Source organism: Streptomyces sp. NPDC059989, assembly GCF_042736975.1.
Taxonomy (GTDB): Bacteria; Actinomycetota; Actinomycetes; order Streptomycetales; family Streptomycetaceae; genus Streptomyces.
In genome coordinates, this window is record NZ_JBHWUO010000015.1 from 19,825 (window position 1) to 77,495 (window position 57,671).

At 72.1% G+C, this 57,671-nt stretch carries 44 protein-coding genes (1 of these 44 running past the window's edge); 16 read left to right on the forward strand and 28 right to left on the reverse strand.

Annotated features, from left to right (window positions below; genetic code table 11):
• Positions 1 to 236: 236 nt before the first annotated feature.
• The 5 genes from sucD to ACFWBN_RS15635 form a co-directional block, all read right to left on the reverse strand.
• Positions 237 to 1,127: a succinate--CoA ligase subunit alpha gene (gene sucD, locus ACFWBN_RS15615; RefSeq protein WP_215016991.1), complete on the reverse strand. Its 891-nt coding sequence runs from the start codon at positions 1,125 to 1,127 to the stop codon at positions 237 to 239.
• Between the two features lie 21 nt (positions 1,128 to 1,148).
• Positions 1,149 to 2,327, reverse strand: a complete 1,179-nt coding sequence (gene sucC, locus ACFWBN_RS15620) for an ADP-forming succinate--CoA ligase subunit beta (protein ID WP_030011549.1) — start codon at positions 2,325 to 2,327, stop codon at positions 1,149 to 1,151.
• 279 nt (positions 2,328 to 2,606) lie between these two features.
• A complete protein-coding gene (locus tag ACFWBN_RS15625; RefSeq protein WP_385176672.1) occupies positions 2,607 to 3,860 on the reverse strand; it encodes a VWA domain-containing protein in 1,254 nt (417 codons plus the stop codon).
• Positions 3,861 to 4,111: 251 nt separating this feature from the next.
• Positions 4,112 to 6,394: a DUF5682 family protein gene (locus ACFWBN_RS15630; protein WP_385176675.1), complete on the reverse strand. Its 2,283-nt coding sequence runs from the start codon at positions 6,392 to 6,394 to the stop codon at positions 4,112 to 4,114.
• Positions 6,391 to 7,497 carry an AAA family ATPase gene (locus ACFWBN_RS15635; RefSeq protein ID WP_385176678.1) on the reverse strand — a complete coding sequence of 369 codons (1,107 nt, stop codon included), beginning with the start codon at positions 7,495 to 7,497 and terminating at the stop codon, positions 6,391 to 6,393. The genes ACFWBN_RS15630 and ACFWBN_RS15635 overlap by 4 nt, the downstream gene beginning before the upstream one ends.
• 134 nt (positions 7,498 to 7,631) lie before the next feature.
• On the opposite strand from ACFWBN_RS15635, the gene ACFWBN_RS15640 reads away from it, so the two are divergent.
• From ACFWBN_RS15640 to ACFWBN_RS15650, 3 genes are all read left to right on the forward strand, one after another.
• Positions 7,632 to 8,975, forward strand: a complete 1,344-nt coding sequence (locus tag ACFWBN_RS15640; RefSeq protein WP_385176681.1) for an SWIM zinc finger family protein — start codon at positions 7,632 to 7,634, stop codon at positions 8,973 to 8,975.
• Between the two features lie 279 nt (positions 8,976 to 9,254).
• On the forward strand, positions 9,255 to 10,823 hold the full coding sequence (locus tag ACFWBN_RS15645) for a DUF5691 domain-containing protein (protein ID WP_385176684.1): 1,569 nt from the start codon (positions 9,255 to 9,257) through the stop codon (positions 10,821 to 10,823).
• Positions 10,824 to 11,376: 553 nt separating this feature from the next.
• On the forward strand, positions 11,377 to 13,128 hold the full coding sequence (locus tag ACFWBN_RS15650) for a zinc ribbon domain-containing protein (RefSeq protein ID WP_385176688.1): 1,752 nt from the start codon (positions 11,377 to 11,379) through the stop codon (positions 13,126 to 13,128).
• A gap of 159 nt (positions 13,129 to 13,287) precedes the next feature.
• Here ACFWBN_RS15650 and ACFWBN_RS15655 read toward each other — a convergent pair whose 3' ends face one another.
• A complete protein-coding gene (locus ACFWBN_RS15655) occupies positions 13,288 to 13,689 on the reverse strand; it encodes a cobalamin B12-binding domain-containing protein (protein WP_385176691.1) in 402 nt (133 codons plus the stop codon).
• Between the two features lie 174 nt (positions 13,690 to 13,863).
• Between ACFWBN_RS15655 and ACFWBN_RS15660 the strand changes: the two genes are divergently transcribed.
• Both ACFWBN_RS15660 and ACFWBN_RS15665 read left to right on the forward strand, forming a co-directional pair.
• Entirely contained in the window at positions 13,864 to 14,670 is an 807-nt protein-coding gene (locus ACFWBN_RS15660) for an esterase/lipase family protein (RefSeq protein ID WP_385176694.1), read from the forward strand.
• 222 nt (positions 14,671 to 14,892) lie between these two features.
• A complete protein-coding gene (locus tag ACFWBN_RS15665; protein ID WP_385176697.1) occupies positions 14,893 to 16,377 on the forward strand; it encodes a M23 family metallopeptidase in 1,485 nt (494 codons plus the stop codon).
• A gap of 64 nt (positions 16,378 to 16,441) precedes the next feature.
• Here the strand turns inward: ACFWBN_RS15665 and pcrA are convergent, their stop codons facing one another.
• The gene (gene pcrA, locus ACFWBN_RS15670; RefSeq protein WP_385176699.1) at positions 16,442 to 18,964 is read right to left on the reverse strand and encodes a DNA helicase PcrA; all 2,523 of its coding nucleotides are present in this window, start codon (positions 18,962 to 18,964) and stop codon (positions 16,442 to 16,444) included.
• A gap of 163 nt (positions 18,965 to 19,127) precedes the next feature.
• Complete coding sequence (locus ACFWBN_RS15675) at positions 19,128 to 19,436, reverse strand: ArsR/SmtB family transcription factor (protein WP_385176702.1); 309 nt, start codon at positions 19,434 to 19,436, stop codon at positions 19,128 to 19,130.
• 123 nt (positions 19,437 to 19,559) lie between these two features.
• Between ACFWBN_RS15675 and ACFWBN_RS15680 the strand changes: the two genes are divergently transcribed.
• From ACFWBN_RS15680 to ACFWBN_RS15690, 3 genes are all read left to right on the forward strand, one after another.
• Complete coding sequence (locus ACFWBN_RS15680) at positions 19,560 to 20,474, forward strand: alpha/beta fold hydrolase (RefSeq protein ID WP_385176705.1); 915 nt, start codon at positions 19,560 to 19,562, stop codon at positions 20,472 to 20,474.
• 91 nt (positions 20,475 to 20,565) lie between these two features.
• Positions 20,566 to 20,919, forward strand: coding sequence for a hypothetical protein (locus ACFWBN_RS15685; protein WP_385176707.1), 354 nt, complete (start codon positions 20,566 to 20,568; stop codon positions 20,917 to 20,919).
• Between the two features lie 128 nt (positions 20,920 to 21,047).
• Positions 21,048 to 22,103: an NlpC/P60 family protein gene (locus tag ACFWBN_RS15690; protein WP_385176710.1), complete on the forward strand. Its 1,056-nt coding sequence runs from the start codon at positions 21,048 to 21,050 to the stop codon at positions 22,101 to 22,103.
• Here the strand turns inward: ACFWBN_RS15690 and ACFWBN_RS15695 are convergent.
• From ACFWBN_RS15695 to ACFWBN_RS15715, 5 genes are all read right to left on the reverse strand, one after another.
• Positions 21,998 to 22,804: a hypothetical protein gene (locus tag ACFWBN_RS15695; RefSeq protein ID WP_385176714.1), complete on the reverse strand. Its 807-nt coding sequence runs from the start codon at positions 22,802 to 22,804 to the stop codon at positions 21,998 to 22,000. The genes ACFWBN_RS15690 and ACFWBN_RS15695 overlap by 106 nt on opposite strands.
• A gap of 1 nt (position 22,805) precedes the next feature.
• Positions 22,806 to 24,017: a hypothetical protein gene (locus tag ACFWBN_RS15700; RefSeq protein ID WP_385176717.1), complete on the reverse strand. Its 1,212-nt coding sequence runs from the start codon at positions 24,015 to 24,017 to the stop codon at positions 22,806 to 22,808.
• Positions 24,018 to 24,351: 334 nt separating this feature from the next.
• A complete protein-coding gene (locus ACFWBN_RS15705) occupies positions 24,352 to 25,464 on the reverse strand; it encodes an alpha/beta hydrolase (RefSeq protein ID WP_385176720.1) in 1,113 nt (370 codons plus the stop codon).
• A gap of 83 nt (positions 25,465 to 25,547) precedes the next feature.
• The gene (locus ACFWBN_RS15710; protein WP_385176723.1) at positions 25,548 to 26,249 is read right to left on the reverse strand and encodes a LuxR C-terminal-related transcriptional regulator; all 702 of its coding nucleotides are present in this window, start codon (positions 26,247 to 26,249) and stop codon (positions 25,548 to 25,550) included.
• On the reverse strand, positions 26,246 to 27,541 hold the full coding sequence (locus tag ACFWBN_RS15715) for a PspC domain-containing protein (RefSeq protein WP_385176726.1): 1,296 nt from the start codon (positions 27,539 to 27,541) through the stop codon (positions 26,246 to 26,248). Before ACFWBN_RS15715 ends, ACFWBN_RS15710 begins: the two co-directional genes overlap by 4 nt.
• Before the next feature lie 131 nt (positions 27,542 to 27,672).
• On the opposite strand from ACFWBN_RS15715, the gene ACFWBN_RS15720 reads away from it, so the two are divergent.
• The gene (locus tag ACFWBN_RS15720) at positions 27,673 to 28,956 is read left to right on the forward strand and encodes a PspC domain-containing protein (RefSeq protein ID WP_385176729.1); all 1,284 of its coding nucleotides are present in this window, start codon (positions 27,673 to 27,675) and stop codon (positions 28,954 to 28,956) included.
• On the forward strand, positions 28,943 to 29,167 hold the full coding sequence (locus ACFWBN_RS15725; RefSeq protein WP_385176732.1) for a hypothetical protein: 225 nt from the start codon (positions 28,943 to 28,945) through the stop codon (positions 29,165 to 29,167). Before ACFWBN_RS15720 ends, ACFWBN_RS15725 begins: the two co-directional genes overlap by 14 nt.
• Here the strand turns inward: ACFWBN_RS15725 and ACFWBN_RS15730 are convergent.
• The 4 genes from ACFWBN_RS15730 to guaA form a co-directional block, all read right to left on the reverse strand.
• Positions 29,113 to 29,625 (reverse strand): DoxX family protein, encoded by a 513-nt coding sequence (locus tag ACFWBN_RS15730; protein WP_385176735.1) that lies wholly within the window; start codon positions 29,623 to 29,625, stop codon positions 29,113 to 29,115. The two genes, ACFWBN_RS15725 and ACFWBN_RS15730, sit on opposite strands and share 55 nt — an antisense overlap.
• Before the next feature lie 18 nt (positions 29,626 to 29,643).
• On the reverse strand, positions 29,644 to 30,900 hold the full coding sequence (locus tag ACFWBN_RS15735) for a hypothetical protein (RefSeq protein WP_385176738.1): 1,257 nt from the start codon (positions 30,898 to 30,900) through the stop codon (positions 29,644 to 29,646).
• A 94-nt stretch (positions 30,901 to 30,994) separates the two neighbouring features.
• On the reverse strand, positions 30,995 to 31,813 hold the full coding sequence (locus ACFWBN_RS15740) for a class II aldolase/adducin family protein (RefSeq protein WP_385176741.1): 819 nt from the start codon (positions 31,811 to 31,813) through the stop codon (positions 30,995 to 30,997).
• Positions 31,814 to 31,900: 87 nt separating this feature from the next.
• Entirely contained in the window at positions 31,901 to 33,493 is a 1,593-nt protein-coding gene (gene guaA / locus ACFWBN_RS15745) for a glutamine-hydrolyzing GMP synthase (protein ID WP_385176744.1), read from the reverse strand.
• 313 nt (positions 33,494 to 33,806) lie between these two features.
• Between guaA and ACFWBN_RS15750 the strand changes: the two genes are divergently transcribed.
• Positions 33,807 to 34,070, forward strand: a complete 264-nt coding sequence (locus ACFWBN_RS15750; protein ID WP_385176747.1) for a chorismate mutase — start codon at positions 33,807 to 33,809, stop codon at positions 34,068 to 34,070.
• Positions 34,071 to 34,507: 437 nt separating this feature from the next.
• On the opposite strand, the gene ACFWBN_RS15755 is transcribed toward ACFWBN_RS15750, so the two are convergent.
• The 6 genes from ACFWBN_RS15755 to ACFWBN_RS15780 form a co-directional block, all read right to left on the reverse strand.
• A complete protein-coding gene (locus ACFWBN_RS15755; protein ID WP_385176750.1) occupies positions 34,508 to 36,307 on the reverse strand; it encodes a GMC family oxidoreductase N-terminal domain-containing protein in 1,800 nt (599 codons plus the stop codon).
• A 28-nt stretch (positions 36,308 to 36,335) separates the two neighbouring features.
• The gene (locus ACFWBN_RS15760; RefSeq protein WP_385176753.1) at positions 36,336 to 37,964 is read right to left on the reverse strand and encodes a succinic semialdehyde dehydrogenase; all 1,629 of its coding nucleotides are present in this window, start codon (positions 37,962 to 37,964) and stop codon (positions 36,336 to 36,338) included.
• Positions 37,965 to 38,067: 103 nt separating this feature from the next.
• Positions 38,068 to 39,717, reverse strand: coding sequence for a serine/threonine-protein kinase (locus ACFWBN_RS15765; protein WP_385176757.1), 1,650 nt, complete (start codon positions 39,715 to 39,717; stop codon positions 38,068 to 38,070).
• Positions 39,718 to 39,842: 125 nt separating this feature from the next.
• Positions 39,843 to 42,479: a protein kinase gene (locus tag ACFWBN_RS15770; protein WP_385176760.1), complete on the reverse strand. Its 2,637-nt coding sequence runs from the start codon at positions 42,477 to 42,479 to the stop codon at positions 39,843 to 39,845.
• A 79-nt stretch (positions 42,480 to 42,558) separates the two neighbouring features.
• Positions 42,559 to 45,072 (reverse strand): protein kinase, encoded by a 2,514-nt coding sequence (locus ACFWBN_RS15775; protein ID WP_385176763.1) that lies wholly within the window; start codon positions 45,070 to 45,072, stop codon positions 42,559 to 42,561.
• Positions 45,073 to 45,249: 177 nt separating this feature from the next.
• Positions 45,250 to 46,956, reverse strand: coding sequence for a glycerol-3-phosphate dehydrogenase/oxidase (locus tag ACFWBN_RS15780; protein ID WP_385176766.1), 1,707 nt, complete (start codon positions 46,954 to 46,956; stop codon positions 45,250 to 45,252).
• A 237-nt stretch (positions 46,957 to 47,193) separates the two neighbouring features.
• Here ACFWBN_RS15780 and ACFWBN_RS15785 point away from each other — a divergent pair, with 237 nt between their 5' ends.
• From ACFWBN_RS15785 to ACFWBN_RS15800, 4 genes are all read left to right on the forward strand, one after another.
• Positions 47,194 to 48,423 carry a nucleotide sugar dehydrogenase gene (locus ACFWBN_RS15785; protein WP_385176770.1) on the forward strand — a complete coding sequence of 410 codons (1,230 nt, stop codon included), beginning with the start codon at positions 47,194 to 47,196 and terminating at the stop codon, positions 48,421 to 48,423.
• 139 nt (positions 48,424 to 48,562) lie between these two features.
• Positions 48,563 to 49,036 carry a hypothetical protein gene (locus ACFWBN_RS15790; protein WP_385176773.1) on the forward strand — a complete coding sequence of 158 codons (474 nt, stop codon included), beginning with the start codon at positions 48,563 to 48,565 and terminating at the stop codon, positions 49,034 to 49,036.
• Between the two features lie 104 nt (positions 49,037 to 49,140).
• Positions 49,141 to 50,109: a hypothetical protein gene (locus ACFWBN_RS15795; RefSeq protein ID WP_385176776.1), complete on the forward strand. Its 969-nt coding sequence runs from the start codon at positions 49,141 to 49,143 to the stop codon at positions 50,107 to 50,109.
• 6 nt (positions 50,110 to 50,115) lie between these two features.
• Positions 50,116 to 51,852: a M16 family metallopeptidase gene (locus tag ACFWBN_RS15800; RefSeq protein WP_385176779.1), complete on the forward strand. Its 1,737-nt coding sequence runs from the start codon at positions 50,116 to 50,118 to the stop codon at positions 51,850 to 51,852.
• A 77-nt stretch (positions 51,853 to 51,929) separates the two neighbouring features.
• Here ACFWBN_RS15800 and ACFWBN_RS15805 read toward each other — a convergent pair whose 3' ends face one another.
• The 4 genes from ACFWBN_RS15805 to ACFWBN_RS15820 form a co-directional block, all read right to left on the reverse strand.
• Positions 51,930 to 53,054 carry a GuaB3 family IMP dehydrogenase-related protein gene (locus ACFWBN_RS15805; RefSeq protein ID WP_385176782.1) on the reverse strand — a complete coding sequence of 375 codons (1,125 nt, stop codon included), beginning with the start codon at positions 53,052 to 53,054 and terminating at the stop codon, positions 51,930 to 51,932.
• 262 nt (positions 53,055 to 53,316) lie between these two features.
• Positions 53,317 to 54,816: an IMP dehydrogenase gene (guaB, locus tag ACFWBN_RS15810; protein WP_030230771.1), complete on the reverse strand. Its 1,500-nt coding sequence runs from the start codon at positions 54,814 to 54,816 to the stop codon at positions 53,317 to 53,319.
• A gap of 186 nt (positions 54,817 to 55,002) precedes the next feature.
• Positions 55,003 to 55,632 (reverse strand): sigma-70 family RNA polymerase sigma factor, encoded by a 630-nt coding sequence (locus ACFWBN_RS15815; protein ID WP_385176787.1) that lies wholly within the window; start codon positions 55,630 to 55,632, stop codon positions 55,003 to 55,005.
• A 256-nt stretch (positions 55,633 to 55,888) separates the two neighbouring features.
• The gene (locus ACFWBN_RS15820) at positions 55,889 to 56,500 is read right to left on the reverse strand and encodes a response regulator transcription factor (RefSeq protein ID WP_003948568.1); all 612 of its coding nucleotides are present in this window, start codon (positions 56,498 to 56,500) and stop codon (positions 55,889 to 55,891) included.
• Between the two features lie 389 nt (positions 56,501 to 56,889).
• On the opposite strand from ACFWBN_RS15820, the gene ACFWBN_RS15825 reads away from it, so the two are divergent.
• Positions 56,890 to 57,234 (forward strand): WhiB family transcriptional regulator, encoded by a 345-nt coding sequence (locus ACFWBN_RS15825; protein WP_385176790.1) that lies wholly within the window; start codon positions 56,890 to 56,892, stop codon positions 57,232 to 57,234.
• Between the two features lie 126 nt (positions 57,235 to 57,360).
• Here ACFWBN_RS15825 and ACFWBN_RS15830 read toward each other — a convergent pair whose 3' ends face one another.
• A protein-coding gene (locus tag ACFWBN_RS15830) for a LysR family transcriptional regulator (protein WP_385176794.1) crosses the window boundary here: on the reverse strand, positions 57,361 to 57,671 show its final stretch. It continues 589 nt past the right edge of the window; only the last 311 of its 900 coding nucleotides appear in the window; its start codon lies beyond the right edge, outside the window; its stop codon occupies positions 57,361 to 57,363.

Consider the following 57,671-nt stretch of genomic DNA (forward strand, 5'->3'; position numbering starts at 1 on the left):
ATCACGGAGTTCCTCGCGACGAAGACCTCGGCGGACCTGTCGACGGTCCGCGAGAGCCCGGTGCTCTAGCGCTGTGGGGGCCGGGGGGGCGCCCCCCCCCCCCCCCAACCCCGCGGCCGCGGGGCCGCCCCGCCCCCCCCCCGGCCCCTATTTATACGCGGGGGGGGCCCGCACCCCGGAGGGGGTGCGGGCCACGCCCGTACACACGTACACACGTACTCGCGTACGACCTGCGACTACTGAGCGGCGTTCAGGATCTCGCGCGCCAGCTTCGCGGTCTCGGTCGGCGTCTTGCCGACCTTCACGCCCGCGGCCTCCAGGGCTTCCTTCTTGGCCTGTGCGGTGCCGGAAGAGCCGGAGACGATGGCGCCCGCGTGGCCCATGGTCTTGCCCTCGGGGGCGGTGAAGCCCGCGACGTAGCCGACGACCGGCTTGGTGACGTTCTTCGCGATGAAGTCCGCCGCACGCTCCTCGGCGTCGCCGCCGATCTCGCCGATCATGACGATCAGGTCGGTGTCGGGGTCGGCCTCGAACGCCTCGAGGGCGTCGATGTGCGTCGTGCCGATGACCGGGTCGCCACCGATGCCGACGGCCGAGGAGAAGCCGATGTCACGAAGCTCGTACATCATCTGGTAGGTCAGCGTGCCGGACTTGGACACGAGACCGATGCGGCCGGGCTTGGTGATGTCGCCCGGGATGATGCCGGCGTTGGACTGGCCGGGGGTGATCAGACCCGGGCAGTTCGGGCCGATGATCCGCGTCTTGTTGCCCTTGGCTGTCGCGTACGACCAGAAGGCGGCGGAGTCGTGCACCGCGATGCCCTCGGTGATGACGACGGCCAGCGGGATCTCGGCGTCGATGGCCTCGACGACGGCGGCCTTGGCGAAGGCCGGCGGGACGAAGAGGACGGAGACGTTGGCGCCCGTCTTCTCCATCGCCTCGGCGACGGAGCCGAAGACCGGGACCTCGGTGCCGTCGAAGTCGACGGTGGTGCCGGCCTTGCGCGGGTTCACGCCGCCGACGATGTTGGTGCCGTCAGCCAGCATCAGCTTGGTGTGCTTCATGCCCGTGGCACCGGTCATGCCCTGGACGATGACCTTGCTGTCCTTGTTGAGGAAGATAGCCATGTGAGTCTGTGACCTCTGCCCTTACTTCGCAGCCGCGAGCTCGGCGGCCTTGTCGGCCGCGCCGTCCATGGTGTCCACGCGCTGCACCAGCGGGTGGTTGGCGTCCGAGAGGATCTTGCGACCCAGCTCGGCGTTGTTGCCGTCGAGACGGACGACCAGCGGCTTGGTGACCGCCTCGCCCTTGTCCGCGAGCAGCTGCAGCGCCTGGACGATGCCGTTGGCGACCTCGTCGCAGGCGGTGATGCCGCCGAAGACGTTGACGAAGACGGACTTGACGTCCGGGTCGCCGAGGATGATCTCGAGACCGTTGGCCATGACGGCGGCGGAGGCGCCACCGCCGATGTCCAGGAAGTTGGCGGGCTTGACGCCGCCGTGGTTCTCACCGGCGTACGCGACGACGTCGAGGGTGCTCATGACGAGACCCGCGCCGTTGCCGATGATGCCGACCTCGCCGTCGAGCTTCACGTAGTTGAGGTTCTTCGCCTTGGCGGCGGCCTCGAGCGGGTTCGCGGCCGCGTGGTCCACGAACTCCTCGTGGCCCGGCTGGCGGAACTCGGCGTTCTCGTCGAGCGAGACCTTGCCGTCGAGCGCGATGACGTCGCCGGAGGCGACCTTCGCGAGCGGGTTGACCTCGACGAGGAGCGCGTCCTCGGCGATGAAGGTCGCCCACAGGGTCACGAGGACCTCGGCGACCTTCTCGGCGACCTCGGCCGGGAACTGCGCCAGGGCGACGATCTCGCGGGCCTTCTCGATGGTCACGCCCTCGTTGGCGTTCACCGGGACCTTGGCGAGCTTCTCGGGGGTCTCCTCCGCGACCTGCTCGATGTCCATGCCGCCCGCGACCGAGGCCATGGCCAGGAAGGTGCGGTTGGTGCGGTCGAGGAGGTACGAGACGTAGTACTCCTCGAGGATCTCGGGGGCCGTCTCGGCGATCATCACCTTGTGGACCGTGTGGCCCTTGATGTCCATGCCGAGGATGTCCGTCGCCCGGGCGACGGCCTCGTCCGGGGTGGCGGCCAGCTTCACGCCGCCGGCCTTGCCGCGGCCGCCGACCTTCACCTGCGCCTTGACGACCGACTTGCCGCCCAGCCGCTCGGTGGCCTCGCGAGCCGCCTCAGGCGTGTCGATGACTTCACCGGCCAGCACCGGTACACCGTGCTTGGCGAAGAGGTCCCTCGCCTGGTACTCGAACAGGTCCACGCGCGTCCGTCCCTTGTCTTTTTAAAGATTCGCAGTGATTCGCGGTTGTCTGCTATCTGCGTGGGCGTGCCGCGGAGGGCAACGTGACGGCGCTGTCACAAGGAAGGCGCACACGGTGACCGTGGACGCGGCATGTCCGTCCCGCAGGTTATCCCCGTGGGACGTAGGTCCCTAAATCGCAGATCACACCTGAGCGGTGATACCTGTCACAGATCGCCTCACGGTTGAACTGGAACTTCGTGTGATCCGCCGATTCCCTGTGATCCACGAGGGGGCCGGTCAGGGCACCGGCAGGGGGCGCTTCTCCAGGGCCGCGGCCATCACCTCCGGGAACAGGTCGGGGGTGCAGGCGAAGGCCGGGGCGCCAAGCGCCGCAAGGGCGGCGGCGTGCTCGTGGTCGTAGGCAGGGGCGCCCTCGTCGGACAGGGCCAGCAGGGTCACGAACTCGACGCCCGCGCCCTTCATGGCGGCGACCCGCTTGAGCATCTCGTTGCGTATGCCGCCTTCGTAGAGATCACTGATCAGGACGACGACGGTGTCGGCGGGCCGGGTGATCTTCGACTGGCAGTAGGCGAGGGCCCGGTTGATGTCGGTGCCGCCGCCCAGCTGGGTGCCGAAGAGCACGTCGACCGGGTCGTCGAGCTGGTCGGTGAGGTCGACGACGGCGGTGTCGAAGACGACCAGCCGGGTCGCGATCGAGCGCATCGAGGCCAGCACCGCCCCGAAGACGGAGGCGTAGACGACGGAGGCCGCCATGGAACCCGACTGGTCGATGCAGAGGATCACCTCCTTCTTCACCGATTGCGCCGCACGGCCGTACCCGATCAGCCGCTCGGGGACGACGGTCCGATACTCGGGCAGGTAGTTCTTGAGGTTGGCCCGGATGGTCCGGTTCCAGTCGATGTCGTGGTGGCGGGGACGGCTGATCCGCGCGGACCGGTCCAGCGCGCCGGTGAGGGTGGCCCGGGTCCGTGCCGCGAGCTTCTTCTCCAGCTGCTCGACCACCTTGCGCACCACGGCCCGAGCCGTCTCCTTGGTGGTGTCGGGCATGGCCTTGTTCAGCGACAGCAGGGTGCCGACCAGGTGGACGTCGGGCTCGACGGCCTCCAGCATCTCCGGCTCCAGCAGCAGGGTGGACAGGCCGAGCCGCTCGATCGCGTCGCGCTGCATGACCTGGACCACCGAGCTGGGGAAGTACGTACGGATGTCCCCGAGCCAGCGGGCCACGTGCGGCGCGGACCCGCCGAGCCCGGCCGACCGCGCCCCGGCCTTGCGCTCCCCCTTCCCGCCGCCCCCGCCGTAGAGCGAGGCGAGCGCCCCGTCCATGGCGGCATCCCGCCCGCTCAGCACACACCCCGTCCCGTCCCCCTCTCCCCCACCGAGCACCATCCGCCACCGCCGCAACCGCTCGCCTCCGGCGGGGTGGGCGGTATCCGCGGCGGCCGCGCCTGGCAGACCGGCGCTGTTCGCCGCGCCGGGCACGGGCGCCCCGCCGGCCTCGCCGCGCACCACCGGGTTCTCCGTACTGGTCATCTGTCCGTCCCCCTGCACTAGTCGTGTCCTCATCAGCCGCACCCACCAACGCGGGCCAAATCCGTAAGCCGCGCCCACCCACTCAGCCGGGCCGCATTCCAGCCCCGCCGGCGCTTGAGGCACGGAGCCCGGGGCGGAACCCCGATCCGTAAGCCGCACCCACCCACTCAGACGAGCCAAATCCAGCCCCGCCGGCGCTTGAGGCGCGGGGTCCGGGGCAGAGCCCCGGTCGGGAAGCCGCGCCCACGCACTCAGGCGGGCACGTCCACCCCCGCCGGGGCGAGCAGCAGACGGACCAGGTCCACCACCGCGTCGGCCCGGACGGGGTCCAGGTCCGGGGCGAAGCCCGCGGGGGCCGAGCCCGGTGCGGGCGCCGCGGCCGGCCCGCCAGGGCCTCGGCGGACCAGTTCTCCCAGGCTCCGCTTCACGCCCGGCTCGTACGCCCCGAACGTCCGCCGCAGTAACGGCAGTACGTCGGTGAAGGCCCGCTCCGGCACCCCCACCAGCCAGGCGTCAATCAGCCCCAGCAGCCGGTCGTCGTGGACCAGCAGGGTCCCGCCGCCCGAGCCGCCCGCGAAGCCCTCGATCCAGCCCGCCGCGTCGGCCGGGGGGCCCGCCGGGGACAGCGCGAGCCCCATCAGCCGCGCCGTCTCCTCGGCCGGGAGCCGCCCCTCGTCGAGCAGCAGCCGGGCCGCGCGGCCGCGTATCAGCCCGGGCACGGTGTCCCGGCCGGCCAGCGTCCGCAGCACCGCGGACCACCGCTCCCGCAGCCCCTCGTCGGCGTCGGCCAGCAGCCCGACCGCCCCGTGCACCCCGTCCACATGGCCCCGCAGCTCCGCCGCCGCATCGGCGTCCAGCCCGGCCGCGCAGGCCGGCGGCAGCGCCACGCATATCCGCTCGGCGAGCCCGGCCGCCACCGTGCCGAGCGCCGCCGCGTCCGTGCCCCGGACGTCCCCGTACCGCAACGAACGGGCCAGTGCGGGCAGGGCCTTGGCCAGTCGCGCCACATCGGTGTCCAGCGCGGCCCGGTCCGCGAGCGCCCGCAGTACGGCGGGCAGTGCCTCGGACAGCCCGGCCAGCAGGCACCGCTCGGCCAGCGCCGTGACCTCGCCCAGCTCCTCCGCGCCCGCGGCATCGGCCTCGGCCTTGGCGGTGGCCGCCGCCAGGACGGTGGTGCCCCAGATGCCGGCCTCGGCCACCCGCACCGACAGCTCCGGCTCCCAGCGCAGCCGCCAGGTCTCCCGGAAGGTGCCGGTACTGCTCCGGGAGGCGGTGGGCGTGCCCCAGCCGATGCCGAGCAGCCTCAGCCGGTGCAGGAGCAGGGACTTGGCCGCGTCCGTCTCCTTGCGCAGGTCGAGTTCCAGCTCGCGTTCGTGCGCCTCGGGCTTGAGCCGCAGCGAGCGCTGTTGCCGGGTCAGGTCGCGCTGGAGCGGTACGACGGGGGCCGTGTCCGGGACCTCGCCGAGCACGTCGCCGACGACCAGGCGGTCCTCTATCAGCGCGAGCGGTATGTCGGAGCCGTCGCACATCACCGCCCGGACCGCTTCCAGGGTCTCCGTCAGCCCGGGCAGCGGCCGCCCGCGCATCGCGGCCAGGGTCTCGGCCAGCCGGACCGCCTCGATGACGTGCGCCGAGGAGACCTGCCGGTCCTCCTCCCGCAGCAGCCCCGCGACCTTGGTCAGCCACCGCTCCACGGGCCGGTCCCGGGCCGAGAAGAGGTGGGCGTACCAGCCCGGCGAGGTGATGCCCGCGCCGTACCCGCCGGCCCGCGCGAGCCTGCGGTGGGTCCAGGGCACCCAGGTGGTCTCCACCTTGACCTTGGGCAGGCCGGTGAGGAGTGCCTTGTCGGCGGCCGCGGTGGTCTTCGCCCGCAGCGCGGGCACGTGCCAGGCCCCGCAGACCACGGCGTACGCGTCGCCGAACTCCCTGCGGGCGGCCCGCATCCGCTGCCGCATGTACGCCTCGCGGACCAGGTCGCGGGCGTGGCCGCCGTCCCCGTAGGCCTCGCGCAGGGCGCCCATGGCCTCCCCGAGGGCCTCGAAGGCGCCGAGCGGGTCGCCTCGTCGGCCGTCGGCGCCCCGGTGCTCGACCACGTCCTCCCACCAGCGCTCGGGGTCGTCGTACCCGGCGGTCTCGGCGAGCACCGCGAGCGGGTCCAGCCGGACGGCATCGGGCTCGCGCTCCTCCTGCCTGTCCCCTTCGGCGGCCAGCGAGTGCGCCGCCGGGAGGTCGATGAACCGGACCGGAACGTCCCGCGCCTGGGCCCAGCGGATGGCCACCCACTCGGGGGAGAAGCCGGCCAGGGGCCAGAACGCGGCCCGGCCCGGATCGTCCGCCGCGTGCGCGAGGAGTGCGACGGGCGGCCGCATCCCCGGTTCGGCGGCGAGCGGCAGCAGCGCGTCCCCCTCGGGCGGGCCCTCGATCAGCACCGCCTTCGGCCGGGCCGCGTCGAGGGCCGCCCGCACGGCACGGGCCGAGCCGGGCCCGTGGTGCCGTACGCCCAGTAGCAGCGGCCCCTGCGCGGCCCTGCTCATACGGTCACCTCCCGGCAGGCGCGGTAGAAGTCCTTCCAGCCGTCCCGCTCGCGGACCACGGCCTCCAGGTACTCCTGCCAGACCACCTTGTCGGCGGCCGGGTCGCGGACGACGGCGCCGAGGATTCCGGCGGCCACGTCGGAGGGGCGCAGGACGCCGTCCCCGAAGTGGGCGGCCAGGGCCAGGCCGCCGGTGACGACGGAGATGGCCTCGGCGGTGGAGAGGGTGCCGCTGGGCGACTTCACCTTCGTCCGGCCGTCGTCGGTGACTCCGTCGCGCAGCTCGCGGAAGACGGTGACGACGCGGCGGATCTCCTCCAGTCCCTCGGGCGCGGCCGGCAGGTCCAGGGAGCGGCCCATCTGGTCGACGCGGCGGGCGACGATGTCGACCTCGGCGTCGGCGGTGGCGGGCAGCGGCAGGACGACGGTGTTGAAGCGGCGGCGCAGCGCGCTGGAGAGCTCGTTGACCCCGCGGTCGCGGTCGTTGGCGGTGGCGATGAGGTTGAAGCCGCGCACGGCCTGCACCTCTTCGCCGAGCTCCGGTATCGGCAGCGTCTTCTCGGACAGGACGGTGATGAGGGTGTCCTGGACGTCGGCGGGGATGCGGGTGAGCTCCTCGACGCGGGCGGTCATGCCGTCGGCCATGGCCCGCATGACGGGGCTGGGGACGAGGGCCTCGCGGCTGGGGCCGTGGGCGAGGAGCCGGGCGTAGTTCCAGCCGTAGCGGATGGCTTCCTCGGGGGTGCCGGCGGTGCCCTGGACGAGGAGGGTGGAGTCTCCGCTGACGGCGGCGGCGAGGTGTTCCGACACCCAGGTCTTGGCGGTGCCGGGGACGCCGAGCAGGAGCAGGGCGCGGTCGGTGGCCAGGGTGGTGACGGCGACTTCGACGATGCGGCGCGGCCCGACGTACTTGGGTGTGATGACGGTGCCGTCGGGCAGTTCGCCGCCGAGCAGGTAGGTGGCGACGGCCCACGGGGAGAGCTTCCAGCGGGTGGGGCGGGGCCGGTCGTCGGCGGCTTCCAGGGCTTTCAGTTCGTGCGCGAAGGCGTCCTCGGCGTGCGGTCGCAGCGCCTGGGCGCCCGTGGTGTTCTCGGGCATGGTCATGGTCCCCCTCCAAAGCTCGGCAGCCGCTCCCGACTGCTGAATCCACGGTGCACCACGCCACTGACAACGAGCCCTGTTCGATGCGTTGTTGCAGGTCAGAGCGATTGTCAGTGGGGGTCCGTACGGTGGTTCACATGACTGAGCAGGGGGTCCGCTGGACAGCGGAACAGGTACTGGCTCTGGCTCCTGACGATGCCTCACGCAAGGCGGGGGGCAGACTTGGCGGGGCGGGGCCGTGGTCACAGATCGGAGGTTCCGCTTCCGGTTCGGTGTGGGGGTTGTGCAAGGGCAGCGGCAGTACGCCGTACCGCACGGTCGTGGATCTGGCCGGGCCGGCGTACAAGTGCTCCTGTCCGAGCCGGAAGTTCCCGTGCAAGCACGCGCTGGGGCTGCTGCTGCTCTGGTCCGCGGAGGGGGTCGGCGAGCCGGGTGAGGCGCCGGAGTGGGCCGCGCAGTGGCTGGCGGATCGTGCGGCGAAGGCCGCGCCGCCGGCCGCGGGGGCGGGCAGACCGGTGGACGAGGAGGGGGCGCGGAAGCGGGCCGAGCGGCGGGCGGCCCGGATCGGCGCGGGCGTCACCGAGCTGGAGCAGCGGCTCGCCGATCTGCTGCGCGGCGGCCTCGCCGGCCAGGAGCAGTCCGGTTACGCCGCGTGGGAGGAGACGGCCGCCCGGATGGTCGATGCCCAGGCTCCCGGACTGGCGGGGCGCGTAAGGGAGTTGGCGACGATACCCAGTTGCGGCCCCGGCTGGCCCGCCCGGATGCTGGAGGAGGCGGCGCTGCTGCACCTGCTGGACCGGGCCTGGCTGGGGGTGGCTGCCTTGCCGGATCCGCTGGCGGCGACGGTGCGCAGCCGGGTGGGACTGCCGGCCTCCGGGGAGGGGGAGGCCGTACGGGACCGCTGGCTGGTGCTGGCCCAGAACGACTCGGTGTCGCCGGACGGGCGGCTCACCACCCGCCGGATATGGCTGCGCGGGCTGGAGGGGGGCCGGCCGGCGCTGGTGCTGGACTTCGGACCGCCCGGGCGGCCGCCGGGGCTGGCGCTGCCGATGGGGCTGGTGCTGGAGGCGGAAGTCCGCTTCCGGCCCGGGTCGGCGGGGCTGCGGGCGGATCTCGGGGAGAGATCAGCGGCGGCCGTGCCGTGCGCGGAGGTTCCGGCCGGGGTGAGCACGGGGGCGGCTCTGGAGGCCTACGGGGCGGCGCTGCGGGAGGATCCGTGGCTCGAATCCTGGCCGGTGGTGCTCGGCCCGGTGATCCCGATACCGGGAGAGCTCGGCTGGCAGCTGGCGGACGCGGAGGGCACCTCCGCCCTGCCGGTGCCCCTCGCCGGGGCCGGGAGCCGCTCCCGGCCGGGCCTGTGGCAGCTGGCCGCGTTGTCGGGCGGGGGCCCGGTGACGGTGTTCGGGGAGTGCGGCCACCGCGGCTTCACCCCGCTGACGGCCTGGCAGCCGGACTCTCCGGAGCCGGTGGCGCTGGCCTGACGGAACAGGAACCGAGGAAACAGCCGAAGGAAGAGTCGGAATCGCCGAACGAATCGCTGGGGGCCTGGGGGCCCGTATGTCGTCCACGAGGACGGCGGGGAGGGAAACACGCGGCGCGAGCGCGCCGTACGGGGAACGGGGAGCAACGAGAAGCCGGGGGGCTTTTGTGAACGACAACCACGCCAGTTGAGCGCAGTCGAGCGGCAGCACATCGACAGCTCCGGTCCCGCGGAGGGGGCGGGACCGGAGCGCAGTATCCAGGGAGGGGAGAGGGGTCTGATGGGCATGGGTGACGAGGAGTACGGGAACTGGGAGGGGCTGGTCGGCGCCGCGCTGCTGGGCACCGAGCGGCGACAGGGCAGCCCGGAGGCCCTGCTGGACGCGGCGGCCGTGCAGACCCTGCGGCGCCGGGCCGGGCTGCGGCCGGCGGAGGCGGGGCCGCGCCCGGAGCCCGCGCCGGTGGATCCGCGGCCGGCGCCGCCGGTGGCGGCCCGGTGGCGGCTCGCGCAGCTGCTGGCAGGCCGGACCGGTGCGGGCAGCGGCGGCGGGCGGCGGGGGGCCGCCCCGGATCTGACGGAGCTGCTGCCCCAGTGGCTGGCCGCGGCCGGGCGGCACGGCTACCGCGCGCCGGCCGCGCTCGTACCGGCGCTGCTGGACGCGGCCCGGGCCCGTACGGACCTGCGCCCGCAGGCGCTGGCCCTGGCCGGGGCGCGGGGAATGTGGCTGGCGCGGCTGAATCCGGACTGGCGCTTCGCCCTGCGCGGCGGGGTGGGCGGGGCCGGGCAGCTGCCGGAGGTGACGGACCGGGCCGGGGTGGAACGGCTGTGGCAGGAGGGGCTGTTCGCGGAGCGGGTGGCGCTGCTGGGTGCCGTACGGGCCCATGATGCGGCGGCCGCGCCGAGGCTGCTGGCGACGACCTGGGCCACCGAGCGGGCCGAGGACCGGCTGATGTTCCTCGATTCGCTGCGGGTGGGGCTGTCGGAGGGGGACGAGCCGTTCCTGGAGGCGGCGCTGGGCGACCGCAGCCGCAATGTCCGCTCGACGGCGGCCGAGCTGCTGTCCGCGCTGCCGGGTTCGGCGCTGGCGGGGCGGATGGCGGAGCGGGCCCTGACCTGCGTGGGTCCCGAGGGGGTGACCCCGCCGACCGAGTGCGACGCGGGGATGCTGCGGGACGGGGTGGTCAAGCGGCCGCCCGCCGGGCGCGGGGAGCGGGCCTGGTGGCTCGGACAGTTGGTGGAGGCGGCTCCGCTGTCCTGCTGGCGCGAACGGTTCGGGGGGATCGGGCCCGTGGAGCTGGTGGCGCTGCCGGTGGCCGAGGGCGAGGTCTGGCGGGAGGAGCTGCACGCGGCATGGTGCCGGGCGGCCGTGCGGCAGCGGGACGCGGAGTGGTCGCGGGCCCTGCTCGGCCCGGCGTCCGCGCCGCCGGCGGCGGGCCCGGGAACGGCCTCGCTCGCGGAGCGGGCGAAGCTGCTGGAGACCCTGCCCGATGGGGAACGGGCGGAATGGGTCGCGGAGTTCATACGGGCCCACGGCCTGTCGGAGGCGTTCCAGCTGCTGGGTGTGTGCGTGGTGCCGTGGGCGGGGGCCCTGGGGAGGGCGGTCGTGGACGCGCTGGAGGCGGCGCGGGAGGCGGGCAGCTACCCGTGGAGCTTCAGCGGGGTGATGGGGCTGGCAGAGCGCTGCCTCGATCCTGCGGAGGCCGGGCGGCTGGAGGCACTGACCGCCGGGGCGGAGGATCCGGCGGACGCGTCGCCGGGGGCCGCCGCGTACTGGGCGGAGGCGTTCCAGCGGCTGGTGGCCACCCTTCGCTTGCGCGAGGCGATGCTCTTGGAACTGGCTCCGGCCTAGCCCTGCGGGGCGCCGGCCGGGTCCGAGGGGTGCCGCTCCAGGGCGCCAGCCGGGTACGGGGTGCCGCCGCCGGGGCGCGCTAGCCCGGGTACGGGGGTACCACTGCACGGAGCGGTCCACCGCCGGGCAGGGGTGGGGGTGCCGCTGCGCGGAGCAGGTCCCCTACCCACCCTTCCACCGTTCCTCCCCCAGCTACCGCTGTGAGGTGCCCCCAGGGGCACCGCCCCAGGCCCCGCGCCTTGGGATCCCGACATTCCCGCCCCGTTGGGGCGCGGCAGGCAGAGAGAGACAGCAGCGGAACGCAGTGGCGCATCTCCGGAGGTTCACGTAGTTCCTCGGAGATTCGTAGTGATCGTGTTGTGTTCTCGCCGTGGTGTCCGTGGTGCGGGGTCCGGATGTGAGTTCGCGGGTCGAATGGGTGACCTTTCGCGCGCGGTGTCGTTGATCGGATGACAGCACTGCCAACAGGGGGGTGGCGTTGAGTCGCAAGGTGTCGCTCGCCGTGGGTCAGACCGCCCGGACTGCATGTGCCCGTGGTCTGCTGCGGACGGGTGTGGACGAGAGGACCGGGGAGCTGCTGGCGGTTTCCGTGCTGGCGGAGCGAGTCGGCTGGTGTGCCGATCTGGTGGCCGCCATGGTCACCGAGTTACTGGCCGAGCGCTGGAACGCCGCGTCTGTGGATGCGCTGGCCTCCGGAGAGGACGGCGGGGGCAGGAAGCTGCCGTCGAACGCGTGGATGGCTCTGCGGCGCCTGGGCTGGAGCGTCTCGCCGCCCGAAGGCATCCGGGTCAATGACCGGATCGTTCGCATGGCGCAGGAGCAAGCCGGACGCTTACTGCGGTCGGCAAACTGGCGCGCAGGCCTGACCACTGGTGTGCTCGCGGCATGGCCTGCCGATCCAGGCAAGCGCACGCCGGAGGAGTGGGACGCGGTGCGCGAGGCGGTGCCGGGCGGACAGCACCTTGCGTCCAGCGTCATCAATTCCCGCACCCGGCAGATCGCCGCGTTCGCCAAGAAACACGACCGGATGCCCGCCGAACTGTTCGAGGTGGAGGCCGCGCCCAGAGCCGCGCGGTTGCTGATTCTGTCTGCGTGCGACGGGCAGCAGGCCACCATCGAACATCAGGAGGCCGAGCCGGGCCGTGCACTGTTGCGTTTGCAGCTTCCCACCCGGGCGGCCCCGCGGGCGTACCGGGACTGGACGTGGGTGTCCTGCCTCATCACACTGCCTCCGACGGTCCCGGTGGGCGCGGTGCTGCACCTACCCACCCTCCGCCCCCACCAGGGCCGTGTCCGCGCCGATCTCGCCTACAGCCACGCCGTCCCGAAGGCGGTCCGCAGTGGGCACACGGTCGCTTTGGGTGTGGACTGGGGGCTGAACACCCTGCTGTCCGCGGGCGCGGCCCGGCTGCACGGCGACGGGCGGATCACTGTCCTCAGGGCCGGGGCCGTGTTCCGGACGGCCGGGGTTCTCGCCAAGCAGCACCGGCTTCGGCGGCAGGGCGAGCACCTGCATGCCAAGGCCGGTCACTACCAGCGGCTCACCGCCGGAAACGAACAGCACCCGCTGGCGGCCAAGCACACCGTTCTGAGCGATGAGATCGCCTACGTTTCCGCGCGCCGGTCGAACCTGAACGACGCGCTGGCGTGGGCTGCCGCCAGGTGGGCAGTGGACCAGGCCATCGCCGCGGGGGCGAGCGTCATCTACCTCGAGGACCTCCGCTCGATGGAAGCCCGTGGCATGGGTCGCACCCACAACACCCGGCTCTCCCAGCAGGTGCGCGGTCAGATCGTGGAGCGGATACGGCATGTGGCCGCGGAGACGGGTATCGCCGTGGTCACCGTCCCGGCCCGCAACACCTCCAAGCACTGCCCCCGCTGCCTCACCCCACTGCGCCACCGGAAAGCCCCCGACCGGCCCACCACGCCCGGCTGGAAATGGGCCATCTGCCCCACCTGTTCCTGGCAGGGCGACCGCGACCAGGGTGCCTGGCAGCGCATCGCAGCACGCGGCCTGACCCACCAGGCCAAGACCGTGACCGACCGAAGCACCGGCACGATGGCCATCCGTACAGTCGTGGACACACCCGAAGCGGGCGCGGTCGTCACACCAACCGCGCCGATGACCAGCCGGGACCGTCCAAGACCGGACGCACCCGGCACAAGTCAACACGTCCGACGCCCAGGCGACGCCGGACACCCTCCCCTGCCAGGCCCTTCGGTCGGGTGGGAAAGCGTCCGGGGGGACACGCTCACACGGACCGGAGACGGCTGCCACGCGCAGCTCACCGGCGCCAGGGCGTGACGACGATCAGCGCACCCGCCACCAGCCGACACCGGGCACGAGGAGCAGCACTGGGCGCAGGATTCCACCTCCACGCCCACGCCACCCCTCCATGGTGGGAACAGATCCCCGAACCAGACGCCATGTCTGACACAGGATCACTAAAACTGATCAGAGACGCTACTGGCGGACGTGGGTGCGGACCCAGTCCACGATCGACGTCGTCGTCGCGCCCGGGGTGAAGATCTCGGCCACGCCCTTCTCCTTCAGGGGGGCGATGTCGTCCTCCGGGATGATGCCGCCGCCGAAGACCTTGATGTCCTCCGCGTCGCGCTCCTTCAGGAGTTCCAGCACGCGCACGAACAGCGTGTTGTGGGCGCCGGAGAGGATCGAGAGGCCGATCGCGTCGGCGTCCTCCTGGATCGCGGTGTCCACGATCTGCTCGGGGGTCTGGTGGAGGCCGGTGTAGATGACCTCCATGCCCGCGTCCCGCAGGGCTCGCGCGATCACCTTGGCGCCGCGGTCGTGGCCGTCGAGACCCGGCTTGGCCACCACCACACGGATCGGACCGGTCACACCCATCGCACTGCCTCCCGAGTGAACGAACGTTAAGTACAGCATCGCGCACGCCACCGTTTCACGGTCAACCAGGAGGGGGAAATCACACGTGGGACGGCATTGCGCCACCGTGCCGACAGCCGCACGGCACGGTGGCGCTACCGGCCGCAGTCCCAAAAGGCTCAGGGGAGGCCGTCGATGGGGCTGTCCATACCCTTGTCCGCGGCCGCTCTGCGGGCCGGGGCGCTCGAGGTGGTCGTGCTCGGCGGGCATCTCCTTCTGTATCCGACCGGCGTGTGCCAGGAGAAGGTCACCCACAAGGCCCCCGAGAAGGGTGCCGGGCCAGTCGTCGCCGATGCGCCCGCCGCGCGACCGCCCGCGTTGCTCCTCCACGGGTTCTCCGACAACCGTTCCGTCTTCGTGCTGCTGCGCCGCGCCCTCGGGGCGGACGGCCGCCGGCACGTGGAGGCGTACAACTACTCGCCCTTCACCCGCGACCTGCGCGTCACCGCCCGCCATCTCGCCCGGCGCGTCGAGGAGCTGTGCGCGCGGACCGGGCAGGAGCGGGTGGATCTGGTGGGGCACAGCCTGGGCGGGCTGGTCGGCCGGTACTACGTCCAGCGCCTCGGCGGCGACGCCCGCGTCCGGACGCTCGTCACGCTCGGCACCCCGCATTCCGGCACGCTGGTCGCCCCCTTCATGGACGCGCACCCGCTGGTGCGGCAGATGCGGCCCGACTCCGAGGTGCTGGCCGAGCTGGCCGCGCCCGCGCCCGGCTGCGCGACGCGATGCGTGGCGTTCTGGAGCGAGTTCGACGTCGTGATGGCCCCGGTCGGCACGGCCCGGATCGAGCATCCGGATCTACGCGTGGAGAACGTGCAGGTCACAGGGATCGGGCACCTCGCACTGCCCGCCCACCCCGCCGTGATCGCGGCGGTCCGGCGCGCCCTCGACGGGCCCGGTCTGGCCGCCGTGGAGCGCTCCGGAGCCGCTTCCGTCGCATAGACGCCAGGCCACCCGAAGTCGAACGAATTTCGAACTCAAGGCCAAGGGTGCGTCTTTCGGCGACCGAAAGGCGGCCGAATGCCCGGTTCCCACGATGTGGAAACCCTCGGAAGATTGTCGTTGTGAGTAACCGCCGGGTACAGTCACGCCACTGCTCTCCTCCGGGGAACCTCTCATTCCCCGGCCACCCAGGCCCCCACTGCCGAGGCGAAAGAGAAGTTGGTGAACGACCGCCCCTCGCCGGGCCAGTATCCGGATCCCGGGTATGACGGCCTTGCCACCACCACTTTCGCTGGTGACTCGACCTACGTTTCCTATGAAACGCAGGGCCAGGGGGTCAACTACGCGGCATACGGCTCCTATGAGACCGGCGCGTACGACACCACCGCGTGGACCTCGCAGGACACGTACCTCCCCACGATCCCGGCCCAGGCCAACGCCTGGAACACGCCGGACACGGACTACTCCGGCTACGCGCAGTACCAGCAGCCCTCCTTCGGCTACGACACCTCCGCCGAACAGACCGGGCACTGGGCCGTGCCGGGCTACCAGACCCTCACGGGCAGCGAGACCGGCGCCTACGACGCCACCGCCTGGAACACCGTCGCCGCCGAGGCCCCCGAAACCCCGGTGCAGCAGCCCGAGGCCGGATACGGGCACGAGTACGAGTACGGATACGCGTACCAGCAGCCCGTACCCGTGCCGGAGGAGCAGCAGCAGCCGCAGCAGCAGGAGTACGCGCAGGAGTACTCGTACGAGGCCTACGCCTACGAGGCCCCTGCCGCCGAGCCCGACGCCTACGTCGAGACGGCCGTCTTCGAGGAGATCGCCGAGGACGACACGCCCGAGGTGCACGACCTTCCCACCCAGGCGATGCCCGTGACCGCGACTCCGCGCGCCTCGCGCCGGACCGCCCCCAAGGGGAATGCCAAGAGCAGCGCGAAGGGCAACGCCAAGGCCGGCAACAGCCGTCGCCGCACCCCGGCGAAGCGTTCCGCCCTGCTGACCGTGGCCGTGCCCTCCGCCTGCGTGATGGGCGTCGCGGGTGTCGCCGCCGCCTCCGTCGGCGGACTCACCGGCCCGGAGAAGCCCGCCGAGGACACCACCACGATGGCCGCGCCCGACCCGGCCTCCGTGAAGCCGGTCGCGGCGAACACCAAGCTCGACACCCAACTGGCCGCGCTCAGCGCCGACGCGGGCGACTTCGCGGACCGCGCGAGCCGTACGCAGGAGCGCATCGACCTGCGCCAGCGCCAGGAGGAGGAGAAGAAGAAGAAGGCGGAGGAGGCCGCGGCCAAGGAGGCGGCCCGCCCCAAGTTCGCGATCCCCGTCGAACAGCACGGCCTCAGCGCCAGCTTCGGGCAGGCCGGCGGCATGTGGATGTCCGTGCACACCGGCATCGACTTCCCGGTCTCCTACGGAACCCCGGTCATGGCCGCCACCGACGGCACCGTGCGCACCCAGTACAACAGCGCCTACGGGAACATGGCCATAGTGACCTCGCCCGACGGCACCGAGACCTGGTACTGCCACCTCAGCAGCACCAAGATCCGGTCCGGCAAGGTCAAGGCCGGCGACGTCATCGCGTACTCGGGCAACTCCGGCAACTCCACCGGCCCGCACCTCCACTTCGAGGTCAGGCCCGGCGGCGGATCCGCGATCGATCCCCTGCCGTGGCTCCGCAGCCACGGCCTGGACCCGACCTAAAGCAGCCCGACGGCTCCCGCTACAGCTACAGCTCTCGCGGGAGCGCCGCTTCCGACGGCTCCCGCTACAGCTTCTGGACCGGCGCGTAGCGCAGGAGCAGCCGCTTCGGCTTGTCGTCCCCGAAGTCGACGGTGGCCTGCGCGTCGGCGCCCGCCCCCTTGACCTCCATGACGGTGCCGAGCCCGAACTGGTCGTGCGTGACCCGGTCCCCGACCGCCAGGGCGATCACCGGCTTGTCGGCGGCCCGGCGCGTCGCGAAGCCGGACGGGCCCGACTTCGTACGCGACGAGGACAGGAACGCCTCGGGCGAGGTGCCGAACGCGGTCTTGCCGCCGCCCGAGCCCGAAGACCCGTAGCCGGAGCTCCGCATCGGACCGGCCGGCTTCTGGGCCGCGCCCGTGCGCTTCCACTGCAGGTACTGGTCCGGGATCTCCTCCAGGAACCGCGACGGCGGGTTGTACGAGGGCGTGCCCCAGGCGCTGCGCATCGAGGAGCGGGTCAGGTAGAGCCGCTCGCGCGCACGCGTGATGCCGACGTAGGCGAGGCGGCGCTCCTCCTCGAGCTCCTTGGTCTGGCCCAGCGCCCGCATGTGCGGGAAGACCCCGTCCTCCATGCCGGTCAGGAAGACCACCGGGAACTCCAGGCCCTTGGCGGTGTGCAGGGTCATCAGCGTGATGACGCCGGTGCCCTCGGTGTCCTCGTCCGGGATCTGGTCCGAGTCGGCGACGAGGGCGACCTGCTCCAGGAACTCGGCGAGGGTGCCGGAGCCGGGAGCCGGGGCGCCCGTCTCGGCCGCCTCGACGGCCGCCGCCTCCCGGGCCTGCTCGAACTCCAGGGCCACGGCGGCGAGTTCCTGGAGGTTCTCGATGCGCGTCTCGTCCTGCGGATCGGTCGAGGCCTGGAGCTCGGCGAGGTAGCCGGTGCGCTCCAGCACGGCTTCCAGGACCACCGCCGGGCCCGCGCCCGATTCGACGATCGTGCGCAGCTCCTCCATCAGCACGTTGAACCGCTTCACCGCGTTCGTCGAGCGCGCGGCCATGCCGAAGGCCTCGTCCACGCGCCGCAGCGCCTGCGGGAAGGTGATCTTCTCGCGCATCGCGAGGGCGTCGATCATCGCCTCGGCGCGCTCGCCGATGCCGCGCTTGGGCGTGTTCAGGATCCGGCGGAGCGGGACGTTGTCCTCCGGGTTCGCGAGGACGCGCAGGTACGCGAGGACGTCGCGGACCTCCTTGCGCTCGTAGAAGCGGACGCCGCCGACGACCTTGTAGGGCAGTCCGACGCGGATGAAGATCTCCTCGAACACACGCGACTGGGCGTTGGTGCGGTAGAAGATCGCGACGTCGCCCGCCTTGGCGTCGCCCGCGTCCGTCAGCCGGTCGATCTCGTCGGCGACGAACTGCGCCTCGTCGTGCTCGGTGTCCGCGACGTAGCCGGTGATGACGGCGCCGGTGCCGGCCTCGGTCCACAGGTTCTTGGCACGGCGGTTCTCGTTGCGCTCGATGACCGCGTTGGCCGCGGACAGGATCGTCTGCGTGGAGCGGTAGTTCTGCTCCAGCAGGATCGTCGTCGCGTCCTTGTAGTCCTCCTCGAACTGGAGGATGTTGCGGATGGTCGCGCCGCGGAAGGCGTAGATCGACTGGTCGGCGTCACCGACCACGCACAGCTCGGCCGGGGGCAGGTCCGGGTAGCCGGTGCCGACCAGCTCGCGCACCAGCGTGTACTGGGCGTGGTTGGTGTCCTGGTACTCGTCCACCAGGACGTGCCGGAAGCGGCGCCGGTAGTGCTCGGCGACGTCCGGGAAGGCCTGGAGCAGGTGGACGGTGGTCATGATGATGTCGTCGAAGTCGAGCGCGTTGGCCTCGCGCAGCCGCCCCTGGTACATGGCGTACGCCTGCGCCAGGGTCTTCTCGAATCCGTCGGCGGCCTGGTCGGCGAAGGCTTCCTCGTCGATCAGCTCGTTCTTGAGGTTCGAGATCTTGGCGTTGAAGGCCTTGGGCGGGAACTTCTTCGGGTCCAGGTCCAGGTCGCGGCAGACGAGCGCCATCAGGCGCTTCGAGTCGGCGGCGTCGTAGATCGAGAACGAGGACGTGAAGCCGAGCCGCTTGGACTCGCGGCGCAGGATACGGACGCACGCGCTGTGGAAGGTGGAGACCCACATGGCGTTGGCGCGCGGGCCGACCAGGCTCTCGACGCGCTCCTTCATCTCGCCGGCGGCCTTGTTGGTGAAGGTGATCGCCAGGATCTGGCCGGGGTGGACGTTGCGCGCGGACAGCAGGTGTCCGATGCGGTGGGTCAGCACCCGGGTCTTGCCGGAGCCTGCGCCGGCCACGATGAGCAGCGGCGAGCCCGCGTGCACCACGGCCGCGCGCTGCTGCTCGTTCAGCCCGTCGAGGAGCGTCGCCGGGTCGATGACGGGCCGCGGGGCGCCGTCCCGGTAGTACGCGTCCCCGGACATGGGCACGTCGAACCGGCCGCCGAAGAGATCGTCCGCGCCCGGCTCCGGGGCGGCGTGATCCTCGGGCGGCGGAGGGACCTCGTCGGAGGGGGTGAGGTCCGTCAGGAAACTGTCGTCAAAGAGGCTGCTCATCGCATTCCGAGTCTAGGGGGCGGGACCGACAGCCGGTCCCTCCCCCGGAAAATCGGCGCAGACGGCCACCCGGGCCAAGCCTTGCTCCCGTCGCGCCGCGACGGGTGCGCCGTACGGGCGGAGCCCGAGGGCTGCCGTTGGTCCGGGGCGGGATCACGGGACCCTAGGCGTCGCCGAGCACCAGCTCCAGCAGGCCCGGGAAGCGCAGCTCCAGGTCGTCGCGGCGCAGGGCCAGGTAGAGCTTGCGGCCCTGGGGGCGCTGGCAGATCACTCCGCTCTCGCGCAGCGTCTTGAGGTGGTGCGTGACGCTCGACCTGGGCATCTCCGGCACCACCTCACCGCAGAACGCCTCCTCGCCGGAGGCCAGCTTGCGGACGATCTCCAGCCGGACGGGATGTCCGAGCGCCGCCAGGACCTCGACCAGTTCGAGGCGGTCGGCGGCGGGGTGGGTGAGCTCAGCAGCGGCAGCCATGGATCCAACTGTACGCAGATCTCGTACGGATCTTGCCAGACCGTACGAAGATCTCGTACAGTTCCGATCGACCGTACGAGATCTTCGTACGGTTGATCGGTCGCTTCCACGTGAGGACACCCCATGCCCGACACCCTGCTCGACGACGCCCCGCTGACCGCCCCGCTCGACGACGCCTCCCTGGCCGCCTCCCTCGAAGGCGGCTTCACCAGCCACCACGCCGAGGTCAACGGCACCCGCCTGCACTACGTGGAAGGGGGCAGCGGCGAGCCCCTCGTCCTCCTCGGCGGCTGGCCGCAGACCTGGTGGCAGTGGAACAAGGTCATGCCCGCCCTCGCCCGCCGCTACCGGGTGATCGCCGTGGACCTGCGCGGCATGGGCGGCTCCGCCAAGCCCGAGGGGGGCTACGACAAGAAGACGATGGCCGCCGACCTCCGGGCCCTGCTCACCCACCTCGGCCTGGAGCGCGCCCACATCGCGGGCCACGACATCGGCGCGATGGTCGCCTACTCCTTCGCCGCCAACCACCCCGAGGCCACCGGCCGCATCGCCCTCCTCGACGTCTCGCACCCCGAGGAGTCCTGGACCCGGATGCCGCTCATCCCGCAGCCCCCGATGCGCCACCTGTGGTGGTTCGCCTTCAACCAGGTGCACGGCCTCCCCGAGCAGCTGCTCGCCGGCCGCTACCACCTCCTGCTGGACTGGCTGTTCGGCGCGATGCTCGCCGACCCCGCCGCCATCGACGCCCACGCGCGCGCCGTGTACGCCCGCGCGTACGACTCCCCGGACGCGATCCGGGCCGGCAACGGCTGGTACCGCACCTTCACCCAGGACATCGCCGACCTCGCCGACTACGCGCCCGTGACGGTCCCGCTGCTCGCGCTCGGCGGGGACCGCAGCAACTACCAGCGCATGGTCGACGAGGTCCCGGCGCTCGGCACCGACACCCGGATCGTCCGCGTCGACGACAGCGGCCACTACCTCCCGGAGGAGCAGCCCGAGGTCGTCACGGCGGAACTGACGCGCTTCTTCGGCTGATTCCCCGACCGGGACGGGCTACGGCGGCAGCGTCGCCGTATTCGCCCGCCTGACCGAATTCCGCGGAGGGCCACCCCGTACGCTCGACGCCATGACCGTCCTCATCAACGCCTTCGTCGGCCTCCACATCATCGGCATCGCCTCGCTCCTCGGCGGCTTCCTGACCCAGATGAAGGCGATGAGCGCGGGCACCGCCCGCTTCGTGCCCGCCATGCTGCACGGCGCGCTCACCATGCTCGTGACCGGCGTGCTCCTCGTCGGCTTCCGCGAGATGGACGGCTCTCCCGTCAACAACATCAAGATCGGCGTGAAGCTCGCGATCCTCTTCGTGATCCTCGCCCTCGTCTACGTCAAGCGCGACGAGGAGCGGGTGGAGAAGGCCCTGTTCGGGGCGGTCGGCGGACTGACCGTGGTCAATATCTTCATCGCCGTCCTCTGGCACTGATCCGCTTCGGTCCCGGGCGGCCATCCCCGGTCGCATCAGGCCACTTACGATCATCCCGTCATCTGCCCGTTACCTCCGGGTCTAGCGTCCTCCTCCAAGCACCGAGAGAGGAAGGACGTGAGGCCCTCGTGGCCAGTCATCGAAAGCCCAGGCAGCGCCCGCTCGCAGGCGGCACCGTACGGACCGCCGCCACCACCCTCGCCCTCGCGGGCGCTGCCACCGCGACCGCCTTCGAAGGCACCTCCCAGGCCGACCCCCGCATGACTCCCTCGCAGGTCGAGTCGGAAGTGGACCGGCTCTACGAGGAGGCCGAGGCCGCGACCGAGCGGTACAACGGGGCGAAGCAGAAGGCCGACGAGGCCGAGCGGGCGCTGGCGGGCCTGCGCGACGAGACCGCCCGCAAGACCGACCAGCTCAACACCGCTCGCAAAGCCCTCGGTTCGCTGGCCGCCACCCAGTACCGCAGCGGCGGGAGCCTCGGCACCGCCGTCACCCTCGCGACCGCCACCGATCCGCAGGAGTACCTCTCCCAGGCCTCCTTCATCACCCGCGCCGGGGACCGCAACGCCGCGGGCATCAGCACCGTGCGGCGCCGGCTCGACGAGGTCGGGAAGCTGCGGGAGCAGGCTGCCGGACGGCTCGCCGACCTCCGCTCGCGGCGGGACGAACTGGCCGAGCGCAAGGCCGAGATCGAGGGCAAGCTCACCACCGCGAAGCGGCTGCTGGCCCGGCTCACCGCCGAGGAGCGTGCCGCGTACGAGGCCCGGTCGGCCGGAACCGGAACCGGAGCCGCCCCCGCCGCCCCGCAGTCCGCGCCGCAGCCCCCGGCGGACGGCTCCCGCGCCGCCCGCGCCGTGGCCTTCGCGCACAGCGCGATCGGGAAGCCGTACGTCTGGGGCGCCACGGGCCCGGGGTCCTTCGACTGCTCCGGCCTGACCCAGGCGGCCTGGCGCGCGGCCGGGGTCTCGCTCCCCCGCACCACCTACACCCAGATCAACGCCGGCCGGCGGGTCTCCCGCGACCAGCTGGCCCCCGGCGACCTGGTGTTCTTCTACTCCGGCGTCACCCACGTCGGGCTCTACGTCGGCGGCGGCCAGATGATCCACGCCCCGCGCCCGGGCTCGACGGTCCGCGTGGCCCCGGTGGACTCGATGCCCTGGGCCGGCGCCGCCCGCCCCGCGTAGTCACTCGCCGCGGAACTGCTGCACTGCAGGCCCCAGTGATCGCATTCCTGCGGATCCTTCCCGTTACCGCTACACGCGTGCGCCAGCCAGATGACCAGAAGTCCGATGATCACCAGGATCCCGGCGGAGATCAATCCGCGCCGGTGCCCCGGCGGGGAGGGTGCGCGCCCCGGCGAGGAAGGTCCGGTCGGGGTCGGCGCGTACTCGGGCCGCGGCGGAACGGGGCTTCGGGCGAGATCCGATCGCAGAGGGAACGCCCGCCCGGATTCGATCCTGAAGCCCTCCTCGTCGCCGAGGAACCGCCGGTAGACGGGGAGCGCCGTCTCGCGGCAGGCATTCAGATCCTCCGGATCCGGTGCGGTGACCTGGCCCTCGCAGACGAATCCGTACATCAAGTCGAGCGGGCGGCCGAACTCGTCCCGCGGCGCCTGGTCCACGGGGGCGTCTCCCGGCTCCGCGACGTCGGCCGCGGTGACCTGATGCGTCGTGTGCACGACCGTCAGAGGACGTCCGGCCCCCGTGACCACCGGCACGACCTTCACCTGCTCCGCCGCCATGCCCCGCGCCACGTGATCGTCGAGGACTCCGTAGTCGGCTTCGGCGACGAGGAAGTCGGGCGCGAGCAGCGTCCGGTAGCCGCGGTAGCGCCCGCGAGCGACGAGGAACGGCCAGCCCTGCAGGCCGCGTGAGGGGCCGTCCATGTCAGGACAACCTGGAGTGCGGCAACTGGTCTTCCAGAACAGCTACTTTCCGGCGCATGTCTTCGAGGACCCGGCGCCGCGCGTCGCAGAACTGTTGATGGTTCTGCTCGGCCTGGCTCAGGTTCTGGCCGAGACGCCCCTGCCACTCCGTGCGCTCGTCGCTCGTGGAGTCGAGGAACATGCTCAACACGGCGTTCCCCGTCAGTACGGCCATCGAAGGACCGAATGCGGCGAGCATGGCCTTGCCGGCCGTCTGGCCGGCGAAGATGACCAGGGAGGCGACCGCCTCCATCGGGGCGAGTTGGCTGCGTTTGCGTGCCTCGGCGTAGAAGGCCGCACGGGCGTCCTCGCCGAGTCGGCGCTCCACTTGGTCGAACAGGTCGGGAACGACGGCCGACAACGGAACGTCGACACGGGTGGGATGTATTTTCCCCTCGGGTATTTTGACGATCCTCCCGGTGGAGTCGACGGTCGCGAACCCAGGGCCCACCGCGCTGACGGGAATGAGGCGGACGGCCCGAGCAGTGCTGTGGATCTTCACCAACGATCGGAAGTGATCGTTCGAGGTCAGCAGGTCCTGCACGAGTTCCAGGCGGACCTTCTCATCGGGGTGCAGATCGGCGAGCAGGTCCCACTTGGTGATGACGAAGCTGATGGGACATTCCGCCTCGATCATGATCGGCACCAGGGCGTTCAGGGTCTGCTCGAGACGGACCTGCCCCTGGGGGGCACCGTCCAGGTGCTGCCGGACGTGGTTGCCGTCGATGATTCCGATCATCGCGTCGGCCTGCCGGATGTCGTCGTACAGCTCCGCCTGCACCGTGGATCCGGGCGCCTGGGGCTCCGTCAGGAGTTCCCCCGCGTATTCCAGGTACTTCAGATGGAGCATGGGCCGCGGCCGAACGCCGACGGCGACCTGGCTCTTCACCGTGAAGGTGAAGTTCCGCGTCTCCCCCTTGGCCGTTCCGGGTGGCCAGCCGGCTTCCGTCGCCGTATCCGCCATCTGGCTGTACCACTGATTGAGTTGCAGCACGTCGTCCGGCGGGGCCTTGAGGAAGTAGCTCTGACCCGCCGTCGACTTGAGCCGGTGGTACATGCTGGCCAGCAGCAGCGTCTTGCCCGAGCCCTGCAGCCCCAGGGCCACGACCTGGAAGGTCGGAGTTTCCTCCTCGATTTCCAGCCGGCCCGGGTCGGGCTTCTTGCGGGTGACCACTCTGTAAGCGATGAGGAGCAGGACCACAGCGACGATCACTATGACGATACCCATGGCTCTCCGTCCCGGCGGCCGGACACACGGCCACCGCGTCAACGGGAAGTGGGACCGCCGGGCGCACGTGAAGAGCCTGGGGTTGAGGAGGGGAGAGTGGCAGGGACAGCGCCCGAAGGCCTCGTGATCCCCATGCTTCACGTCCCCAAGGAGCACCGCTCTCCTCTTCCATCGTCCCCGCTCACCGCTGCCCCGGCCACTCGGACGGCCAGGACGGCCAGGGCGGGCACGGCATGCACGGCGGGCACGGCGGGCACGGCGGGCACGGCGGGCACGGCCGCTACGGCGCCTTGACCGTCTTGCTCAGCCAGTCGAAGGTCTGCGGCAGCTGCTTCGACCACGAGTCGAGGTTGTGGCCGCCGGTCACCTTCTCCGCGTGCACGGTGGTCGGGCTCTGCGCGATCGCCTTGAGGTCCATGCCGGACAGGTAGCCGTCCTGCTCCGCGCCCGACATCCACAGCGAGACCGCCGGCGGGGTGGGCGCGGCCTTGAGCACGGCCTTCAGGTTGTGGCTGACGCGCAACTGCGGGTCCTGCGCGACCAGCGACGAGGGCTCCTGGCCCGGGTCGTTGTAGCCGGACAGGGAGACGGCCGCGCTGTAGCGGTCGGGGTGGGAGATCGCCAGCTTGGCGGCGCAGTACGCGCCGGCCGAGTACCCGGCGACGCCCCAGGTGCGGGAGTCGTCCGACGCCCGGAAGTTGTCGGTGACCATCTTGCGGACGTCGACGCTGAACCAGCTGTCCGCGTTGACCTTGCCCGGGATGTTGGCGCAGCCGGTGTCGGCGTTGCCCAGCAGCATGGCGCGCGGCGAGACCAGGATGAACGGCTTCACCTTGCCGCTCTTCATCAGCGGCTCCAGCACCTCGTGCGCCTTGACCCCCTGGAACCAGGACTTGCCCGTTCCGGGTATGCCCGGGATCAGCTCGACCACCGGGAACTTCTTGTCCTTGAAGGCGGGGTCGTCGTACTGCGGCGGCAGCCACACCATGACGTCGCCCTTGACCCCGGAGATCTTCCCGTCGAGCTCGGTCTTCTGGACCCGGCCGCCGAGCCCTTCGACCGGCTGGAACGACTGCTTCACCTTCGGCTCGGACTTGACCTCCGAGGCCTTCTTCCCGCCGAGCCCGTCCGGGCCGAGGTCGGGGGCGGCGGTGACGTACTTGCCGGTGCCGAACAGGTCCCCCCACGAGGCGTAGAAGTTCATGTCCCGGTTGACCGCGACGAACACCAGCGCGATGGCGGTGACCTGCGCGAAGACCACCATCAGGCTGCGGGTCGCGACGCGCACGACGGCGGGGCCGCGCACCTTGCTCCACACGGCCAGCGGCAGGACGACGGCGACCGCGGCCAGCAGGGCCACGGTCGCGAAGAGGGGGGTCCCCGTCAGGCTCATCACGCCACCCAAGAGGGCGGCGCGACACCGTCCGGTTGCCCTTCCCCCCTGCGTCGTGGATCACACCCCTGCCTGCCGGGGGGTCACACCAGACGGCGCGCCGTGGCCCAGCGGGTCAGCTCGTGCCGGTTGGAGAGCTGGAGCTTCCTGAGGACCGCCGAGACGTGCGATTCGACGGTCTTCACCGAGATGAAGAGCTGCTTGGCGATCTCCTTGTACGCGTACCCGCGCGCGATCAGCCGCAGCACCTCGCGCTCGCGCTGCGTGAGGCGGTCCAGGTCCTCGTCGACCGGCGGCGCGTCCGTCGAGGCGAAGGCGTCGAGGACGAAGCCGGCCAGCCGCGGCGAGAAGACCGCGTCCCCGTCCTGCACCCGGAAGACCGAGTCCACCAGGTCGGTGCCGGTGATGGTCTTGGTGACGTAGCCGCGCGCGCCGCCCCGGATGACCCCGATGACGTCCTCGGCGGCGTCCGACACCGACAGGGCCAGGAACCGTACGGGGTTCTCGGCCGCCGCCATCAGCGGGGCGCAGCGGCGCAGCACCTCGACCCCGCCGCCGCCGGGCAGGTGCACGTCGAGCAGGACCACCTCGGGCCGGGTGGCGGTGATGACGGTGACGGCCTGGTCCACGTCGGCGGCCTCGCCGACGACCTCGACGCCGGTGCGCCCGGTGTCGCCGATCTCGGCCTGTACGCCGGTCCTGAACATCCGGTGGTCGTCGACGAGCACCACGCGGACGCGCCGGGCCTCGGTCGCGTTCTCGGTCGTACCGGCTTCCTCGGTCATGCTGCGTTCGCCGCCCTCTCCATCTCAAGTTCGACTACCGTGCCGCCGTCGGGCGCGGACCGCAGCTGTGCGGTCCCGCCGTTGCGCTGCATCCGGCCGATGATCGATTCTCGTACGCCCATGCGGTCGTCCGGTACCGCGTCGATGTCGAAGCCCGGTCCCCGGTCCCGTACGGACACGAACACCGTCTGCCCCTCCACCTCCGCGTAGACCTGCACGGGCCCGCCTTCGCCACCGTACTTGGCGGCGTTGACCATTGCCTCGCGCGCTGCCTGGATCTGGGCCGCCAGCCGGTCGTCGAGCGGGCAGTCGCCGACGAGGACGACCTCGATGGGGACGCCGTGGTGGTCCTCCACCTCGGCGGCGGTCTTCTTCACGGCCTCCGCGAGGGTGGCCGGCTCCTCGGCCTCGTCCTTGCCGGTGCCCTCGGGCTTGTACAGCCAGTTCCGCAGCTCCCGCTCCTGGGCCCGCGCGAGCCGGCGCACCTCTCCGACGTCCTCCGCGTTGCGCTGGATCAGGGTGAGGGTGTGCAGCACGGAGTCGTGGACGTGGGCGGCGACCTCGGCGCGCTCCTGGGCGCGGATGCGCATCAGGCGCTCCTCGGAGAGGTCCTGGGTCATGCGGATCAGCCAGGGTCCGGCGAGCAGGGCGATGCCGACGAGGACGGCGAGGGTGGCGGTCAGGACGTTGCCGAGCTGGGCGGCGGAGCCCCGTACGACGATGAAGACGGTGAGGCCGACGCCGACGAGGGCGACGCCGGCGAGGGCCCGGGCGGCCTGGAGGAGGCGTCCGTGCCGTCCGACGGCCTCGTTCCAGTGGGCGCGGCGGGCGTTGTCGGCCTGCCGCCACACGAGGACCACGCCGGCCCCGACCAGCAGCGTCGGCCACACGTACCGGCCGGAGGCGCCGCCGAGCTGGACCTTGGAGATGAAGATGCCGGCGCCGATGAGCAGCGCGATCAGTGCGGTGATCTGTCCCCGGTCGGGCTTGCGCAGGCGGCGGCTGCCGTCGGCGAGGGTTTCGAGGAAGGAGCGGTGCCCGGTGCGGCCGCCGACTCCCAGCGGTACGAAGACCCAGAACGCGGCGTAGAGCAGGATGCCGAGGCCGTCCCCCCACATGAACAGCAGGAGGAAGGCGATCCGGACCCAGACCACGGGCAGCCCGAGGTGCCCGGCGAGACCGCGCGCGACACCGCCGAGCATCCGGCCGTCGGCGCTGCGGTAGAGCTTGCGCTGCGGCGCTTCTTCGGGTTCCGGTGCGAGGGGGGTGCGGGGGGCGGCTACGGACGGCATGCCATTGATGGTCACACGCCGCCGGGTGGCCGGGCATCAGGGCATCCCCCCAGTTCTGTCGGGGGGATATCAGGGTTGCGCCAGGGTCGGGCCCGGTGCCGCGGGCCGCGGCGGCCCGTCACCATGGACCCATGACCGAAGTACACGAAGCCCCGCCGGGGGCCCCTTCCCCGCCGGACGCCCGTCCGCCCCTGCGCCGCAGCAAGCGCGACAAGCTCCTCGCGGGCGTGTGCGGGGGCCTGGGCCGGTACTTCGGCCTGGACCCGGTGGTCTTCCGGATCGTCCTCGGCGTCCTCGCGGTCACCGGCGGCGTCGGCCTGATCTTCTACGGCTTCGCGTGGCTGCTGCTGCCCCAGGAGGGCGAGGACGACAGCGAGGCGAAGAAGATGCTGACCGGCCGGATCGAGGGCGCCACCCTCGCGGCCGTGTTCGCCGCCCTGGTGGGCTGCGCGCTGTTCCTGTCGATGCTCGACAACGGCGGCCTCACGGTCTTCTCGGTCCTGGTCATCCTGGCGCTGGGCGGGGCCGCGCACTGGTCGCAGCGGCGCCGGCACACCCGCCCGCCCGAGGCGGAGGACCCGGCCGCGCACTCCCCCGCGCCGCCGGAGACGAAGGCTCCGCCCGCCCCCGGCGGCCCGTCCTGGTGGCGGGACCCGCTGGTCAAGGACGGCACCACAGGCCCGGTCGGCGCCACGGGCTACCTGTGGGGCCCGGACGACGACGCCGAGTCGGTGCAGGCTCCGGCCGAGGCCGCGCGGAAGCCCGCCGCCCCGGCCGGCCCGCGCGGCGGGATCGGCGGCCGGGTCTTCGTCCTGGCCCTGCTCGCCGGGGCCGGCTCCACCGCCGCCGTGTGGGAGGGCAGCACCCTCAGCCACGCGCTGCAGATCGGGTTCGCCTCGGCCCTGGCCGTGTTCGGCCTGGGCCTCGCGGTCAGCTCGGTGAAGGGCCGTACGGGCTTCGGCACCGTGCTGCTGGCGCTGGTGACCGCCGGCCTGCTGGCGGGGGCCTCGGTGCTGCCCCGGGAGATCGGCACGGACTGGCGGGAAGTGGAGTGGCGGCCGGCCGCGGTGGCCGACGTACGGCCCGTCTACGACGCGGGCACCGGGCTCGCCACCTTGGACCTGAGCCGCCTGGACGTACCGAAGGGCACGACCGTGTCGGTCCGCGCCTCCCTCGAGGCGGGGCGGCTGAAGGTGGTCGTGCCCCGCGAGGTGACGGCCGTGGCCGACGTCTCGGTCCGGCTGGGCGACATCCACCTGCCCGGGGAGACGGGACAGGACGTGCGGATCCGCACCGGCGGCGAGCACCAGGAGGCGACGCTGCCGCCCGCCGCCGGCACCGAGGCCGGCGGAACGATCGAGCTGCACCTCAACGCGGGTGTGGGACAGGTGGAGGTGGCCCGTGCGGCGTCATGAGTTCCAGCCGGGACGGCTCATCGCGGGGCTGGTCCTGATCACAGCGGGCGTGCTCTACCTGCTCGACGCGACCGGCCGGACCGATCTGCCGTGGTTCCTGGTCATCCCGCTGACCGTGGGCGGGCTCTGCCTCGCCGCCCTGACGGGGATGGTCACCTACGCCCTGCGGCGGGACCGGCGCGACCGGATCAGCGAGTCCAGGGACGGGTAGCCGGCCCCGGCCAGGATCAGCGGGGTCCACGCCATCAGGTAGATCAGGTCGTTGCCGTAGTAGTACGGGGTCACCGCCCAGGACACGGTGAGCCAGAGGCTGAGCGAGATCAGCGCTCCGCCGAGGGCCGCGACCCGGGTCAGCAGGCCGGCCAGGGCGCCGAGGCCGACCAGGATCTCCCCGATGGCCAGCATCACGGCGAAGCCGACGGGGGCCTTGAGCGCCAGGTCCACCAGGGCCGGGATCGCGGAGGTGTCGCGCACCCCGCGCATCAGGTCGCCGATGGAGCCCTCGCCGGCGGCGGAGAGGAACGCGGAGTCGGTCAGCTTGTCGAGACCCGCGTACACGAAGGTCACGCCGAGGAAGATCCGCAGCGGCAGCAGGGCGTAGCGGACCGCCTGCTCCTTGATCGAGGAGTCGCTCAACCGGGGGACGTCATGAACGTCGGTTCGAGTCACGCGTCATGTGTACCCCCATCACTCGGCCACGTCGATGGTGCAGCGGTTGGATTCCACTCCTGCGGCGGTCACCACCTGGATCTCGATGCGGCCCGGTTCCACTTCCGCCGGCACCGGCACCGTCAGCACCGTGTCCGAGGGGTTGGTGAACCCGCCGGCCACCGGCACCAGCGGCACGTGCACGTGCACCGCCCCGATCCGCACGACCAGCCGGGCCAGCATCTCCGGCGTCTGCGCCCCGGGCGGCACGAAGCCCACCCCCCGGATCTCGATGTCGTCCCCGGGGCGGACGGCCGCGTCCAGATCCCCTGGCTCCCGTCTGCGCACCACCGACAGCACGAGCGGGCGGGTGCCCTCCGCGTACTTGGCGGCCAGGTACACCGCGGCCGACAGCGCCACCAGCAGGGCCAGCGCCCACGGCAGCTGCGGGAGCCGCTCCGGGAAGCGGGCCAGCGACACCCCCGCGTAGGCCAGCACCACCGTGGAGACCAGCACGTACTGGGCGTCCGGGAAGCTCCCGCGCCCCGCGTCGTCCGTGAGCAGGTCCACCCCGCGCGGCCGGTCGGCCGGCAGCTTCTGCAGCCGCTGGCCCATGATCCGCACGGAGACCACCCGGCGCACCAGCACGGCCACCACCGAGGTCAGCCCGACCACCGCCAGCAGCGGCAGCGCCCGGTCCAGCGCGAGCCCCGCGTACAGCGCCTGCCGCTCCGGCCCGGGCGCCGAGGCCGCCAGCCGCAGCGCGGGCAGCAGCGCGGCGAAAGCCGTCAGCACCACCCAGGCGCTCGGCACCGCCTTCGAGGTGGACAGCCGGTTGTCCTCGCCGACCACCGGGGCCAGCAGCCCGCCGCGCACCGACTGGGCGCGGGCCGCGACCGTGAGCAGCCCGGCCAGCACCAGGGCCGCCAGCAGCCCTGCGGTCCGGGCCGTGGACCAGCCGGTGCCGAGCGCGGTGCCCACCTGGACGAGCAGCAGCACGCCGGCGGCGATCCACACGGCGAGGACGGCCCGCCGGGAGAACAGGTACAGCCAGGAGTTCCCGGCCTCCCGGCCCCGGTCGGCAACGGTACGGGCCGACAGGGTCAGTTCGTCGGACACCCACTGGCGGGACGCCCCCAGCGAGTGGGCCACGGCGGCCGGCACGCCCTGCCCCGAGGCGAACTCGTCGCGCTTCTCCAGGAACGCGACGACGGCGCGGCGGTGCCCCTCACGTGCGCACTCCTCGCAGGTGCAGGCGGCGGTATGGGTACTTCGGGAGATCTCTTGGACAGCCACGTACGTGCCGCCTCTCTGAACTACGGTGCAATGCCAGCGAATTGTGCACCACTGCGGCAGTGTTCCGGATTGCGCACGATGTCAGAGCAGGTGATTAACCGTTCATGATGTTGACGCCACCGGCTGCGTCACCCTGTTGGCGCAGGGGCTGGTAGCTCACCCAGGCCGCCAGATCGGACCCGAACCGCTCGCGGGTCGCGACCGCGCCGCGGTGGTCGATGGGCACCGGCTTCCCGGCCGCCCGCGCGATCAGCTGCACCTGGGCGGCACGCTCGGCCTCGATGAACCACCAGGCCGCCGCGTCCACGGAATCCCCGACCGTCAGCAGCCCGCGGTTGCGCAGGATCAGCGCCTTGTACGGGCCCAGCGCGCGGGCGATCCGCGCGGCGTCCTCGACCCCCGCGAACTCGTCCAGCAGCGCGTGGTCCTCGTAGAAGGCGCAGGCCTCCTGGGTGATCGGGGCCAGCAGCTCGCCCAGGCACGCGAGGGCGCGGCCGTACGGGCCCTGCGCGCGGACGACGGCCACCACCTCGGGGCGCGCCCGGTGGACCGCCGCGTGCACGGCGAAGGCCAGTTCGTTGACCCGGCGCTCCCCCTCGACCACCCGCCCGTCCCCGTCGACCAGCAGCAGGTCGTCGGGGCCGAGGCCGCCGAAAGCCCGCCCGAAGGGGTTCACCCAGTAGCAGTCCTCGAACTCGGGGTCCCGCGCGGTGACCTGCCCGCCCACCCCGTCCCCGTAGCCCAGCCGCCCCAGCAGCCGCAGCGCTTCGGCGAGCCGTGCCTTGCGGTGCTCGCGCGCCGCTTCGACGGTGTCGTGCACGGGCGGCATCTCGAAGCCGAGCCGCTCCACGGGGACGGGTACGGGCTGATCCGGCATGTGGGCCCTCCTTCTACGGCGCGGGTCGCGGCGCAAGGTACCCGCGCCCCTGCCAAGTGGCCAGAGAAACGGCGAAGCCGCCGCTCCGGCGGGAGCGGCGGCTTCGTCACGTACGGGTGGGGACTACTCCCACTCGATGGTGCCCGGGGGCTTGCTCGTGCAGTCCAGGACCACGCGGTTCACGTCCGGCACCTCGTTGGTGATGCGGGTGGAGATCCGCGCGAGCACCTCGTAGGGCATGCGCGTCCAGTCCGCGGTCATCGCGTCCTCGGAGGAGACGGGGCGCAGCACGATCGGGTGGCCGTAGGTGCGGCCGTCGCCCTGGACGCCGACGCTGCGGACGTCCGCGAGCAGCACGACCGGGCACTGCCAGATCTCGCGGTCCAGGCCGGCCGCGGTGAGCTCGTGGCGGGCGATGGCGTCGGCCTCGCGCAGCAGGTCCAGGCGCTCCTTGGTGACCTCGCCGACGATGCGGATGCCGAGGCCGGGGCCGGGGAAGGGCTGGCGCTGGACGATCTCGTCGGGCAGGCCGAGCTCCTGGCCGACCATCCGGACCTCGTCCTTGAACAGCTGGCGCAGCGGCTCGACGAGCTCGAACTCGATGTCGTCGGGGAGGCCGCCCACGTTGTGGTGGGACTTGATGTTGGCGGTGCCGGTGCCGCCGCCGGACTCGACGACGTCCGGGTAGAGGGTGCCCTGGACGAGGAAGGCGACCGCGGGGCCGTCCTCCTGCAGGATCTCCAGCTGGGCCTGCTCGAAGACGCGGATGAACTCGCGGCCGATGATCTTGCGCTTGGTCTCCGGGTCGGAGACGCCGGCCAGCGCGTTCAGGAAGCGCTCCTGGGCGTCGACGACCTTCAGCTGCACGCCGGTGGCGGCGACGAAGTCCTTCTCGACCTGCTCGGTCTCGCCCTTGCGCATCAGGCCGTGGTCGACGTACACGCAGGTCAGCTGCGAGCCGATGGCCTTCTGGACGAGGGCCGCGGCGACCGCGGAGTCCACGCCGCCGGAGAGGCCGCAGATGGCGCGCTTGTCGCCGACCTGCTCGCGGATGGCCGCGATCTGCTCCTCGACGATGTTGCCGGTGGTCCAGGTGGGGGCGAGGCCCGCGCCGCGGTAGAGGAAGTGCTCCATGATCTGCTGGCCGTGCGTGGAGTGCATCACCTCGGGGTGGTACTGCACGCCGTACAGCTTCTTCGCGTCGTTCTCGAAGGCCGCGACCGGGACGACGTTCGTCGACGCGGTGACGGCGAAGCCCTCGGGGGCGGCGGAGCAGGCGTCGCCGTGGGACATCCACACCGACTGGTGCTCGGGGGTGCCCTCGAAGAGGGTGGAGCCGGCCTTGGAGACGGCCAGCGGGGTGCGGCCGTACTCACGGGCGCCGGTGTTGTCGACCTGGCCGCCGAGGGTGGTCGCCATCAGCTGGAAGCCGTAGCACATGCCGAAGACGGGGACGCCGGCCTCGAAGAGGGCGCGGGCGTCGTCCAGGCGCGGGGCGCCCTCCTCGTACACGGAGGACGGGCCGCCGGAGAGGATGATCGCCTTGGGGTCCTTGGCCAGCATCTCGGCCACCGGCATCGTGCTGGGGACGATCTCGCTGTAGACCCGTGCCTCGCGGACGCGGCGGGCGATGAGCTGGGCGTACTGGGCGCCGAAGTCGACGACGAGAACCGTGTCCGGGGCGCTGTCGTGGGCGGCGGAGGGTGCTTCTGGCACGGGGCGGCCTTCCGGCGGAAGAGGTGGCTGTTTTGTCGATTCTAACGGGGGACCCACAGCGCTCTTCGTCTCACCATCCGAACCGGCTTGGCCCGAAGCGGGACGGAAGGCAATAATCCCCTTCATGCGCAAGCAGCTGAGCTTCCTCTTTACCTATGGCACCGGCCGGTCCGGTCGCCATGGGTCATCGTGATGCTCGCCTGAGCCACTGACTTCCCAGAGCGCCCCGGTCCGACAGGACCGGGGCGCTCTTGCGTTTCCGCTCCTGCCGGCACAGGTCGCACCCGCCCCGCCCAGCCACAGGAGAACCGACATGACCACGATCGCCACCACCCCCGAGCAGCTGATCGCCGACTCCCGCGACCGCATCGACGCCCTCGACGACCGGATCATCGGCCTGATCCAGGAGCGGATGGCCGTCTCGACCGTCATCCAGGAGGCCCGGATCTCCTCGGGCGGCCGCCGGGTGCACCTCTCGCGGGAGATGGAGGTGCTCTCCCACTGGAGCGACGCCCTCGGCAAGCCCGGAACCTCCCTGGCCATGACCCTGCTGGAGCTGTGCCGCGGCCGCGTCTGAGCCCCGTGAGCGGGTGTTCGTCACTCGTCCGGACCGTGACCGCCCCAGGTGCCCTTCGTTGGTGAGGGTGTCCGTGCCAGCCAGGTGCGGGACCGCAACACCACGCGTGGCTCCGCAGGAGCGATGAGACGTGCGCCCCGTGGAGCGTGCGTCGTGGGACCTCGCTCCTTCGTGTGACCGGACGGCAGGGGACAGCAGCCCGGTCACCCCATAAAGAACGGCCGGCCCAGGGGACGCCCCGGGCCGGCCGTTCGGCGTTCCCGGCCGCCGCTCCCCGCCGCCCTTCGCCGCCCCCACTCCCCGCCGCCGTTCACCGTGTGAGCGAGACCACAGAGCGGTCTCCGTGGTTCCGGTACAACCTTCCGCAGCGATCGCCTGTCACTCATGTACCGCGGTGGGTACCGCGCTCGGAGGGGGAGTGCGGTACCGACCCCGGCTCATCCAGCCGGATCCGGAGTCCTCGGCGGGATGTCCGGGACTGCCAGGAACGGCAGCCTCAGCGCGCCGAAGGCCTCCTTCGGGACGGCCGGACTGGCCGGTTCCACCGCCGCGAGGCGTGCGTAGGCCACGCCCTGCTCGGGCCGCGGGTCCTCTTCGCCGTGGTTCGGCCAGTACGACATCGCCCGCTCCGCCTGCGCCGTGATCGTCAGCGACGGGTTGACCCCGAGGTTCGCGGAGACGGCCGCGCCGTCCACCACCGAGATGCCCGGGTACCCGTAGAGCCGGTGGTACGGGTCCACCACGCCCTCCTCGGGCGAGGCGCCGATCGGGCAGCCGCCGAGGAAGTGCGCGGTCAGCGGGGTGCCCATCAGCTCGCCGATGTTGCTGCCCGGGAATCCGTTGATCTCCTCGGCCAGCAGGGTCGCGGCCTGCGTGGCCTCGGCGATCTGCACCGGGTTGGGAGCGCCGTGGCCCTGGCGGGCGGTGAGCAGGCCCTTCCCGATGCCGCCGGGCTTCCGGTAGGTGGTCAGGGAGTTGTCCAGGGACTGCATGACCAGGCCGATGATGGTCCGCTCCGACCAGCGCCGGTTGGAGAGGGACCGCGCCAGCTGGACCGGGTGCCGGGCGGTGCGGGCGAACCAGGCGCGGACCCGGTGCTTGGCGTAGGGCACCTGCAGGACGGTCATGAACCCCATGGCGTTGGAGCCCTTGCCGTAGCGGACGGGCTCGATGTGGGTGTCGGCGTTGGGGTGCACGGACGAGGTGATCGCCACGCCGCGGGTGAAATCGGCGCGCTGCTCCTTGCCGGGGCCTGCGCCGTGCCGCCTGCGGTAGCGGCGGTCGTCGGTCTGGGCGCCGACCAGGCCCTCCGAGTTGGTCCGGGTCAGATCGCCGAGCCGGTCGGAGATCCTCGGGAGCTCGCCGCGGTCCTTCATCGTGTGCAGCAGGGTCTGGGTGCCGTACGTGCCCGCCGCGACGACCACGTACCGGGCGCGCAGCACCTTGGCCTTGCCCCGGCGCCGGCCGTCGGTGGGGACGGTACGGACGCGGTAGCCGCCCTCGGGGTGCTCGGAGAGGGCCGTGACCGTGGTCATGGGGTGGATGACGGCGCCCGCGCGCTCGGCGAGGTGCAGGTAGTTCTCGTTCAGGGTGTTCTTCGCGCCGTGCCGGCAGCCGGTCATGCACTCGCCGCACTCGGTGCAGGCCTTGCGGGCGGGGCCGACGCCGCCGAAGTACGGGTCGGCGACCTCGTCCCCGGGCCGGACCTTCGCCCGGCCCTCGGCATCGTCGCCGTCCCCGAAGAAGACGCCGACCGGGGCCATGTGGAAGGAGTCCGCCACGCCCATCTTCTCGGCGGCCGCCTTGAGGTGGACGTCGGAGGGGGTCATCGTCGGGTTGAGGCGTACGCCGAGCATCCGCTTGGCCTGGTCGTAGTACGGGGCGAGTTCCTCGCGCCAGTCGGTGATGGACGCCCACTGCCGGTCCTCGAAGAAGGGGGTGGGCGGCACGTAGAGAGTGTTGGCGTAGTTGAGCGAGCCGCCGCCCACGCCGGCGCCCGCGAGCACCATCACGTTGCCGAGCAGGTGGATCCGCTGGATCCCGTACAGCCCGAGGGCCGGGGCCCACAGGTAGTTGCGCAGGTCCCAGCTGTTCTTCGGCAGGCTCTCGCGGGTGAAGCGGCGCCCTGCCTCCAGGACGCCGACCCGGTAGCCCTTCTCGGTCAGGCGCAGCGCCGAGACCGATCCCCCGAAGCCCGATCCGATGACGATGACGTCGTAGTCGTACGACTCAGACACGGTGTTGCCCCTTAGCGGAGTCGGAGGATCAACGGAGTCGCAGCGCCTTCATGACCTGGAGGCTGCGGGTCATGAACGCCGCGTACTTCTCGTCGTCCATGCCCAGCGAGGGCGCCATCGGGAGCAGTCGCTGGTGGGCGACGGTCTGGGCCTCGGTGTACTTGAGGATGCCCTCGGAGCCGTGGCGGCGGCCGAGGCCGGAGTCCTTCATGCCGCCCATGGGGGCCTGGGCGCTGCCGTAGGCGGGGGCGTAGCCCTCGTTGATGTTGACGGTGCCGGTGCGCAGGCGGGCGGCGACGGCGTGGCCGCGGCGGGAGTCCTTGGTCCAGACGCTGGAGTTCAGGCCGTAGGCGGTGGCGTTGGCCTCGGCGATGGCCTGGTCCTCGTCGGTGAAGCGGTAGATGGAGACGACCGGGCCGAAGGTCTCCTCGCCGCACACCGCCATGGGCGCCTCGACGCCGTCGAGGATGGTGGGCTCGTAGAAGAGCGGGCCGATGTCGGGGCGGGCGGTGCCGCCGGCGACGAGGGTGGCGCCCTTGGCGACGGCCTCGTCCACGTGCCGCTGTACGGTCTCCAGCTGGCGTTCGCCGACGAGGGAGCCCATGTCGGCGCCGTAGGCCAGCGAGCTGCCCAGGCGCATGGCCTTGGTGCGGGCGGCGAACCGCTCGACGAACGCGTCGGCGATCGAGGCGTGCACGTAGAGCCGCTCGATGGAGATGCACAGCTGGCCCGCGGAGGAGAAGCAGGCGCGGACGGCGCCCGCGGCGGCCTTCTCGATGTCGGCGTCGTGCAGGACGAGCATGGCGTTCTTGCCGCCGAGTTCGAGGGAGACGCCGACGAGGCGGTCGGCCGCGCCCCGGGCGACCTCGCGGCCGGTGCGGGTGGAGCCGGTGAAGGAGACGTAGTCGGCGTGCCGGACCACCTCGGGGCCGACGACGGGGCCTTCGCCGAGGACGATCTGGAAGACCTCGGCGGGCAGCCCGGCCTCGATCAGCAGGTCGCGGGCCCACAGGGCGGTCAGCGCGGTCTCGGTGTCGGGCTTCATGACCAGCGCGTTGCCGGACACGAAGGCGGGCAGGGCGTCGCCGACCGACAGTTCGAGCGGGTAGTTCCAGGGGGCTATCTGGCCGACGACCCCGCGCGGCTGGCGCAGTTCGGTGACCTTGGTGAGGGTGGGCATGGCGCCCGTGTGGCCCTTGGGGCGCAGGTACGAGGGGGCCTTCCTGCCGTAGTGGCGGGCGGCGACGGCGACCGCCTGGACCTCCTCGTGGGCGTGCAGGCGGGCCTTGCCGGTCTCCAGCTGGATGAGGTCGAGGACCTCGGCCTGCCGGGCGAGGACCAGGTCGTGGAAGCGCAGCAGCACCGCCGCCCGCTTGCGTACGGGGACGGCGGCCCAGGCGGGCTGCGCGGCGCGGGCCCGCTCGAAGGCCTCGGCGACGTCCTCGGGGGTGGCCTCGGGGAGCTCCGCCAGCCGGTCCCCGGTGAAGGGGGTGTGGTTGGCGGTGCGGCCGGAGCCGATCACTCCGCGGGTGAGGCGGGCGACGAGGTCGGGGGTCACCACGTCGGCGGCGGTGCGGGCACCGGCCGGGGCCGGGGCGACCGGGTTGGTGGGTTCCGGTGCGGTGCGGAGGGGGGCCGGGGCCTGCGAGTCCGTCATGGCGGTGAGCGTATTGCGCCCGCGGGCCTTTGGGTACCCGTGGGTAACCGGATTTTGCCATTTCCGCCAGCGATCGCTGGCAGGATGCGTGGAATCCGCCGTCCTACTGCTTCGCGGCGGGCGGCTCCCAGCCGCTGAGCACGATGTCGAACTGCCGGCGGGTCACCTCCCAGTCGGCGGCGGGACCCGACATGTAGATCGCGTACTCGGTGTTGCCCGGGGCGAAGTACATCTGCTCGATGGCCCGGCGCGGTCCGGGGTGGTTCTGCTTCTCGGTCCACGTGAATTCCCACAGCGCGGCCTGGGGTGTGTCGCGGAAGTTGTTCTGCTTCAGCAGCTGCCTCTTGTAGTCCGTCCGCTTCTGCACCTGCTTCTCCAGGTCGAGCACGTGCATGTACGGGTTCTCGAATGCCGGTGTGGGGTCGGCGGCGATCCGGATGAAGTGCTTTCCGTTGTCCGGCGTGTAGTCGATCTGGTCGCCGTCCATCTGGCGCTTCCAGCCGTCCGGGACGAACAGGGTGAAGCCGGTGGGGTCGGTGACCTCGGTCCACCCGGCGGGCGCGGCGAGCGTCTCGTCCTGGTCGCTGTCGCCCTCCTCGCCCGACTTCGCGTCGGGGGAGCTCGCGGACTTGTCGGAGCCGCCGCCCTTGTCCGCGTCGTCGGTGAACTTCAGGACGCCGAACACACCGCCGCCGCCGAGCAGCGCCGCCACCAGGGCGATCACCGCGGCGCGCTTGATCCAGCCGTTCGCCGGGGCGGGGGCGGGGGCGGGTACCGGCACAACGGTTTCCGGGGACTCCGGCAGCGCGGCCGTCCGCCCGGTCTCCGGCGTCGGGGCCGGCTCCTCGGGCTGCTCCTGCGCCGTGGAGAGCTCCTCCGAGGTCACCGCACGCGTGGGTACGTACGCCTGCGCCGCCTTCGGCTCCCGGCCCTCCATCGCCTCCAGCAGCATCCGCTCGGTCTCCGCGGCCGAGGGCCGCTCCTGCGGATCCTTGCGCAGCAGGGCGGTGATGACCGGCCCCAGCGCCCCGGACTGCTTGAGGGCCGGCGGCTCGTCGTTGACCACGGCCTGCAGGCTGGAGATGGGCGAGGTGCGGCGGAACGGCGAGCGGGCCTCGACCGCCGTGTAGAGGGTCGCGCCCAGCGACCAGAGGTCGGAGGCCGTGCCGGGGGTTCCGCCGGTGACCCGCTCGGGGGCCAGGTAGTCGATGGAGCCGACGATCTCACCGGTGCGCGTGATGGACGAGTCGCCCTCGATCGCGGCGATCCCGAAGTCCGTGAGCAGCACCCGGCCGTCCTTGGCGAGCAGCACGTTGCCCGGCTTCACGTCCCGGTGCAGCACGCCGACCGCGTGCGCGGCGCGCAGCGCGCCCAGCACGTGCAGTCCGATCCTGGCCGCCTCGCGGGGCTCGATCCGCCCGGCCGCCTTGGCCGCCTCCGCGAGGGAGGGGCCGTCGATGTACTCCATGACGATCCACGGCCGGTCGTCGTGCTCCAGCACGTCGTGGACGGTGACGACCGCCGGATGCTGGATCCGGGCCGCGGCCCGGGCCTCCTTCTGCGTCCGGGCGTGCATGACGTCCCGGTCGGCCTGGGCCACGTAGAGACCCGCCGTCAGTTCCTTGACGGCGACGGTCCTGTGGAGCAGCTCGTCATGCGCGCGCCACACCTTGCCCATGCCGCCGCGGCCGATCGGCTCGACGAGCCGGTACCGGCCCGCCAGCACGGCGCCCCCACCTGTCTGCTGTTCCACGAAACCCCGCCGCTCTCTGCACTTCAGGCCAGATTACGGAGCCCACGGGCGCTCCAGGAACCGCCCGGCCGCGTTAAGCCCGCACTGTGACGCAATCGCCGTACTGATCGCCCGTCAGGAGGGCTTCACCCGCCCGACTTGTAACTCGCCGTGGCCTTTTCGAAGACATCGGTGACCTTGCCCTGCTCGTCCTCGGGCCCGGTCACCATGACGACGTGGTAGCTGCCGCCCAGCGCGACGACGAAGTTGCGGGCGAAGACGTTGCGGCCGGTGCCGTCGATCCACGTGTACCGGCCCGTGGCCCGCAGCTGCTGGCCCACCTTGGTGGTCTTCACATCACCCACGGTCGACCAGGTGGACGTCCGGTACGGGGTCAGCTCCGGTTCCTTGTCCTTCTGGTACGCCGCCGGATCCGGATTGCCCTGGACCTTGTCACGTCCGGGGACGACCGTCAGCACGAACTGCCCGTCGGTGTAACGCACCTGACCGGACTCGTTGATTCCGCGGCGCTCCCAGCCCTCGGGGACGGCGATCTCGAAGTGCTCCGGGTCCTGCTGGGTGGTGTAGCCGGGCGGGGCGGTGGCGGCGGGTGCGGTCGTCTGCGGCGCCGGATTGGACTCGGGGGTTCCGGCGGGAGTCTGGGAGGGCGTCGGCTTCGGCGGCGACTGGGCGCTACCGCCAGGGGTCTTCTTCGGTTCCTCCGGGGCGGCGGAACGGGGCATGAACAGCAGGGCGTACGCCACCGCTCCGGCGAGGAGGACCAGGATGCCGACGAGCAGGGTCCGGCCGAGGGCGCGGGGCTTGCGGGGGGCCGCGGGATTGCGGTGCCGCCCGTGGAGGTCGCCGCGGCGGCGTACGACGGGCAGCCGCGCGGGGTCGGGCTCGGGCAGCGGCGCCGCCTCCGGCTCGGGGGCGGACCGTACGAGCGACCGCAGCCAGCCGCGGAGCTCCTCGAAGTCGGGCCGCTCGGTCGGATCCTGACGCAGCAGCGACTCCACAACGGGCCGCAGCGCGCCGCACTCCTCCGCGAAGGCGGGCGGCTCGGCACACACCATCTCAACGAGCTCGGCCACGGACTCCTCGGGGTACGGGGCGTGCCCCTGCACGGCGCGGTACAGCAGCGCGCCGAGCGCCCACAGATCGGTGGCGGGCCCGACGGGAGCCGTCAGCTGCCAGGGCCCGGATACGCTCCGGGCCTGCTCGGGAGCCCACCGCTCGGTGACGGCCCCGACCACGGCCATCCGCGTCTGCCGCGCCCGCTCGGCACCCAACGCACTGGCCTGCCTGGGCGCATAGGCCCCACTGCCCGACACCGGCAGCTCATCGGCTTGCCGATACCCCTGCGGCAACGCCAACTGCGCGGGCAGCGCGGGCCGGGGCTCCGCGTGCGGCTCGCGCTCCGCCGGGGCCGGGTGTGTGCCGGGGTGCCCCCGCAGGGCGCCGAACGCAACAAGGCTGTCACTCTCCGACCCCTGGCCACGTTCGGTGCCCGAGGAGGTACCCCGGCGCGCGCCCGGCCCCGGCCCCCCCGGGCCGCCCGCGGGCCTCGGCTCCAACTCGGGCCAAGAACCCGGCTGCGGCTGGGCCGGCTGTTCCGGGTCGGCATCCGACGCCGGAAGGGCCGGCCGGCGCGGGGTGGCGCCGTGCCAGGGGGCGGGGGTGTCGCTCTCCGGGTTGCCGTACGGATACGAGTACCCCTGCGGAAGCGTCGACCCCGCGGGCCTCGGCTCCGGCACCACGATGGGATCGGATCCGGACCTGCGCTGCTCGGTGACCTTGGCGGCCGCCGCCCGGGCCCCGGCCCGGTACGCGGCGATGGCCCCGGCCCGCGCGGCGGCGTCGGGATCGGGCCGTTCCGGGACGATGTGATCGTTGTACCGAGGCCCGGTGTCGTACCCCGGAGCCACCAGGGGCGCGTAGGAGGGCGCCCCCTCGGGCGACGCAAAGCCGCCCCACGACTCGGAGCCCGCCTCAGGCACAGGGCCCGAGCCGGAACCGCCCCACGACTCGGAGCCCACCTCAGGCACAGGAGCCGAGCCCAAACCGACCCGCGACTCGGAGCCCACCTCAGGCACAGAGCCCGAGCCCGATCCGCCCCACCCCGACTCCGCCGAGCCCGCCGCAGGCGAAGAGGCAGGCGCAGGACCCGGATCACCCCACCCCCCATCCCCGCCGGAGGCGTCCCTCCCCGGGATCGGGTCGTAGCCGCACAAGGCCTCCTCCGCCGCGCCGGCCGCGAGGCCCGTCAGCACGACGCGCCCGTCCTCGCACACCAGCACCGTCCGCACCGTGATGTTCCGGTGCGTCCACCCGTGCGCGTGCAGCACCCGCAGCGCGGTCAGCACGTCCGAGGCCACTTCCGCCGCCCGGTACGGGCTCAACGGCTCGTCGGCGATCAGCGCGGCCAGCGGCCTCGCCGGGACCAGTTCGCTCACTATCCACAGCGAACCGCCCTCGGCGAACACGTCGAAGACCTGGTCCAGCCGCGGATGGTCGGGGATGGCGGCCGCCGCCTGCGCCGCCTCGATGGCACGCCGTACGGCCGGCAGGTCCGCCGGGTCGCGGCGCCCCGCCGCCGGCAGGGCCCGCGGGCCGTCGACCAGCTCCGCGTCCACGACCTCCGGCAACGGCACCTGCCGTACCAGGACTTCCTGCCCGCTCCGCGTGTCGAAGGCGCGGGTCTCGATCAGCTCGTACTCGTCCGACGGCGGCAGCGGCAGGCGGTACCGGTGGGCCAGGATCCGGCCCGCGTACTCCTCCACATCGCCTCCCCCGAGTGCTGGGGGCACCCCCGTGGCCCCGCTGACACGATACGTCGCCAGGGCCGCCCGCGTCCCGAGGTCAGCCGAGCGGCTGGAACGTCTCGAAGGCGGTGGTACGCATCTGCGTGCACTCGGGGCCGTCCCACTGGTCGGCGGGGCAGCTGATCATGATGGCGTAGCCGTGCGTCGCGTCCATCTTGAAGCCGCGGTTGAGGACGCGGACCCGGACGCCGTTGTGGTCGCGCTCGAACTCCCAGTCGGCGACGGTCGGGTAGTTCCGGTAGCTCGCCAGGTCGATCCTGAGCAGCTTGTAGTTCGTGCTGCTCGACGCCGTACCGGGGGCCAGTTCGAGCCAGGCCTTGCGCGCGTCGTCGCCCGGGCTGCCGTTGTAGTCGACCTGGATCCGCGGGAAGCCGCCGTCGCGGCTGTATATCCCGCCCGATTTCTTGCCCGCTATGCCCGTCAGGTGGAAGCCCTCGGGCATCGCCATCGAGAAGTGGAAACCAGGGTCCGTCACCAGGGCGTATCCGGCCGGGAGTCCGCTGCCCGAGCCGCCGGGCGAAGCGCCCTGCCCCTGGCTCGCGGTGCCGCCGCCACTGGCGTTGGACGGCGTCTGCTGTCCCTGGCCGGCGCCCGGGTCGCCCGCCTTCGGCGAGGACTGCGGCGAGGACGGGGGGTTGCTCGGCTGGGTGCCGCCCGGGGACTGGCTCGCGGACACGCCCGGGGTGGGCTTGCCGCCGCCGTTCTTGCCCTCGTCCTTGCGTCCGCCGTTGTCGTCGCCACTGACCGCGTAGGCGATCAGCGAGCCGACCGCCGCCAGCACCACGACCACGGCGGCTATCGCGAGCGCGATGGTCCGGCGCGGCATGACGTCGGTCAGCGGAGCGGCCACCGGGGCGGCCTTGGGCTTGGCGGCCGGCGCGGCCGGCGCCTCCGCTGCCGAGGCGGCCTTCGTGGCCGCGGCGCCCGCCGCCGCCTTGCGGGCCGACTTCAGTGCGGCGCGGGCGCGTTCGCGCTGCTCGCGCTCCCGCCGCTCGCGTTCCTTCTTCGCCGCCTTCTCCGCGGCCTTCTCCGCGGCGGCCTTGTCCGCGGCCTCCTTGGCGTCCGCGAGCGAGATCTGCCGGGTCGCCTCGGCGGCCGGAGCCGGCTCGGGAGCCGGTACGGGCTCGGGCGCGTTGAGGACGGCGGTGAGCATCGCCCGCGCGCGGTCGTCGTCGAGGCGGTGGGCCGGGTCCTTGGCGAGGAGGCCGTAGATGACCTCGGTCAGCGGACCGGCGTTCTTGGGCGGGTCCACCGGCTCGGTCATCACAGCGGTGAGGGTGGCGAGCGCGGAGCCCTTGTCGTACGGGGGCACGCCCTCGACGGCGGCGTACAGCAGACCGCCGAGCGACCACATGTCCGCGGGCGGGCCGGGCTTGTAACCGCGGGCGCGCTCGGGGGAGATGTAGGAGGGGGCGCCGACGAGCATGCCGGTGGAGGTGACGGAGGGGTCGCCCTCGACCTGGGCGATGCCGAAGTCGGTGAGGACGACCCGGCCGCTGGCGGCGATGAGCACGTTGGACGGCTTGACGTCGCGGTGCAGGATGCCCTGGCCGTGCGCGGCGCGCAGGACGTCGAGCACCGCGAGGCCGACCTCGGCGGCGCGGTGGGGGGTGAGGGGGCCGTTCTCCCGTATGAAGTCGGCGAGCGAAGGCCCCTCGATGAGCTCCATGACGATCCACGGCCGGCCGTCCTCGTCAACGACGTCGTAGACGGTGACGGCACCTCCGCTCCGGATCCGGGCAATGGCCTTGGCCTCGCGGAGGGTACGGGTGATGAGCCGGCGCTTCTCGTCCTCGTCGACCCCGGTGCTGAACCGGAGCTCCTTGACGGCGACGGTCCGCCCCAGGGTCTCGTCCTCGGCCCGCCAGACGGTCCCCATCCCGCCCTTGCCGAGCACGGCCCCCAGCCGGTACCGCCCGGCCAGCAACCGCCCAAGATCCTTGGCCGCGGCCGGCTTCGCCTGCTCGGCCACAGCCGACTTCGCAGGCGCAGCCCCAGCCTTGGCCAGACCCGTCTTCCCAGCCGCAGCCTTCCCGTCCTCGCCCTTGGTCGGCTTCACAGGCGCAGCCTTGGCCTTGGCAAGGCCAGCCTCCGCAGCCGCGGGCGCCGACTTCACATCCTCGGCCTCAGCGGGCACAGCCCCAGGCTTCGCCGCAGCCGACACGGCAGGCTCGGACTTCGCATCCTCAGGCTCGACAGGCGCAACCCCCGGCTTCCCGGCCCCAGGCTTCGCCGCAGGCGACCGGGCAGGCTCGGGCTTCGCGTCCTCAGGCTCAGCAGGCACAGCCCCAGGCTTCGCCGCAGGCGACCCGGCAGGCGCAACCCCCGCCTCCGACCCAGGCTCCGCCGCAGGCGACCGGGCAGGCTCGGGCTTCGCGTCCTCAGGCTCAGCGGGCACAGCCCCAGGCTTCGCCGTAGGCGACCCGGCAGGCGCAGCCCCCGACTCCGACCCAGGCTTCGCCGCAGGCGACCCGGCAAGGTCAGGCTCCGCGGCCGCCGGCACTGGCTCCACACCGTCTGGCTGCGCCGCAGGCGTCTCCGGCTTCGACATGCGTCCCCTCTGCGATCGTGCCGCTGCTCCGCCTGCCCCAGCGGCCGAGCGACCCGGCGGCCGTACGACCCGGCGGCCGGGGTCCGCGGTAACCCGCCCCGGCAGAAACCTCATTGTTCCTCACTCCGCAACGGACGGGCGCCCCGGGTCCGCGGTTCCCCCTTCCGCATCCCGGAGTTACAACGGAACGATGTCGGGCGCCCCCAGCCGCGCCGCGTCCGCCGTCTGGTCATCCGGCTGGCGCTGCGATTCCCGCTCCGCCTGAACCCGCTTCTCGTAGTGCTCCACTTCCTTCTCGATCTGCTGCTTGTCCCACCCCAGCACCGGCGCCAGCAGCTCCGCGCATTCCCGCGCCGACCGCGTCCCCCGGTCGAAGGTCTCGATCGAGATCCGCGTCCGCCGCGTCAGCACGTCGTCCAGGTGCCGCGCCCCCTCGTGCGAGGCGGCGTACACGATCTCCGCCCGCAGGTAGTCCTCCGCCCCGGTCACCGGATCGGCCAGCCCCGGATCGGCGGCGATCAGGTCCAGCAGTTCCTCCGTCAGCGACCCGTACCGGTTCAACAGGTGCTCCACACGGACCACGTGAAGGCCCGTCCGGGCCGCGATCCTGGCCCGCCCGTTCCACAGCGCCCGGTACCCCTCCGCGCCCACCAGCGGCACGTCCTCGGTCACGCACTCCGCCACCCGCTGGTCCAGCCCGTGCACCGCCTCGTCGACCGCGTCCTTCGCCATGACCCGGTACGTCGTGTACTTGCCGCCCGCGACCACCACCAGCCCCGGCACCGGGTGCGCCACCGTGTGCTCGCGCGACAGCTTGCTCGTCGCGTCCGACTCCCCGGCCAGCAGCGGCCGCAGCCCCGCGTACACCCCCTGTACGTCATCGCGCGTCAGCGGCACCGCCAGCACCGAGTTCACGTGCTCCAGCAGGTAGTCGATGTCCGCGCTCGACGCCGCCGGGTGCGCCTTGTCCAGGTCCCAGTCGGTGTCCGTGGTCCCCACGATCCAGTGCCGCCCCCACGGGATGACGAACAGCACCGACTTCTCGGTCCGCAGGATCAGCCCGGTGCTCGAATGGATCCGGTCCTTCGGCACGACCAGGTGAATGCCCTTCGACGCCCGTACGTGGAACTGCCCGCGCTCCCCGATCAGCGCCTGCGTGTCGTCCGTCCACACCCCGGTCGCGTTCACGACCTGCTTCGCGCGGATCTCGTACTCCCCGCCGCCCTCGACGTCCTGCACCCGCGCGCCGACCACCCGTTCGCCCTCGCGCAGAAAACCGATCACCCTCGCCCGGTTGGCGCAATGCGCCCCGTACGCCGCGGCCGTCCGCACCAGGGTGGCCACGTACCGCGCGTCGTCCATCTGGGCGTCGTAGTACTGCAGGGCTCCGACCAGCGCGTCCTTGCGCAGGGCCGGCGCCACCCGCAGCGCGCGCTTGCGCGACAGGTGCCGGTGCACCGGCAGCCCCCGCCCGTGCCCGCTGGAGATCGACATCGCGTCGTACAGGGCGACGCCCGAGCCCGCGTACAGCCGCTCCCAGCCCTTGTGCTGCAAGGGGTAGAGGAAGGGCACCGGCTTCACCAGGTGCGGGGCGAGGCGCTCCAGCAGCAGCCCGCGCTCCTTCAGCGCCTCCCGTACGAGGGCGAAGTCGAGCATCTCCAGGTACCTGAGCCCGCCGTGGATGAGCTTGCTCGACCTGCTCGACGTGCCGGACGCCCAGTCGCGCGCCTCCACCAGCCCCGTCGACAGGCCTCTGGTCACCGCGTCGAGTGCGGTGCCCGCGCCGACCACGCCCGCGCCCACCACCAGCAGGTCCAATTCCCGCTCGGCCATCCGGGCGAGGGCCTCGGCGCGCTGTGCCGGCCCCAGTGTCGCTGTCCTCACGGCTGCCTCCCGTAGATGCGGGTGATCCCGCTCACATCCCCCGTTTTCATGATTCTGACCGCCCGCGCCCACATCAGCCACCGCCTGTGGACAACACAAGGGTGGCCACCACTCCAGAATGCGGCATATCTGTCATATATACGCCTAACCTGACATTGCGCCAGCTTCTCGGGGCTCCCCCTGTCCACAGGGCTTGCGCGCGCATCCCCCTCATGTCAGGGAAGGGACGGCACCCCCATGCCCGCAGACCTCGCCGTCATCGGACTCGGCCATCTCGGCCTCCCCCTCGCCCAGGCGGCCGTCGCCGCCGGGATCGAGACGGTCGGCTACGACAGCGGTCCGGTCACGGACTCCACCCTCACCGCCGCCGAGATCCGCCGCATGTCGGCGGCCGGCTTCCGGGTCACCACCAACCCCGCCGAGCTCGGCCGGGTCCGCACCGCCGTCATCTGCGCCCCCACCCAGCTCGGCGCCGATCGCGCACTCGACCTCTCCGCCGTCGGCGAGGCCGGCCGCGCGCTCGCGGCCCGCCTCCGCCCGCACACCACCGTGATCCTCGAATCCGCCGCCCACCCGGGCGTCACCGAGGACTACCTCCGCCCCATCCTCGAAGAGGGCTCGGGACTCCGGGCGGGCCGGGACTTCCACTTGGCCTACTCCCCCAGCCGCCTCGACCCCGGCAACCGCACCCACGGCATCTCCAACACCCCCAAGGTGATCGGCGGCCTCACCCCCGCCTGCACGGAGTCCGCGCACGCCTTCTACGCCCGCCTCACCGAGAAGGTGGTCCGCGCCCGCGGCCTGCGCGAGGCCGAGACCGTACAGCTGCTCGAAACGAACTACCGGCACGTCAACATCGCCCTCATGAACGAGATGGCGGTGCTCTGCCACGACCTCGGCGTGGACCTCTGGGACGTCATCCGCTGCGCCGAGACCAAGCCGTACGGCTTCCAGGCCTTCCGCCCCGGCCCGGGCGTCGGCGGCCACGGCGTCCCCCTCGACCCGAACTACCTCCCCCACACCACCCGCACGCCCGGCCACCCCCTGCGCATGGTGGGCCTGGCGCAGGAGATCAACGACCGGATGCCCCAGTACGTCATCCAGCGCTCCGCCACCCTGCTGAACGAGCACGGCAAATCCGCGCGCGGCGCCCGCGTCCTGCTCCTCGGCGTCACCTACAAGCCCGACCTCGCCGACCAGGAGGGCTCCCCGGCCCGCGAGATCGCCAGTCGCCTCCTCGACCTGGGCGCACTGATCAGCTACCACGACCCGTTCATCGCGGGCTGGCGGGTCAGGGACCAGCCGGTGCCCCGCGCCGAATCGTTGTACGAGGCCGCCGCCAACGCCGACCTGACGATCCTGCTCCAGCACCACCGCACCTACGACCTGCAAGGACTCGCCGTCAAAGCCCAGTTGCTCCTCGACACCCGCGGCGCCAGCCCGGTGGGCGCGGCCCACCGCCTCTGACCTCCCCCAGCCCCTCCGCCACCCAGCGAAAATTCCCCCTCACGGATGTCGTGGACGCCTGCTAGCCTGCGGCGTCACTTATCCCGCACTTACGTCCTACGGACATGCGTGCGCCCAAAATCCCTGGGGGGGATTTCCCATGAGCCAGAACTTCCAGCCGCCCGCGCCCGACTCCTTCACCGAGGCCCCGGCCGCCCCGGCTCCGGCCCGCACCGGCAACATCGGCCTCGGCATCGCCGCCGCCGTCGTCGCGGCCCTGGTCATCGGCGCCATCTACGGCGCGATCATCGGCGCGACCAACTACCAGATCGGCTACGCCGCGGTGGCCGTGGGCGCAGTGGTCGGCCTCGCCGCGGGCAAGCTCGGCGGCCGGAACCCCCTCCTGCCGGTCCTCAGCGCCCTCCTCTCCCTGGCGGCCGTCCTCGGCGGACAGATGTTCGGGCTGGCCATGCTCATCGCGGAGGAGTACAGCATCTCCACCACGGACGTACTGGACTCCGGCGTCGCCAAGCTGTTCGACGCTTGGAAGGAGACCTCCAGCCCGATGACGTTCCTCTTCCTCGCGATCGGGGCCTACGCCTCCTTCCAGACGGCCCGCAAGACCGCGGCCTGAGCCTGCCCCCCACGCCCGCAGGGGCTCTGAGCAGGCACGCTCATGATCAGAAGTCGACCGAAATCCCTTGTCGACGACAGGGACCCCGGTCATATGATCCGCGCGTGCCCGCTCACCCCCCGCTCGGTCGGCCCGTCTTCGAACCCGCCGACCGCATCCCCGACCTCGCCGCCCTGCGCGACTCCGTCCAGCGGCGCGACTGGGATGCCGTCGCCGCCTCCTTCGAGGCTCTCGCCGACGAGGACGACCGGGCCGTCGCCTGCCGGGTCGTCGCCGAGAAGCGCAGCTGCGAGGGGTTCCTGCAGCAGGTCGCGCAGGCCAGGCCCCGCGACCCGCTGGTCCGGAGCCTGCTCGCCGACCGGCTGATCCAGATCGGCTGGGGCATCCGTTCCGCCTACCGGGCCCAGCACGTGTCGCAGCAGCAGTTCCAGGACTTCCACGCCTACCTGCGCCGCGCCGAACTCCTGCTCATCGACGTCTGCGCCGAGTATCCCGCGTACGCGCTCGCCTGGTACCTGCGCACCATCACCTCGCGCGGCCTCGAACTCGGACTGGGCGAGACCCGCCGCCGTTACGACCGGCTCGCCGAGCACCACCCGCACCACTACTCCGGCCAGCAGCAGCTGCTCCAGCAGCTCTGCCCGAAGTGGGGCGGCACCTGGGAGGCCGCCCACGGCTTCGCCGAGGAGTGCGCGAAGGCCTCACCCCCCGGCAGCCCGAACGGGGCGCTGGTCGCCATCGCACAGGTGGAGCAGTACCTGGAGCTGGCGGAGAAGGGCGGCACCCGCCCCGCAGAGACGTATCTGCGCGAGCCGGAGAACCACGCCCGCCTCCGCGAGGCCGCCGAGCACTCCGTCTTCCACCCCGATTTCCGCGCCGACTCCTTCATGGCCGTCTCCGCGCACAGCGCGTTCGCCGCCGCGCATTGCGCCGCCGGCCGGCACGCCGAAGCGGCACCGCACTTCCGCGCGCTGGGCGACCGCGCCGACGCGTTCCTCTGGGGCTACATCGGCAGCGGCCGCCCCGAGACGGAATTCGTCCAGCACCGCAAGACCGCGCTGAGGAAGGGCTGAGACCCCATGGAATCCGTCACCGACACCACCCCGGACGCGGACGGCATCACCACCACCTCCGTCGACGGCATCCGCACCGTCCTCGCCCCGCGCTCCGGCCCGGTCACCGCGGGCCTGCTCTTCCGCGTGGGCCGCGCCGACGAAACCCTCGCCACCAGCGGTGTCACCCACCTCGTGGAACACCTCGCGCTGCATCAGCACGGCCTGAGCGACCTGCACTACAACGGCGCGACCGCCGCCACGTACACGCACTTCCACGTCACGGGCACTCCCGCCGACGTGGTCGAGTACCTCAACGGCGTCTGCGCCGCCCTCCGCGACCTGCCCATAGAACGGCTGGAGACCGAAAAGGAGATCCTGCGCACCGAAGCCGCGGGCAAGAGCCGCGGCCCGGGCCACGCCTCCACCATGTGGCGCTACGGCTCCCGCTCGTACGGTCTCCTCGGCTATGAAGAGGCAGGCCTGCACCACCTCACGGCCGACCAGGTCCGCGCGTGGGCGCAGACCCGGTTCACGGCCGAGAACGCCGTCCTGTGGATCACCGGCGATGCCGTCCCCAAGGGCCTCGACCTCGCGCTGCCGACCGGCGAGTGGCATCCGGCCCCGGCGGCCACCTCCGCGCTGCCCGTCACCCCCGCCTACTTCCAGGGCGACGAGGGCGGCGTCGTCCTGACCTCCGTCGTGCCTCGCTCCACCGAGGCACGCCTGTTCGCCGACGTCCTGGGCAAGGAGCTGTTCCGCGAGCTGCGCCAGAAGGGCGGCTACTCCTACACCGCGACCGCCGACTACTCCTTGCGGGACACAGACTCCGCGACCGTCACCGCGTTGGCCGACGCCCTCCCGCAGAGGCAGGACGCGCTCGTCGGGGCCTTCGTGGACGTCATCGCGAAGCTCCGGGCGGGCCGGATCGAGCAGGCCGACCTGGACGCCGTACGGACCTCCGCGCTGGCGCAGTTCGACACACCGGAGCTCGCCTCCCACATGCTCCCCGGGCACGCCATGAACCTGCTGCTGCGCCACCGCAACCTCACCGTCGCCGAGGCGAAGGCCGAGATCGAGGCGGTCACCGTCCCGGACCTGCACCGGGTCGCCAAAGCCGTGTGGGCCGACGCCCTGATGCAGGTGCCCGGCCGGGGCGTGGACTGGGCGGGGCTCACGGCCGCACCCGCCGACTCCCCGGACATCGTCAGCGGACGGCGCTATTCGTCCCTGGAGGACGGGAACGTCGCGCTGCTCGTCGCGAACGACGGCGTCAGCCTGGTCACCCCGGCAGGCCAGGTCACCGTCCGCTACGCCGAGTGCTCCCTCATGCGGGTCTACCCGGACGGCGGCCGCCACCTCGTCGGCAACGACGGCTTCACCCTCACCGTGGAACCGACCCTGCACGGCATCACCGCCGCCCAGCTCGCACCGATGGACGCTGCCGTCCCGCCCTCCTCCGTGATCCGTATGCCGCCGCGCGACCCGGCTCGGATCCCGCAACCGGACCGGGCGAAGGCCGTTCCGCGGGCGACCGGGCAGCAGCCGCGCAGCACCAACATCAGCGTTCTGCTCTGGCTCTTCGGCGCGCTCTCGTTCCTCATGACGGGGTTCACCGGCCTGGTCCTGCTGGCCGAGACCGACACGGAGCTCTCACCGGAAGGGCCCGACTGGACCGGGCTGGGCATCTTCTGCTTCTTCACCCTCGTGTGCCTGGGCCCGTTCCTCGGGCTGCTGCGCCACCGCCGGAGCGGCAAGGGCTGAGGCCTCCGCACACGCCGAAGGGCCGGCTCCCGGTCAGGGGGAGCCGGCCCTTCGGGCGACCGTGCGGTCTGGCGGGATCAGCGGCTGTGCTGCGAGTCCGCGATCGTGACCTCGACCCGCTGGAACTCCTTGAGCTCGCTGTAGCCGGTGGTGGCCATCGAGCGGCGCAGGGCGCCGAAGATGTTCATCGAGCCGTCCGGGCTGTGCGACGGGCCGGTGAGGATCTCCTCGGTGGTGCCGACCGTGCCGAGGTTGACCTTCTTGCCGCGCGGCACGTCCTCGTGGACGGCCTCCATGCCCCAGTGGTTGCCCTTGCCGGGCGCGTCGGTGGCGCGGGCCAGCGGGGAGCCCATCATCACGGCGTCGGCGCCGCAGGCGACGGCCTTCGGGATGTCGCCGGACCAGCCCACGCCGCCGTCGGCGATGACGTGCACGTAGCGGCCGCCGGACTCGTCCATGTAGTCGCGGCGGGCCGCGGCCACGTCCGCGACGGCGGTCGCCATCGGGACCTGGATGCCGAGCACGTTGCGCGTGGTGTGCGCGGCGCCGCCGCCGAAGCCGACGAGGACACCGGCCGCGCCGGTGCGCATCAGGTGCAGGGCCGCCGTGTAGGTGGCGCAGCCGCCCACGATGACCGGGACGTCGAGCTCGTAGATGAACTGCTTCAGGTTCAGCGGCTCGGCGGCGCCGGAGACGTGCTCCGCCGACACGGTGGTGCCGCGGATCACGAAGATGTCCACGCCCGCGTCCACGACGACCTTGGAGAACTCGGCGGTGCGCTGCGGGGAGAGCGCGGCGGCGGTGACGACGCCCGAGTCGCGCACCTCCTTGATCCGCTGACGGATCAGGTCCGCCTGGATCGGTGCGGAGTAGATCTCCTGGAGACGGCGGGTGGCGGACTCCTCGTCCAGCTCCGCGATCTCGTCGAGCAGCGGCTGCGGGTCCTCGTAGCGGGTCCACAGGCCTTCGAGGTTCAGCACGCCGAGGCCGCCGAGCTCGCCGATGCGGATCGCGGTCTGCGGGGAGACGACCGAGTCCATGGGAGCGGCCAGGAAGGGGAGCTCGAAGCGGTACGCGTCGATCTGCCAGGCGATCGAGACCTCCTTCGGGTCCCGGGTACGCCGGCTCGGGACGATGGCGATGTCGTCGAACGCGTACGCCCTGCGGCCGCGCTTGCCGCGCCCGATCTCGATCTCAGTCACGTGTGGTGGCCTTTCCTCTGGGTCTGCCCGTCCAGTATCCCCGAACGCCGGGCGCCCGCGTCCCGGTGACCGCTGTACGGACGCCACTACCCAGCCCCGCCACCTCCCAACGCCGCCACCACCCAGCCCCGCCTGGGGGTCCCCCCGGACGGAGTCTGGGGGAGTTTGAGGCGCGGGGGCTCGGGGGGGGGGCGGAGCCCCCGCAACGGCGAGGGGCGGGCCCGGTTGCTCCGGACCCGCCCCATGCGCTCGGCTCTGGCCGCTACCCCTTACGGGAGTAGTTCGGCGCCTCGACCGTCATCTGGATGTCGTGCGGGTGGCTCTCCTTGAGCCCCGCCGAGGTGATCCGGACGAACCGGCCCCGGTCCTGCAGCTCGGGCACCGTACGGCCGCCGACGTAGAACATCGACTGCCGCAGACCGCCGACGAGCTGGTGCACGACCGCCGAGAGCGGGCCGCGGTAGGGCACCTGGCCCTCGATGCCCTCGGGGATGAGCTTGTCGTCGCCGCCCACGCCCTCCTGGAAGTAGCGGTCCTTGGAGAAGGACTTCTGCTCGCCGCGGGACTGCATCGCACCGAGCGAACCCATGCCGCGGTACGACTTGAACTGCTTGCCGTTGATGAAGAGCAGCTCGCCCGGGGACTCCTCGCAGCCCGCGAGCAGCGAGCCGAGCATCACCGTGTCGGCGCCCGCGACCAGGGCCTTCGCGATGTCGCCGGAGTACTGCAGGCCGCCGTCGCCGATGACCGGGACGCCCGCGGCCTTGGCGGCCAGCGAGGCCTCGTAGATCGCGGTGACCTGCGGGACGCCGATGCCGGCGACGACGCGGGTGGTGCAGATGGAGCCGGGGCCGACGCCGACCTTGATGCCGTCGCAGCCGGCGTCGATCAGCGCCTGGGCGCCGTCGCGGGTGGCGACGTTGCCGCCGATGACGTCCACGCCGGAGTTCGACTTGATCTTCGCGACCATGTCGCCGACCAGGCGGGAGTGGCCGTGGGCGGTGTCGACGACGATGAAGTCGGCGCCCGCCTCGATCAGGGCCTGGGCGCGCTCGTACGCGTCACCGGCGACACCGACGGCCGCGCCGACGAGCAGCCGGCCGTCCTTGTCCTTGGCGGCGTTCGGGTACTTCTCGGCCTTGACGAAGTCCTTGACCGTGATGAGGCCCTTGAGGATGCCCGCCTCGTCGACCAGCGGAAGCTTCTCGATCTTGTGGCGGCGCAGCAGCTCCATGGCGTCCACGCCGGAGATGCCGACCTTGCCCGTGACCAGCGGCATCGGGGTCATGACCTCGCGCACCTGGCGGCTGCGGTCCGACTCGAAGGCCATGTCGCGGTTGGTGACGATGCCGAGCAGCTTGCCGGCCGGGTCGGTGACCGGGACGCCGGAGATGCGGAACTTCGCGCACAGCTCGTCGGCCTCGCGCAGCGTCGCGTCCGGGTGCACCGTGATCGGGTCGGTGACCATGCCGGACTCGGAGCGCTTGACCAGGTCGACCTGGTTGGCCTGGTCGACGATCGACAGGTTGCGGTGCAGAACGCCGACGCCGCCCTGGCGGGCCATCGCGATGGCCATGCGGGCCTCGGTGACCTTGTCCATGGCGGCGGAAAGCAGCGGAACGTTCACACGGACGTTGCGCGAGATGAGGGAAGAGGTGTCGATCGCATCGGGTGACATGTCCGACGCGCCCGGCAGCAGCAGCACGTCGTCGTAGGTCAGTCCGAGCGTGGCGAATTTGTCGGGCACTCCGTCGGCGGTCATGACACCTTCCCAATGGTCTTGCTCAGCGCGGATGTCCATGCTAACGGGATCCCGACGCGTCTCATTCCACGACCAAGGTCAAGGAGAAGTTTCGTAGTTTCCTACGGAGATTCTTACGGGGAATTCCTCCTGGAGGCCCTGCCCGCAATCCCGCACCACGCAATCCCGTACCCCTGCCGGGACGCCCTACTGCTCGGCGAGCGCCCGCAGCCGGCTGAGCGCGCGGTGCTGGGCCACCCGCACCGCTCCGGGGGACATCCCGAGCATCTGCCCGGTCTCCTCGGCGGTCAGCCCGACGGCCACCCGCAGGACGAGGAGCTCGCGCTGGTTCTCCGGAAGGTTGGCCAGCAGCTTCTTGGCCCAGGCGGCGTCGCTGCTCAGCAGCGCCCGCTCCTCCGGACCCAGCGAGTCGTCGGGCCGCTCCGGCATCTCGTCGGACGGCACGGCCGTACTGCCCGGGTGCCGCATGGCGGCCCGCTGCAGGTCGGCGACCTTGTGGGCGGCGATGGCGAAGACGAAGGCCTCGAAGGGCCGCCCGGTGTCCCGGTAGCGCGGCAGCGCCATCAGGACGGCGACGCAGACTTCCTGCGCCAGGTCCTCCACGAAGTGGCGGGCGTCACCCGGGAGCCGCGAGAGCCGGGTGCGGCAGTAGCGGATCGCGAGCGGGTGAACGAAGGCGAGCAGGTCGTGCGTGGCCTGCTCGTCGCCCTCCACCGCCCGGCGTACGAGCGCGCTGACGCCCGCGGCACTACCGCCTCTGGCGGCGCCGGTCGGGCCCGTGGCCGCGGGGGACCCCGGGGCTTCGTCGTCGCGCATCAATCCATGGTGCCTTGGCGCCGGAGGTTCCGCGGCACCGCGGCCGTTTTCGTGCATCGAAGCGTTATGAGCGGGTGCGCCTGAAGTCATCGCTCGCGCCCTCCCCTCCCGCTCGGCCGAATAGTCCCCGAGGACTCCCACACTCCAAGAATGCGGCACACCCTCAAGGATGCGGCATCGCGCACGAAGCGACACGTCCCCCGGATTGTGCCCCGCCAATCCCCGGGTGCGCACCGGGTACGGCGGGGCCGAGGGGTCAGCGGACCAGGCCCCAGCGGAAGCCGAGTGCCACGGCGTGCGCCCGGTCCGAGGCGCCGAGCTTCTTGAACAGCCTGCGGGCGTGCGTCTTGACCGTGTCCTCGGAGAGGAAGAGCTCGCGCCCGATCTCCGCGTTGGACCGGCCGTGGCTCATGCCCTCCAGGACCTGGATCTCGCGCGCGGTGAGCGTGGGCGCGGCGCCCATCTCGGCCGAGCGGAGCCGGCGCGGGGCCAGTCGCCAGGTCGGGTCCGCCAGGGCCTGGGTGACCGTGGCCCGCAGTTCGGCGCGCGAGGCGTCCTTGTGCAGATAGCCGCGGGCGCCGGCGGCGACCGCGAGGGCCACGCCGTCCAGGTCCTCGGCGACCGTCAGCATGATGATGCGGGCGCCCGGATCGGCCGAGAGCAGCCGACGGACCGTCTCCACACCGCCCAGCCCGGGCATCCGTACATCCATCAGAATCAGGTCGGAGCGGTCGGCACCCCAGCGGCGGAGGACTTCCTCGCCGTTGGCAGCCGTCGTCACACGCTCGACGCCGGGCACGGTGGCAACCGCGCGACGGAGCGCCTCTCGGGCAAGCGGGGAGTCGTCGCAGACGAGGACGGATGTCATGACCGCCCTCCGCAGCTGCTGATGCGCGTCACCTTGAGCCTCCAGGCTGGTACGTATCGTCACCTGTGCGGTCGATGTCCCCGGACACCTGTCCGAGAACTTCTTGGTTCAACCGCCTTCGCACTCTCAACGATGGTCACTCGAAAGAGTTACGGGTCGGACGGACACCTTCGGCACTCTACGTGAGGAAGCGAACACGGCGCAGGCGCCACAAGTCATCTGTCCTCCATCTGGAGCTATGCCCTATTTGGCGGCTTTCCTTCCGTTTGGCATGTGTCTGAGGCTAGATTCCCAATGAGTCATATTTACATCTACTCCGACAGTAGGTGTGGAGACCCTTGGAGACATGGACCGTATCCGCCTCAGTACCGGCACCAAGAGGACTACCAATGGCAGATTTCTCCCGCCTCCCCGGACCGAACGCCGACCTCTGGGACTGGCAGCTGCTCGCTGCCTGCCGCGGGGTCGACAGCTCCCTCTTCTTCCACCCGGAAGGCGAGCGGGGCGCGGCCAGGAGCGCGCGCGAGGCCTCGGCTAAAGAGGTCTGCATGCGATGCCCGGTGCGTTCGGAATGCGCCGCACACGCACTCGCCGTCCGCGAGCCCTACGGAGTGTGGGGCGGCCTCACGGAGGACGAACGCGAGGAGCTGATGGGTCGCGCACGCCATCGCCTGATCCCCGCGTCGAGTGCGATCGGGCCGGTCGCGCCGATCACGCCCATCACGCCGCACTGACCGGAACACGACGAAACGCCTGAAGGAACGTTTCTTCGAATTCGTCGGGCCTCCCGCACGTCCGGGCGTGTCGCCGTCATGCCCGGAACGTCACGCGTTCGGCCGTACGGAACGGCATCCGTGCGGTCAGCGCGCGGCCGCGCGCTCCAGCTCGGCCAGGGTCGCGGCCACGGCCGGGACCCTGGCCAGGTCGGGCAGGGTCAGCGCCACGACCTCCCGCTCGACGGCCGGCTCCACGATCAGCGTGCTCACGCCCTTGGCCCGTACGGACTCCACCGCGAGCTCCGGCAGCACCGCGACGCCCAGCCCGGCCCCCACCAGGCCGACCACGGCCGGGTAGTCGTCGGTCGCGAAGTCGATGCGCGGGGTGAAGCCCGCGACCTCGCACACCTCCACCAGGTGGCGGCGGCAGCGCGGGCAGCCCGCGATCCAGGGCT

Coding starts and splice junctions, on each gene's coding strand:
- sucD (WP_215016991.1), bottom strand. CDS start 1,127: ATGGCTATCTTCCTCAACAAGGACAGCAAGGTCATCGTCCAGGGCATG.
- ACFWBN_RS15625 (WP_385176672.1), bottom strand. CDS start 3,860: ATGACCAGTACGGAGAACCCGGTGGTGCGCGGCGAGGCCGGCGGGGCG.
- ACFWBN_RS15630 (WP_385176675.1), bottom strand. CDS start 6,394: ATGAGCAGGGCCGCGCAGGGGCCGCTGCTACTGGGCGTACGGCACCAC.
- ACFWBN_RS15635 (WP_385176678.1), bottom strand. CDS start 7,497: ATGACCATGCCCGAGAACACCACGGGCGCCCAGGCGCTGCGACCGCAC.
- ACFWBN_RS15640 (WP_385176681.1), top strand. CDS start 7,632: ATGACTGAGCAGGGGGTCCGCTGGACAGCGGAACAGGTACTGGCTCTG.
- ACFWBN_RS15645 (WP_385176684.1), top strand. CDS start 9,255: ATGGGCATGGGTGACGAGGAGTACGGGAACTGGGAGGGGCTGGTCGGC.
- ACFWBN_RS15655 (WP_385176691.1), bottom strand. CDS start 13,689: ATGGGTGTGACCGGTCCGATCCGTGTGGTGGTGGCCAAGCCGGGTCTC.
- ACFWBN_RS15660 (WP_385176694.1), top strand. CDS start 13,864: ATGGGGCTGTCCATACCCTTGTCCGCGGCCGCTCTGCGGGCCGGGGCG.
- pcrA (WP_385176699.1), bottom strand. CDS start 18,964: ATGAGCAGCCTCTTTGACGACAGTTTCCTGACGGACCTCACCCCCTCC.
- ACFWBN_RS15675 (WP_385176702.1), bottom strand. CDS start 19,436: ATGGCTGCCGCTGCTGAGCTCACCCACCCCGCCGCCGACCGCCTCGAA.
- ACFWBN_RS15680 (WP_385176705.1), top strand. CDS start 19,560: ATGCCCGACACCCTGCTCGACGACGCCCCGCTGACCGCCCCGCTCGAC.
- ACFWBN_RS15685 (WP_385176707.1), top strand. CDS start 20,566: ATGACCGTCCTCATCAACGCCTTCGTCGGCCTCCACATCATCGGCATC.
- ACFWBN_RS15695 (WP_385176714.1), bottom strand. CDS start 22,804: ATGGACGGCCCCTCACGCGGCCTGCAGGGCTGGCCGTTCCTCGTCGCT.
- ACFWBN_RS15705 (WP_385176720.1), bottom strand. CDS start 25,464: ATGAGCCTGACGGGGACCCCCCTCTTCGCGACCGTGGCCCTGCTGGCC.
- ACFWBN_RS15710 (WP_385176723.1), bottom strand. CDS start 26,249: ATGACCGAGGAAGCCGGTACGACCGAGAACGCGACCGAGGCCCGGCGC.
- ACFWBN_RS15715 (WP_385176726.1), bottom strand. CDS start 27,541: ATGCCGTCCGTAGCCGCCCCCCGCACCCCCCTCGCACCGGAACCCGAA.
- ACFWBN_RS15720 (WP_385176729.1), top strand. CDS start 27,673: ATGACCGAAGTACACGAAGCCCCGCCGGGGGCCCCTTCCCCGCCGGAC.
- ACFWBN_RS15750 (WP_385176747.1), top strand. CDS start 33,807: ATGACCACGATCGCCACCACCCCCGAGCAGCTGATCGCCGACTCCCGC.
- ACFWBN_RS15760 (WP_385176753.1), bottom strand. CDS start 37,964: ATGACGGACTCGCAGGCCCCGGCCCCCCTCCGCACCGCACCGGAACCC.
- ACFWBN_RS15775 (WP_385176763.1), bottom strand. CDS start 45,072: ATGTCGAAGCCGGAGACGCCTGCGGCGCAGCCAGACGGTGTGGAGCCA.
- ACFWBN_RS15785 (WP_385176770.1), top strand. CDS start 47,194: ATGCCCGCAGACCTCGCCGTCATCGGACTCGGCCATCTCGGCCTCCCC.
- ACFWBN_RS15790 (WP_385176773.1), top strand. CDS start 48,563: ATGAGCCAGAACTTCCAGCCGCCCGCGCCCGACTCCTTCACCGAGGCC.
- ACFWBN_RS15800 (WP_385176779.1), top strand. CDS start 50,116: ATGGAATCCGTCACCGACACCACCCCGGACGCGGACGGCATCACCACC.
- guaB (WP_030230771.1), bottom strand. CDS start 54,816: ATGACCGCCGACGGAGTGCCCGACAAATTCGCCACGCTCGGACTGACC.
- ACFWBN_RS15815 (WP_385176787.1), bottom strand. CDS start 55,632: ATGCGCGACGACGAAGCCCCGGGGTCCCCCGCGGCCACGGGCCCGACC.
- ACFWBN_RS15820 (WP_003948568.1), bottom strand. CDS start 56,500: ATGACATCCGTCCTCGTCTGCGACGACTCCCCGCTTGCCCGAGAGGCG.
- ACFWBN_RS15825 (WP_385176790.1), top strand. CDS start 56,890: ATGGCAGATTTCTCCCGCCTCCCCGGACCGAACGCCGACCTCTGGGAC.